Source organism: Xenorhabdus sp. PB61.4, assembly GCF_963894935.1.
Classification (GTDB): domain Bacteria; phylum Pseudomonadota; class Gammaproteobacteria; order Enterobacterales; family Enterobacteriaceae; genus Xenorhabdus; species Xenorhabdus stockiae.
Genome location: NZ_CAWQJR010000152.1, coordinates 1 through 42,621, shown reverse-complemented (window position 1 = coordinate 42,621; position 42,621 = coordinate 1). Strand labels below are relative to the sequence as shown.

The 42,621-nt window shown below is 42.9% G+C and carries 40 protein-coding genes; 9 read left to right on the top strand and 31 right to left on the bottom strand.

Translation table 11 applies throughout. The annotated features are described in order from the left end of the window. Window positions 1-261: 261 nt before the first annotated feature. The 18 genes from AACX68_RS09595 to yceD form a co-directional block, all read right to left on the bottom strand. Window positions 262-1,566 carry an NAD(P)/FAD-dependent oxidoreductase gene (locus AACX68_RS09595; protein WP_228858949.1) on the bottom strand — a complete coding sequence of 435 codons (1,305 nt, stop codon included), beginning with the start codon at window positions 1,564-1,566 and terminating at the stop codon, window positions 262-264. A 415-nt stretch (window positions 1,567-1,981) separates the two neighbouring features. Further along, window positions 1,982-3,001 (bottom strand): beta-N-acetylhexosaminidase, encoded by a 1,020-nt coding sequence (gene nagZ / locus AACX68_RS09590; protein ID WP_228858948.1) that lies wholly within the window; start codon window positions 2,999-3,001, stop codon window positions 1,982-1,984. Window positions 3,002-3,068: 67 nt separating this feature from the next. Then, window positions 3,069-3,956: a phosphotransferase gene (locus AACX68_RS09585; protein WP_228858947.1), complete on the bottom strand. Its 888-nt coding sequence runs from the start codon at window positions 3,954-3,956 to the stop codon at window positions 3,069-3,071. Then, window positions 3,919-4,488: a penicillin-binding protein activator LpoB gene (gene lpoB / locus AACX68_RS09580; RefSeq protein ID WP_228858946.1), complete on the bottom strand. Its 570-nt coding sequence runs from the start codon at window positions 4,486-4,488 to the stop codon at window positions 3,919-3,921. The genes AACX68_RS09585 and lpoB overlap by 38 nt, the downstream gene beginning before the upstream one ends. A 77-nt stretch (window positions 4,489-4,565) precedes the next feature. Further along, the gene (hinT, locus tag AACX68_RS09575; RefSeq protein WP_099110949.1) at window positions 4,566-4,916 is read right to left on the bottom strand and encodes a purine nucleoside phosphoramidase; all 351 of its coding nucleotides are present in this window, start codon (window positions 4,914-4,916) and stop codon (window positions 4,566-4,568) included. Between the two features lie 31 nt (window positions 4,917-4,947). After that, window positions 4,948-5,724, bottom strand: coding sequence for a metal-dependent hydrolase (locus AACX68_RS09570; protein WP_228858945.1), 777 nt, complete (start codon window positions 5,722-5,724; stop codon window positions 4,948-4,950). Between the two features lie 22 nt (window positions 5,725-5,746). Continuing rightward, window positions 5,747-6,736 (bottom strand): DNA polymerase III subunit delta', encoded by a 990-nt coding sequence (gene holB / locus AACX68_RS09565; protein ID WP_228858944.1) that lies wholly within the window; start codon window positions 6,734-6,736, stop codon window positions 5,747-5,749. Further along, on the bottom strand, window positions 6,733-7,374 hold the full coding sequence (gene tmk, locus AACX68_RS09560) for a dTMP kinase (protein WP_099122996.1): 642 nt from the start codon (window positions 7,372-7,374) through the stop codon (window positions 6,733-6,735). The genes holB and tmk overlap by 4 nt, the downstream gene beginning before the upstream one ends. Then, window positions 7,371-8,396 (bottom strand): endolytic transglycosylase MltG, encoded by a 1,026-nt coding sequence (mltG, locus tag AACX68_RS09555; RefSeq protein WP_228858943.1) that lies wholly within the window; start codon window positions 8,394-8,396, stop codon window positions 7,371-7,373. The genes tmk and mltG overlap by 4 nt, the downstream gene beginning before the upstream one ends. A 66-nt stretch (window positions 8,397-8,462) precedes the next feature. After that, window positions 8,463-9,287, bottom strand: coding sequence for an aminodeoxychorismate lyase (gene pabC / locus AACX68_RS09550; RefSeq protein WP_228858952.1), 825 nt, complete (start codon window positions 9,285-9,287; stop codon window positions 8,463-8,465). A 156-nt stretch (window positions 9,288-9,443) separates the two neighbouring features. Beyond that, a complete protein-coding gene (gene fabF, locus AACX68_RS09545; protein ID WP_228858942.1) occupies window positions 9,444-10,685 on the bottom strand; it encodes a beta-ketoacyl-ACP synthase II in 1,242 nt (413 codons plus the stop codon). A gap of 74 nt (window positions 10,686-10,759) precedes the next feature. Further along, entirely contained in the window at window positions 10,760-10,996 is a 237-nt protein-coding gene (acpP, locus tag AACX68_RS09540; protein WP_099110956.1) for an acyl carrier protein, read from the bottom strand. 152 nt (window positions 10,997-11,148) lie between these two features. Beyond that, on the bottom strand, window positions 11,149-11,883 hold the full coding sequence (gene fabG / locus AACX68_RS09535) for a 3-oxoacyl-ACP reductase FabG (protein WP_099110957.1): 735 nt from the start codon (window positions 11,881-11,883) through the stop codon (window positions 11,149-11,151). Between the two features lie 11 nt (window positions 11,884-11,894). Beyond that, on the bottom strand, window positions 11,895-12,824 hold the full coding sequence (gene fabD, locus AACX68_RS09530; RefSeq protein ID WP_228858941.1) for an ACP S-malonyltransferase: 930 nt from the start codon (window positions 12,822-12,824) through the stop codon (window positions 11,895-11,897). Between the two features lie 18 nt (window positions 12,825-12,842). After that, complete coding sequence (locus AACX68_RS09525; protein WP_228858940.1) at window positions 12,843-13,796, bottom strand: beta-ketoacyl-ACP synthase III; 954 nt, start codon at window positions 13,794-13,796, stop codon at window positions 12,843-12,845. 6 nt (window positions 13,797-13,802) lie between these two features. Beyond that, on the bottom strand, window positions 13,803-14,840 hold the full coding sequence (gene plsX / locus AACX68_RS09520; RefSeq protein ID WP_228858939.1) for a phosphate acyltransferase PlsX: 1,038 nt from the start codon (window positions 14,838-14,840) through the stop codon (window positions 13,803-13,805). A gap of 28 nt (window positions 14,841-14,868) precedes the next feature. Further along, the gene (gene rpmF / locus AACX68_RS09515) at window positions 14,869-15,039 is read right to left on the bottom strand and encodes a 50S ribosomal protein L32 (RefSeq protein ID WP_099110961.1); all 171 of its coding nucleotides are present in this window, start codon (window positions 15,037-15,039) and stop codon (window positions 14,869-14,871) included. A 12-nt stretch (window positions 15,040-15,051) separates the two neighbouring features. After that, window positions 15,052-15,576: a 23S rRNA accumulation protein YceD gene (yceD, locus tag AACX68_RS09510; RefSeq protein WP_228858938.1), complete on the bottom strand. Its 525-nt coding sequence runs from the start codon at window positions 15,574-15,576 to the stop codon at window positions 15,052-15,054. Between the two features lie 144 nt (window positions 15,577-15,720). On the opposite strand from yceD, the gene AACX68_RS09505 reads away from it, so the two are divergent. Beyond that, a complete protein-coding gene (locus AACX68_RS09505) occupies window positions 15,721-16,311 on the top strand; it encodes a Maf family protein (RefSeq protein ID WP_228858937.1) in 591 nt (196 codons plus the stop codon). Window positions 16,312-16,327: 16 nt separating this feature from the next. Here the strand turns inward: AACX68_RS09505 and rluC are convergent, their stop codons facing one another. Then, window positions 16,328-17,278, bottom strand: coding sequence for a 23S rRNA pseudouridine(955/2504/2580) synthase RluC (rluC, locus tag AACX68_RS09500; protein WP_228858936.1), 951 nt, complete (start codon window positions 17,276-17,278; stop codon window positions 16,328-16,330). A 570-nt stretch (window positions 17,279-17,848) separates the two neighbouring features. Between rluC and rne the strand changes: the two genes are divergently transcribed. Then, on the top strand, window positions 17,849-21,088 hold the full coding sequence (gene rne / locus AACX68_RS09495) for a ribonuclease E (RefSeq protein WP_228858935.1): 3,240 nt from the start codon (window positions 17,849-17,851) through the stop codon (window positions 21,086-21,088). 179 nt (window positions 21,089-21,267) lie between these two features. Beyond that, window positions 21,268-21,894, top strand: a complete 627-nt coding sequence (locus tag AACX68_RS09490; protein WP_228858951.1) for an NAD(P)-binding oxidoreductase — start codon at window positions 21,268-21,270, stop codon at window positions 21,892-21,894. Window positions 21,895-21,933: 39 nt separating this feature from the next. Here AACX68_RS09490 and tmaR read toward each other — a convergent pair whose 3' ends face one another. After that, the gene (gene tmaR / locus AACX68_RS09485) at window positions 21,934-22,254 is read right to left on the bottom strand and encodes a PTS system regulator TmaR (protein WP_012989266.1); all 321 of its coding nucleotides are present in this window, start codon (window positions 22,252-22,254) and stop codon (window positions 21,934-21,936) included. 121 nt (window positions 22,255-22,375) lie between these two features. After that, window positions 22,376-22,774, bottom strand: a complete 399-nt coding sequence (locus AACX68_RS09480) for a GNAT family N-acetyltransferase (RefSeq protein WP_228858934.1) — start codon at window positions 22,772-22,774, stop codon at window positions 22,376-22,378. Between the two features lie 93 nt (window positions 22,775-22,867). On the opposite strand from AACX68_RS09480, the gene sbcB reads away from it, so the two are divergent. Next, window positions 22,868-24,295 carry an exodeoxyribonuclease I gene (gene sbcB / locus AACX68_RS09475; protein WP_228858933.1) on the top strand — a complete coding sequence of 476 codons (1,428 nt, stop codon included), beginning with the start codon at window positions 22,868-22,870 and terminating at the stop codon, window positions 24,293-24,295. A 57-nt stretch (window positions 24,296-24,352) separates the two neighbouring features. Here the strand turns inward: sbcB and dld are convergent, their stop codons facing one another. The 8 genes from dld to yieE all read right to left on the bottom strand — a co-directional run bounded on the left by dld (window position 24,353) and on the right by yieE (window position 36,212). Next, complete coding sequence (dld, locus tag AACX68_RS09470; RefSeq protein ID WP_228858932.1) at window positions 24,353-26,122, bottom strand: D-lactate dehydrogenase; 1,770 nt, start codon at window positions 26,120-26,122, stop codon at window positions 24,353-24,355. A gap of 158 nt (window positions 26,123-26,280) precedes the next feature. Further along, the gene (locus AACX68_RS09465; RefSeq protein WP_228858931.1) at window positions 26,281-27,663 is read right to left on the bottom strand and encodes an APC family permease; all 1,383 of its coding nucleotides are present in this window, start codon (window positions 27,661-27,663) and stop codon (window positions 26,281-26,283) included. A gap of 659 nt (window positions 27,664-28,322) precedes the next feature. Further along, complete coding sequence (locus tag AACX68_RS09455) at window positions 28,323-30,293, bottom strand: ligand-gated channel protein (RefSeq protein ID WP_228858930.1); 1,971 nt, start codon at window positions 30,291-30,293, stop codon at window positions 28,323-28,325. Between the two features lie 151 nt (window positions 30,294-30,444). Next, window positions 30,445-31,233, bottom strand: a complete 789-nt coding sequence (locus tag AACX68_RS09450; RefSeq protein ID WP_099110972.1) for an ABC transporter ATP-binding protein — start codon at window positions 31,231-31,233, stop codon at window positions 30,445-30,447. Then, window positions 31,230-32,312, bottom strand: a complete 1,083-nt coding sequence (locus AACX68_RS09445; protein WP_228858929.1) for a FecCD family ABC transporter permease — start codon at window positions 32,310-32,312, stop codon at window positions 31,230-31,232. Before AACX68_RS09445 ends, AACX68_RS09450 begins: the two co-directional genes overlap by 4 nt. 19 nt (window positions 32,313-32,331) lie before the next feature. Further along, window positions 32,332-33,462 carry an ABC transporter substrate-binding protein gene (locus AACX68_RS09440; protein WP_339389317.1) on the bottom strand — a complete coding sequence of 377 codons (1,131 nt, stop codon included), beginning with the start codon at window positions 33,460-33,462 and terminating at the stop codon, window positions 32,332-32,334. Between the two features lie 229 nt (window positions 33,463-33,691). Beyond that, window positions 33,692-35,179 (bottom strand): amino acid permease, encoded by a 1,488-nt coding sequence (locus AACX68_RS09435; protein WP_099122974.1) that lies wholly within the window; start codon window positions 35,177-35,179, stop codon window positions 33,692-33,694. A 169-nt stretch (window positions 35,180-35,348) separates the two neighbouring features. Next, a complete protein-coding gene (gene yieE, locus AACX68_RS09430) occupies window positions 35,349-36,212 on the bottom strand; it encodes a DNA-binding transcriptional regulator YeiE (protein ID WP_228858928.1) in 864 nt (287 codons plus the stop codon). Between the two features lie 197 nt (window positions 36,213-36,409). Between yieE and AACX68_RS09425 the strand changes: the two genes are divergently transcribed. Then, window positions 36,410-37,510: a YeiH family protein gene (locus tag AACX68_RS09425; protein ID WP_228858927.1), complete on the top strand. Its 1,101-nt coding sequence runs from the start codon at window positions 36,410-36,412 to the stop codon at window positions 37,508-37,510. Window positions 37,511-37,634: 124 nt separating this feature from the next. Continuing rightward, entirely contained in the window at window positions 37,635-38,477 is an 843-nt protein-coding gene (nfo, locus tag AACX68_RS09420) for a deoxyribonuclease IV (RefSeq protein ID WP_228858926.1), read from the top strand. Here nfo and fruK read toward each other — a convergent pair whose 3' ends face one another. Next, window positions 38,478-39,416: a 1-phosphofructokinase gene (gene fruK / locus AACX68_RS09415; RefSeq protein ID WP_228858925.1), complete on the bottom strand. Its 939-nt coding sequence runs from the start codon at window positions 39,414-39,416 to the stop codon at window positions 38,478-38,480. 187 nt (window positions 39,417-39,603) lie between these two features. Between fruK and AACX68_RS09410 the strand changes: the two genes are divergently transcribed. The 3 genes from AACX68_RS09410 to yeiP all read left to right on the top strand — a co-directional run bounded on the left by AACX68_RS09410 (window position 39,604) and on the right by yeiP (window position 42,116). Further along, a complete protein-coding gene (locus AACX68_RS09410) occupies window positions 39,604-40,023 on the top strand; it encodes a nucleotide triphosphate diphosphatase NUDT15 (RefSeq protein ID WP_228858924.1) in 420 nt (139 codons plus the stop codon). Between the two features lie 154 nt (window positions 40,024-40,177). Then, complete coding sequence (gene mtr / locus AACX68_RS09405; RefSeq protein WP_228858923.1) at window positions 40,178-41,422, top strand: tryptophan permease; 1,245 nt, start codon at window positions 40,178-40,180, stop codon at window positions 41,420-41,422. 121 nt (window positions 41,423-41,543) lie between these two features. Beyond that, entirely contained in the window at window positions 41,544-42,116 is a 573-nt protein-coding gene (yeiP, locus tag AACX68_RS09400; RefSeq protein ID WP_099122967.1) for an elongation factor P-like protein YeiP, read from the top strand. 63 nt (window positions 42,117-42,179) lie between these two features. Here yeiP and AACX68_RS09395 read toward each other — a convergent pair whose 3' ends face one another. Continuing rightward, window positions 42,180-42,497, bottom strand: a complete 318-nt coding sequence (locus AACX68_RS09395; protein WP_228858922.1) for a type 1 fimbrial protein — start codon at window positions 42,495-42,497, stop codon at window positions 42,180-42,182. Between the last annotated feature and the right edge of the window lie 124 nt (window positions 42,498-42,621).

Sequence of the window (42,621 nt, the reverse complement as noted above, 5' to 3'; positions counted from 1 at the left end):
TCCATTACATTAAATATTTTTATCATTCCTGAATTTTTTCAATCCTAACAGAAAAACATACATTTTTATGTCATGGTTACCTAGCTAAAATTAGTTTTATTACAAGGATTAGCCTGATTAAAAAATGGGAAGAAAACGAGTTGTGATAAATAGAATGAAAAAATAGCGTAGTATTGAATAAAAATAATGAAGATTTAGTGGTTCATCTGAAATTTATTGAATATATCATTAATCAAATTCAGATGAACCACTCTGGTTAAATTAGTGCAATTTCAATCGTGGACGGATCACACGATTTATTCCACCAACCAGCATCATTAAACCTGTTTTAATATACCCATGCAATGCTACCTGATGCATACGGTACAAAGAGATATAAACGATACGGGCGATACGGCCTTCTACCATCATTGAGCCACGCATCAGGTTACCCATCAGGCTACCAACGGTGCTGAATTTAGATAAAGAAACCAAAGAACCATGATCTTTATATTCATATTCTTTCAGTGGTTTTTCATTCAGTAAAGCCAGGATGTTGTCATAGCAACGGCTCGCCATTTGATGAGCAGACTGAGCACGTGGAGGAACAAAACCACCCTCTTTTTTCGGACAGGATGCACAGTCACCGATAGCAAAAATAGTCTCATCCAGTGTTGTCTGCAAAGTAGGCTTCACCACCAGCTGATTGATACGGTTTGTTTCCAGCCCACCAATCTCTTTCATAAAATCTGGCGCTTTAATTCCGGCAGCCCAGACCATCAAAGAAGCTTTGATCTGCTCGCCATCTTTGGTATTCAGACCATTTTCATCTGCGCTGGTTACCATTGTCTTAGTTAAGACTTTAACACCCAGTTTAGTCAGCTCTTGATGTGCGGCACCAGAAATTCGTGGTGGCAGCGCTGGCAAAATACGTTCGCCAGCCTCGACCAACGTCACATTCAGGGCATCTGTATTCAGGCTTTCAAAACCGTAACTGTTTAGCTGTTTGACTGCATTGTATAGCTCAGCGGAAAGCTCAACACCGGTTGCTCCACCCCCAACAATCGCTATATTAACTTTCTCTTCCGGGCATTGATTCGCTGAATATTTCAGGAACAGGTTCAGCATTTCATTATGGAAACGATGTGCCTGTTGCGGATTATCAAGGAAAATACAGTTTTCTCTTACACCGGCTGTACCAAAATCATTCGATTGGCTGCCTAATGCCATAACAAGAATGTCGTAAGTCAACTCACGCTCTGGTACTAACAAATCACTACTTTCATCACGAATTGCAGCCAGTGTGATTTTCTTTTCTTCACGATTGATATTTGTGAGTGTACCTAATTGGAAGTTGAAGTAATGGTTACTTGCATGAGCAAGATAACTCAGTGCATCAACACCATCATCCAGAGAACCTGTTGCTACTTCATGTAATAACGGTTTCCATAAATGGCTGTTGTTGCGATCCACCAAAGTTATTTCGGCTTTTTGCTTACGCCCTAATTTATGTCCCAAACGTGTTGCCAGTTCTAAACCGCCAGCACCCCCACCAATGATGACAATTCTTGTCTTTGGCGTTGTCATGACTACCCCACTGAAAATACAACTAATGTTATGTAAAGCGCTAAACAATTTTTTGAATAACGTTCTTAAATGACATCACTCATGATAAATTTCATACTGAAAATATTGCCAGAATATCACGGCTGGTCAGTCGGTCATACCAAAAATGACCCCTGCTAAATTCTTTTGATTAATTAGACACCAATCACAAAATTTACGTACTCAACTCTAATTAATCAGACTTAAATCCAGTTTATTAATACTTATAATTTACATTGTTAACATTATGTGATTAGCAGGGTTATTTATTGAAATACAGGAAGAATGTTGCCCCAAAATAGACAGCAAAAAGTAATAAATAAAAAGAGAATACCAAAAGACAGGATCATAATGTAACAATCCTGCCTTTCGTTTGATCGCGATAAATCAGTAATGATTAGCCACAGCTTAGCCAGTGTTCACATAAATTATTTAATTGCAAATTTGCCCGCTGCCAACGTTCTGATTTTTTCAGTTCTTCCAGACTGAACGATCTTCCCTGATGATATAGCCGTGCCACCTTATCTGAATTAACTATCGGTAAATTATCTAGTACGTTAGTCGCACCCTGACGGTTATTACACACCAGAATCATATCGCAGCCCGCTTCCAGTGAGGCTTTTGCCCGGTCAGCATAGCCCCCCATAACAGCAGCGCCTTCCATAGATAAGTCATCTGAAAAAATAACACCATTAAACCCCAGCTGTTGGCGTAAAACGTTTTTTAGCCAGTAAGGGGAAGCGCTTGCCGGACGATCATCAATCTGAGAATAGATAACATGTGCAGGCATAATTGCATCAAGTAAGTTACGCTGGATAAAATCGCGGAAAATCAGCATATCGTGACAGCTAATTGCATCCATTGGGCGATTATCCACTGGCGTTTCTTTGTGGGAATCCGCTATGACTGCACCATGGCCGGGAAAGTGTTTACCCGTCGATTTCATGCCAGCCGAATGCATTCCCCTGATAAATCGCTCAGCCATCACCATCGCAGGTTCAGGCTCTTCATGAAATGAGCGTTCACCAATCGCGGTACATTTATGGCCCAAATCCAGTACAGGGGCAAAACTGATATCAATATCCATTGAAATCATCTCTGATGCCATCAGCCAGCCTGATTCTTCGGCCAAATGCCCACCCATCAGTTCGTCATGCAAACAGGCAAAAGACTGAGCCGCAGGTAATCGTGTAAATCCTTCATGAAAACGCTGTACCCGCCCTCCTTCCTGATCAACTGCAATGACTAAACGATGGCGGGAGGCTTCGCGGATTTGGCGCACCAAATCACGCAACTGCTGAGTATCATGGAAATTGCGGGTGAACAGGATCAAACCGCCCACTAATGGATGTTGCAGAATTTCACGCTCTTCACTATCCAGCTCATGACCAACAACATCTAACATTACCGGACCCATAATATTCCTCACTTCTTATTAGTTATCTATTTATTGGTTGCCATCTTATTAATTGCCGACCTTCGTGTTAAAACGTCAGCTTAAAGCCCAGACGCAAAGGATAAGCCAGAGCCAAAAATTGCGGATCTTTTGTCTGCTGCCAGCGAACTTCATACCACATCAGCATCATATATCTGACCCACGGTTTCCATTGCCTAATTTTTTGCTGCAATAAAACGATATCACTATACCCTGATGCGTCAGTACAATAATAATTCAAAAAAAATTTCTGCTGCATCTCATTCCATTGATTCCCTTCAAACAGCCCCGCTAATGAAAAACCAATATCAACATCCGCCGCATATTCCCAGTCAATCAGTTTCAAACCTTCCGATGTCATAATCAGATTATCAGAGTGAATATCCATGTGAGCAGGGGCTATTTTCAGAGGCGCAGGCATTTTCGCTGATATAAAGAATTTATGCAGCCGTAACCAGTCAGGAGAAAGCCTTAAATTATCAATATCCTGCCATTGAGAAGCTAATTGTTGTTTGAGTTGGAAGGCATACCCCAATGGTGTTTGGTTATGGAGAATGGCGATGGTATTCGCCAATGACTGTTGAAATGTGGGTAAACCGAATTCTTCTGCTGTGATCTTTGTGCCTTTCAGCCACTCCAGTAACAGCCAGTCATCGTGCATTGCGATTACATCAGGTGCGATGCCAGTCAAAGATAATTTACGTAATATCCGTTGTTCCCGTTGACGATTGACCCCCAGCGCACCATTGTGCCATGTATGTTTACGCCCTACCATCTGACGTATACCATCCGTGATATAGTGGCTTCCCTGAGTCAGCCCTGTTAATGGACTGATTTCCCAGTTTTCTGCTGGAATGTCAGGCCACTTCTGGCGCAACATTCCAGATAGAGCTTCACTATTAGTTAATATCACTGCTACCAGACCAGAGTATTTCACCCGTTTTAACCAGCATAAGCTGCATGTTTATCTTACGGTGTTGGGTATCACCAGAAGCCACAGAATAGATGACATAATCGGCATTCAAATAACGGGCCAAACCAATAGATTTGCTGCGTGATGCCAGACTATCTTCTGATGACAGCCCCAGAGCCTGCCGGGCGTAATAAACCTGATTTTTCGGCACGACCTGAAAAACATGTGTCTTACTGACCACATCGGTAATTGCGTCAGTTGCCTTAAGTGTTCTCAGTGAACCACTCGTATTATTTTTGACACTATCAACGAGCAGTATTTTCCCCGCTTCTACACCATGTGCTTTAGCCATCTGGTCAACTAATGGCTGAACGATATTATTCCAGTTAATTGACTGGATCTTCGGTGGCTGGGGTACTTTCTGTAACGGCGGTTCAGTGGGTTCCGTTTTTTGCTCTGGTTCAGCAGGTGTAACAGGAGCAGGCGGTTGTGTGGATGTCAGTGTACAACTCGCCAGCAACAGTGCTGATAATACAACCAAGAAAATTCTTTTCATTAATCTACTCCGGTTACAGCTGTCAGGATATCTTTCGTCTTACAAGTGACCGCATTAAAAAACGGCAGTGAGTAATGTTATTCTGCCAGTAATGGGCCTAATGGATGCCCACCAACCAGATGCATATGGATATGAAAAACAACCTGCCCTGAATGACGGTTACAGTTCATGATGAGGCGATAGCCGTCTTCAGCAATCCCTTCCTGTTTTGCGATTTTTGCAGCAACCGTGAATAAACGGCCTAATGCAGCTTCATGCTCCGGCATAACATCATTAACCGTTGGGATCAGCACATTAGGAATAATCAGAATGTGAGTTGGTGCCTGAGGTGTAATATCTCTGAATGCAGTGACTAACTCATCTTGATATACGATATCAGATGGGATTTCACGACGGATGATTTTGCTAAAAATAGTTTCTTCTGCCATCTCATTTCTCCTTTATTATCATTTAATGTTCTTAAATGTCGATATGAAACAAATCACAAAAGTTCCTTGTTGTCACTTCGGCTAATTCCTCAAGACTGACTCCTTTCAATACTGCCATATACTCAGCAACATCACGTACATAAGCAGGCTGATTTTGCTTACCGCGATGAGGAACCGGCGCCAGATAAGGTGAATCAGTCTCTACCAGAATACGATCGAGGGGAACAAACCTCGCAGCCTCACGAATTTGTTCGGCATTGCGGAATGTCACAATACCCGAAAACGAAATATAAAAGCCAAGATCCAGTAAATCCCTGGCTGTCTCTTTATCTTCAGTAAAACAATGCAAAACTCCGCCACAATCCTGCACTTTTTCTTCCCGCAGTACCATCAGGGTGTCATCTTTTGCATCACGGGTATGAACAATCACCGGCTTATTTAATTCGCGACCAATGCGGATATGCTGGCGAAATGAAGTCCTCTGTAATTCTGCGTTATCTTTCTGATAATAATAATCCAGCCCTGTTTCACCCATTGCGATAACATCACTATCTGCAGCTAAACGGGCAAGCTCATCAAAATCATATCCTTCATCCAGATTTAACGGATGAATACCGCAGGAATACGCAACGTTGTCACGTTTGCCAATCAGGTTTTTCATTTGCAGGAAGCCGGGTAATGTGGTCGCAACTGCCAGCATATACTTCACATCCCTTTCTGCGGCCTTCGCCACTACATCATCCACACTTTTATGCAGTGTTTCATAATCTAAACAATCGAGATGACAATGTGAATCAACTAAAAACATAATATGCCCATATTTAAATGTATTACCGGGTGGAGCAAAGCTGCCCTTCCCAATTGAGTAATTGTTCAGTTAATAACAATTCCCGATTGATGCCCGCTACGGATATTAATTGATGACGGCAGCGTATCCAATCATCAACTGTATTTAACAATTTTTCCACACTTTGGCTGGAGGCCAGATGGTGAATCAACATCTGCTGATCCTGATTGATACAGTAATTTTGCGCCTTCTGACGCCATTTTACCGCATCAGACAACAGGCTGATTAGCCAGTACAAAGACTGTTGTACATCATCACGATTCAACAATGGCAAAAGTGACAAGGTATCACATTTATGTAGTGCCTGCGTGATAGCCTGACAAAATACATTTCTCTGTTGCCATTTTTCAGTCTGGAGTAACTGTTTTGCCGCCAGAGGTGCTCCCTGAGACAGTTTCAATGCTGTCTGGATATCCTGTGATGATATTGTCGGGAGCTTTTTTTGCAGCCAATGCAAACCGGTCTTGGTTTCAGGAACCGGCAGATGATAGTAAAAACAGCGGCTTCGCAGTGTTGCCAGTAAGCTGGCCGGACGCTGACATCTCAATAGAAAATAGGTATTGCCGGGCGGCTCTTCCAGTGTTTTTAACAACGCATTTGAGGCTGCATCAGTCAGTGATTCTGTTGAGGGTACCCACGCAATCTTGGCCCCCCCCTGTTGAGAATATTCATAAAGCTTTTCGCTGAGCTGACGAACTGCATCTACACCAATTGTGCTTTTCCCCTTTTCCGGGGCGAGTACATGCCAGTCAGAATGTGTTTCTGCCAACATCAAATGACAGCCGTGGCATTTACCGCAACTTTTTATTCCCTGTTTATTCTGACACATTAGCCAACGGCTTAATCCATAAAGCAGTGCATCTGCCCCCATACCTTCATGAGCATGGAGCAAAAGAGCGTGGTGACCACGTCCCTGTTGGTGGGATTCAATCAGCTGACGATATGCATGGTTAAGCCACGGATACCAATTCATGCATGTATTTCCTGTTTTTCCAGCCAGTATTGCAGAGCCTGACGAATGTCATCCTGTACTTTTTCCAATGGCTGCGTTGCATCTATTTTTATGATGGATTTATCCTGTGCGACCAATTCAAGATATCTTGTGCGGGTACGATGGAAAAAATCTAATGATTCTTTTTCAATACGATCCAGTTCACCGCGTTCGCGGGCACGTTGTAGGCCAACCTCTGGCGGTAAATCAAGATAAATAGTCAGATCGGGGGAAAAATCACCGAGCGCTGCTTCACGTAGTGAAGCCAATAAATGTTGGTCAATGTTACGTCCGCCTCCCTGATATGCCTGAGATGACATATCATGGCGATCCCCAACAACCCAGCAACCTTTTGCCAGTGCAGGCTTGATGACATTCTCCACCAACTGAACCCGGGCAGCATAAAGCATCAGAACTTCTGCTTTATCCGTCAATATTTCACCTTCGATCCCTTGCTTGATCATCTGGCGTAATTTTTCCGCTAATGGCGTTCCACCCGGTTCACGGGTAAAAACAAGATCAGAAATCCCGGATTGTTTCAGTGTATCAGACACTGTCTGGATAGCCGTGGTTTTTCCTGCTCCTTCAAGCCCTTCAATAACAATAAATTTGCTGTTCATTTATCCTGCTTCAATCTCTGGCGATAAAGGTTTACCGCTCTATTATGCTCTATTAAATTTGTGGTAAAAGTATGGCCGCCATTACCATCTGCGACAAAATATAAATAGTTTGTTACCGCCGGATGAGCCGCAGCTTTAATTGATGCAAGACCCGGCATGGCAATCGGCGTCGGCGGTAGCCCTTCAATCATATATGTATTGTATGGCGTAAAAGTGCTCAGGCTGCTGCGGAAAATAGTTCCGGTGTATTTATCTCCTAGCCCGTATATCACTGTCGGATCGGTCTGCAACCGCATCTTTAAACGCAGGCGATTGATAAATACAGAAGCCACTTTAGCGCGTTCAGCATCTACGGCAGTTTCCTTTTCGATAATAGAGGCCATAATTAGCATCTCATAAGGACTCTTATACGGTAGATTTTCAGCCCGGTTTTTCCATTCCTGATCAACAGCCATAACCATTTTTTGGTGGGCTCGCTTGAGTAAGTCTATATCACTTGTACCTGCGGTATAGAGGTAAGTATCAGGATAGAACCATCCTTCCAATGGACTCTCTATTTTCATACCCAGCGATTCTGCCAGTTCTTGTGGCGTCTTATCTTCAGCCGCATGTTTTAAGTATGGCGCATTCTGTAATATTTTTGACCAGTCAGAAAGACGGCTGCCTTCAACAAAGCGAATAGTAAACTGGACCTCTTTACCACTGGCAAACAATTGCAGAATTTCTCTTACTGACATATTTTTCTGTAATCGGTAAGTTCCTGCCTTAAATTTGATCAGCTCTGGCTCTAACCGGAAAAGCCACGGTAATAAGCCGTTATCTTTGATTAAATTATGCTGAATCAACAGCGTTTCTAAGCCGATACGCCCCGTTCCGACCGGTAAGGTAAATATGAGATCCTGAGCCAGATTAACCTTCTGAGCAGAAAAGTTTTCTACTTTTTTGATAAAAAAGAAAAATGCTATTGCTGCAACAAGAATAATCAATCCAGGTAGAATAAGAATGCGCTTTTTAAGTTTCATTCGGTTACCACTTTTATCTGCCTTTCAACGGCTGGCTGAATCACTACAGTTTAATAACCCACAGAATTACAGGCTTAAACATTCAGGTAATAAATATTCATATAACTCTCTGGATTGGTATTTCCATGCAGGCTGATTTTTATGTGCCTGGATCTGGTTAACTGCCATAACGGGCATCAGTGAATTACAAATAATTACCTCATCAGCGTGCGCTAATGCTTCAGGATAACGCATGACACACGACAAATGGTAATCACTACCTTCCAATAGCTGGATAATTTTCTGTCGCATAATCCCTTCTACACCACACTGGCTCAAATCCGGCGTATAGATATTTTTACCTCTCCGCCAGAAGATATTAGCGCTACAACATTCAACTAATAAACCATCACTATCAAGTACTAGCGCTTCATCGATCTTTTCCTGATCAATAAACCGTTTTATCAGAACTTGTTCCAAACGGTTCAGATGTTTAATGCCCGCCAAATGAGGGTTAATCCCCATAGCAACAGGACTAAGCCCTAATACAACACCCGTTTTCCGTTGTCTGTAATATTGCTCTGGATAGGGGCTTAATAAAAGGATCTGGTTTGTCTCATTAATACCATCACTGCTGTAACCGCGTCCGCCCGAACCTCTGGATAAGAGCACTTTCAAAACACCAGATTCACATCCTGTTACCACTTGTTGAATGTGGCTTTCCAGTTTTACCCAGTCCGGTACTGGCATAAACAGTCTTTCAACGCCTTTTTGTAATCGTTTCATATGAAAAGGCAAAAAAGCTGCCTGACCCTGCTCTACTCTGATTGTGGTAAAGCAGCCATCGCCATATTGTACCGAGCGATCATTAACCGAGATTTGATCTTGCGGTTTGCCGTTAATCCAATACATCATCTTACTTTCTGATTCTTAAATAAAAAGGCGTGAAAACCTCAGGTTATAAGGGGCGCTATAATAGTATATGAGCGGTAGCAGTGCAAAAAGGGACATTCGTAGTATAAAAAAAGCCCCAACATAAGTTGAGGCTTTTTATAGAAATAGGGTGTTTTACATCTTACGGAAAATCAGTGAACCGTTAGTTCCACCGAAGCCGAAAGAGTTACACAACGCATATTCCATTCCCTCAACTTTACGTGCTTCGCCAGGCACAAAATCCAGGCGGCAATTTTCGTCCTGATTAACCAGGTTAATAGTTGGAGGAACAATCTGATCCTGCAAAGAAAGAACTGTGAAAATAGATTCCACAGCACCAGCTGCACCCAGCAGGTGGCCTGTCATTGACTTGGTTGAACTCACTAATACTTTAGTGCCTTTACCAAAGACAGATTCCACAGCCAGAGCCTCAGCAAGATCTCCCGCCGGTGTTGAAGTTCCATGAGCATTAATGTAGCCCACTTGTTCTGAAGAAATGCCTGCATCTTTCAGAGCATTTTCCATAGCAAGCGCAGCCCCTGCCCCATCTTCAGGCGGAGATGTCATGTGATACGCATCACTACTCATACCAAAGCCAACGACTTCAGCATAAATTTTTGCGCCGCGTTTTTTGGCGTGCTCATATTCTTCAAGAACAACAACACCAGCACCATCACCCAGAACAAATCCATCACGATCTTTGTCCCAAGGACGGCTCGCGGTTTTAGGATCATCATTACGGGTCGACAGTGCACGGGCAGCACCAAACCCGGCAACACCAAATTCTGTACTTGCTTTTTCAGCACCACCTGCCAACATGATATCAGCATCATTATAAGCAATTATACGCGCTGCATGACCAATGTTGTGCACACCAGAAGTACAGGCTGTTGCAATAGAGATGCTAGGACCACGAAGGCCATATAGTATGCTCAGATGGCCAGCCACCATATTAATAATGGTTGAAGGTACAAAGAACGGACTGACTTTACGAGGACCAGCAGAAAGCAATGTTCTGTGATTCTCTTCAATCAGGCCCAAACCACCAATACCAGAACCAATAGCAGCACCAAAGCGGCCAGCATTGGCTTCTGTTACTTCGATTCCTGCATCTTCAAAAGCTTGAACACCTGCAGCAATACCATACTGAATGAACAAATCCATTTTTCGTGCATCTTTGCGCGAAATATTGAAATCTTCATGATTAAAATTCTTCACCAAACCAGCAAACTTAGTTGCATGGTTAACGGTGTCGAAATGTTCGATAAGGCCGATACCACTCTGTCCGGTACAAACAGCGTTCCAAGAAGACTCAACTGTATTGCCGACAGGAGATACCATGCCTAGTCCGGTCACGACTACTCGACGCTTAGACACGGTTATCCTCCAGGGAGGGAAAAAATGTAAGACAAAAAACATAGGCGGTCGAACGACCGCCTAGGTATATGTGCTTATTTACTTGCGTTTTCAACGTAGTCAATAGCAGCCTGAACTGTAGTGATTTTTTCAGCTTCTTCGTCTGGGATCTCAATATCGAACTCTTCTTCCAGAGCCATTACCAGTTCAACTGTGTCAAGAGAATCAGCGCCCAAGTCATCAACAAATGAAGCTGTGGTTACAACTTCTTCCTCTTTAACACCCAGTTGTTCAACGATGATTTTCTTAACGCGTTCTTCGATAGTGCTCATACTATTAAATTTCCTATCAAAACTCGCTTTCGCGATGGTTTTCGTAGTTTATAAAATACAGGAAAAGATGCAACCAAATCCCGGCTGGTCGAACCACTAACTGCTTATTTTGTATAAGAAATACATAAAAAAACAGCAGGTTCGCTCATTTTTTAGATCATGTACATGCCACCATTGACATGTAATGTTTCACCCGTAATGTAAGCGGCCTCATCAGAAGCAAGAAACGCTACAGCACTGGCAATTTCCTTTGCATTACCGAGACGATTAGCAGGAACATCAGATAAAATGCCCGCTCGTTGTTCGTCTGTCAACGCTCTGGTCATATCGGTTTCGATAAAACCAGGAGCAATAACATTGACGGTAATGCCACGAGAAGCGACTTCACGAGCCAGTGATTTACTAAAACCAATAACTCCTGCTTTCGCTGCCGCGTAATTCGCCTGCCCTGCATTTCCCATTGTTCCAACAACAGACCCAATGGAGATAATACGTCCATAACGTTTTTTCATCATAGAACGCATTACTGCTTTTGACAGACGAAAAATCGAAGAAAGATTTGTGTCAACAATACCTTGCCACTCATCATCTTTCATGCGCATCAACAAGTTGTCACGTGTGATGCCCGCATTATTAACCAGAATGTCTATTTCACCAAATTCAGCACGAATATTCGATAGTGCCTGTTCAATGGATTCTGAATCTGTGACATTCAGTACAAAACCTTTGCCTTTATCGCCCAGATAGGCGCTGATTGCCTCGGCTCCATTTTCACTGGTCGCGGTGCCAATAACACGCGCTCCACGTTCAGCCAATAATTCTGCAATCGCTCGACCTATGCCACGGCTGGCACCAGTAACTAGTGCAATTTTTCCATCAAAGCCCATGTTTTCCTCAGTCATTTATTCAGAGCAATTGTAAGTGATGATACATCATTCACTGCTACAGCACTCAGAGTACCAACAATTCGTTTTGTCAAGCCAGTCAGTACCTTACCCGGCCCTATTTCCAGCAGGTTATCAATACCCTGAGCGGCAATATACTCAACAGATTCTGTCCAGCGTACCGGATTATACAACTGACGCACCAGCGCCGCCCGGATTGTATCAGCAGATTCTTCTGTTTTTACATCAACATTATTGATAACAGGGAATTGCGGCTGTTTAAACTCAACAGACTGTAATGCAACAGCTAACTGGTCTGCGGCGGATTTCATTAATGCACAGTGTGAAGGGACACTGACTGCTAAAGGCAGAGCACGTTTAGCTCCCGCTGCTTTACATGCAGCCCCCGCGCGTTCTACTGCTTCTTTTTCGCCGGCAATAACAACCTGCCCCGGGGAATTAAAGTTCACAGGTGAAACAATCTGTCCCTGTGCTGATTCTTCACATGCTTTTGCAATGGATTCGTTATCCAGACCAATAATGGCATACATAGCACCCTGCCCTTCAGGCACGGCTTCCTGCATCAGCTTTCCACGTAATTCAACCAGTTTAATTGCCTGTTGGAATTCAATGACGCCAGCACAAACCAGTGCTGAATATTCGCCAAGACTATGACCTGCCATTACGGAAGGGTTTTTCCCTCCCTGTTGCTGCCAAACCCGCCAAATAGCAACAGAAGCGGCCAGCAATGCAGGTTGTGTTTTCCACGTTTTATTCAGTTCTTCTGCTGGGCCCTGCTGGACTAACTCCCATAAATCGTATCCCAAAACCGCAGAAGCCTCTGCAAAAGTTTGCTCTACAAGCGGGAATTCCGCGGCTAAGTCAGCTAGCATGCCAAGAGATTGAGAACCCTGGCCGGGAAATACCATTGCAAAATCAGACATGTTTATCTTCCTGTTAAGTTAAAAACGTACTAGCGCTGAGCCCCAGGTAAAGCCACCGCCAAATGCTTCAAGTAAAACAAGTTGGCCACGCTGAATTCTTCCATCACGGATCGCTTCGTCAAATGCAGTCGGGACAGATGCAGCTGAGGTATTACCATGACGATCCAGTGTCACAACAACTTTATCCATCGTCATATTCAGTTTTCTAGCTGTAGCTGAAATAATACGTAAGTTCGCCTGATGGGGCACCAGCCAATCAAGCTGGGAATGAGCCAAACCATTAGCTTCCAGTGTCTCATCAACAATATTCGCTAATTCTCGCACAGCAACCTTAAATACTTCATTGCCAACCATCGTAAGGTATGCTGGTGTATCCATTTTTTGGCGATCATGATGAGGTACTGATAATAATTCGCCATATTGACCGTCAGCATGCAGATGGGTCGACAGAATACCGGGTTCTTCCGAAGCACCTACCACCATCGCTCCTGCCGCATCACCAAAAAGGATAATGGTACCACGATCTTCTGGATTAACAGTTTTGGAAAGCGTATCAGAACCAATAACCAGTGCACATTTGGCTGCACCCGTTTTTATAAACTGATCAACTACACTCAATGCATACGTAAACCCGGCACAAGCCGCCGCAACATCAAAAGCCGGAATACCGTTAATGCCTAGCAGTTTTTGGATCTGGCAGGCACTGCTGGGAAAAGCATGTGTTCCCGTTGTTGTTGCAACAACTATTAAATCAATTTGCGTTTTATCAATGCCTGCCATTTCTATGGCTTGTTCAGCAGCCCTGAATCCCATGGTTGCCACCGTTTCACCTTCATCGGCGATACGACGTTCACGGATACCAGTGCGAGTGACAATCCACTCATCAGTCGTATCCACCATTTTTTCTAAATCTGCGTTAGTACGCACCTGAGACGGCAAGTAACTGCCTGTGCCTAAGATCTTTGTATACATTTATGCTTATTCACTCTTGGGTAATACTGCATTCAGTCGGGCTGCAATCTTTTCAGGAACCTTCTTTTCTACTGCCTGAACAGCTTGCTCAATTGCAGCTTTGAAAGCATTTTCATTCGCGGCACCATGACTTTTTATGACAATACCACGCAATCCTAATAGTGTTGCGCCGTTATGCTGATCAGGGTTTAGATGACCGAAGCGTTTTGCTATTAGTTTAAGCAAAAACTTCCTAAATATTTTCATCAACCATGACGATTTTTTCTTTTGCCCTTCCGGTGACTTAAGCAGAGACAGAATCACTCTGATCGCGCCTTCCATTGTTTTCAGCGTAACATTACCTGCGAAGCCGTCACACACGAGGACATCTGTTTTCCCCGTTAACAGCTCATTTCCTTCCACATAGCCTATATAGTTGATTAACTCACTATTCCGCAAGGTTATGGCGGCTTCGCGGATATTATCCAGCCCTTTGGATTCCTCTTCCCCGATATTAAGTAATGCTACACGTGGATTTTTTACACCCGCAACATCTTCTGCCATTACAGCGCCCATAATGGCAAATTGCACTAACATACGACTATTACAATTAATATTAGCGCCCAAATCTAATACTACTGTTTTTTGTTGTTTCAGATTTGGTATGACCGTCACCAAGGCTGGCCGTTCAATTCCTTCTATCGATTTCAACATCAGTTTAGCCAGCCCCATCAATACTCCTGTATTTCCTGCACTGACACACGCCTGCGCTTCACCGGATTTCACCAGATTTAGTGCAATACGCATCGAAGTACCGTGACTGGAACGAATTGCCTGAGACGGTTTAACATCATTGGCAACAACATGTTCCGCAGGAATAATTTGCAAACGGCTGAGCAGCTCGGCATTTTTGTTTGCAAGCAAAGGAGAAATGGCTTCGGGGTCACCGACCAACAGTAGTTTTAATCGCGGATTAGATGCCAGTGCCTGCAATGCAGCAGGCACCGTGACGCGAGGACCAAAATCCCCGCCCATAGCATCTAACGCTAAGGTTAGATTAGCCAAGATATCAACTTGCTAATAACTAGCTGAATTACTTGTTGATTACCTTGCGGCCACGGTAGTAGCCATCAGCAGTCACATGGTGACGCAGGTGAGTTTCACCAGAAGTTTTGTCTACAGAGACTTTTGTTGCAGTCAGTGCGTCATGAGAGCGACGCATACCACGTTTAGAACGAGTTGGTTTATTCTGTTGTACGGCCATCGACCTTACTCCTTAAGTACTTTTCTTTAAACTGGCTAATACGGCAAATGGGTTTGGTTTTTCTGCTTCAGGAGGCAGTACACCAAACACCATATCCGCGTCGGACACTTCACAGTGTTCAGAATCATGTACCGGAACTACCGGCAGAGAAAGAATTATTTCATCTTCTATCATTGCCAGTAAATCTATTTCGCCAAATTCATTAACCTCAATTGGCTCATACTCTTCCGGTAATGCTTCGGCCCGCTCATCATTGACGACCGGGCTAAAACAATACGTTGTGTGAACATGATGACTGAATTTACCACCACAACGCTGACAGGCAAGTGTAACATCCACATCTGAATGCCCTTTTACAACTGCCAGACGCTGATTATCAATCTGAAATGATAATGAGTTATCTACATCACTATCCACACTGACCACCGATTCTAGAAGACGAGACACCTGTTCAGCAGAATAACTGCCAGTGTAGTCTAGTCTTTTCTGGGCTGCACGAAGTGCATCAATGGTCAGGGGTAATTTTACCTTCTGCATAAGGCGCGCATATTATCTTTGTAACGGGATATAGTCAAAGAAAAAGGCCACACATCTGCACCTTTCCACCAAATATTCGCTTAATAAGCGGTGCATAGTTTAAAATGCCTGCAAATATTTCTCTACGTATTTTATGGAAAAATGATGCTTCCGATTGTTTTATCATCAACTTCGATATATCGCCGCTTATTACTGGAAAAAATTGGCCTGCCTTTTACCTGTGCAGCACCAAATATTGATGAAAGCCCACAGGAGAATGAAAATCCTGAACAATTAGTGATGCGGCTTTCACAAGAAAAGGCTACAGCATTACAACAAGATTATTCCAGCCATCTTATTATAGGTTCAGATCAGGTTTGTATTTTAAATGGAGAATTAACCGGAAAGCCGCACAATTTTGAGAACGCTTTCGCACAGTTAAAAAAAGCCAGTGGTCAGTGTGTCACTTTTTATACCGGTATTACATTATTCAATAGCAAAACCAGAAGTACTGATACTCGCTGTGAACTATTTCATGTCCATTTTAGGGAACTTACTGATACTGAAATCATCGGCTACTTGGAAAAAGAACAACCGTTTAATTGTGCCGGCAGTTTTAAAAGTGAAGGCTTAGGGATCACATTATTTGAAAAACTAGATGGCAAAGACCCCAATACATTAGTTGGTCTGCCATTAATCACCCTGACTGAAATGCTTACCCGTCAGGGGGTAAACCCCCTGACGGCACATTATTAAACAAATGATTATTGCATTACATTTGTCGCAATTTTTTTAAACATTGTCGTAATGCCGTATCCATTGGTGCTTCGAAACGCATCGTTTCACCGGTTGATGGATGCGTAAACTTCAGTGAACTGGCATGCAGAAACAGCCGGTTGATCCCTGTTTCTGCAAGCTGCCCGTCAAACGCTTTGTCACCATAGCGATCATCAAATGCTATCGGATGCCCCGCATACAGAGTATGTACACGGATTTGGTGGGTACGCCCGGTTACTGGGCTGGCCCGCACTAATGTAGCAAACTCGTAACGTTCTTCCACCTTAAAACGCGTTTCAGAAGGTTTACCTTCGCTGCTGACCTTAACGACCCTTTCACCACTTTGCAGAAGATTCTTTAACAAAGGTGCCTGTACGACTTTGCAATGAGACTGCCACTGCCCACGCACCAAAGCCAGATAATCTTTCTGCATTTGCTTCAGGCGTAATTGTTCATGCAGTGAACGTAAAGCAGAACGTTTTTTCGCAACCAGCAAAACCCCGGAAGTATCACGGTCAAGACGGTGTACCAGCTCAAGAAAGCGAGCTTCGGGACGTAATGCCCGTAATCCTTCAATAACACCGAAACTTAACCCGCTCCCACCATGCACGGCAGTTCCTGAAGGCTTATTTATGACCAATATATAATCATCTTCATAAAGAATACATTCTGCCAACGCGGCAACTTTATCCAACTTGGCAGAAACAGGAGCCTCCTGTTTTTCCGCCACTCTGACAGGCGGAATTCTGACAACATCGTTTGCTGTCAATTTATATTCAGGCTTGATTCTTCCTTTATTGACTCTAACTTCACCTTTACGCAAGATCCGGTAGATCATGCTTTTAGGTACACCTTTTAATCGAGCCAGCAAAAAATTATCAATTCTCTGGCCGGCCTCATCGTCATCAATAGTGACAAACTGTACAACTTGATTATTTGTTTTCATGGGCGCAATTTTAATTATCCCGCAAACAGAGTGCTACTCATTTTTAAATCATGTATAAATAATATCCACATTTTTATTCTTTATTATTAAATTGCCTTAGAATAAAGGCTAAAGATTAACAACTTATCACTATTTCATGATAAAAAACTCTTAAAGAGATAAAGTCACCTTGCTATCACCCCAATAGCAATGGAATAATGCTTTCCGGCCACGATTTACTAAACTATGAATGGCAGATTGAAATTGTTTGTTATCTGTTTGTTTGAACAAAAACGCAGCAATGGCGTAAGACGTAATGTTTAATCAAACAATTTATGGGCTGTGAGTTGCTACTTACTGGATTGGGTAAAACCTGTACTAATTTATTACAGTATCTCCCAACAAAGAGTGCTGCGTTTCTTACAATGAAAGAAATGAAATTCAGGCTCGCCGACATTTAGGCGCCTCTATACAACCGATAGCCGTGAGGCTGACGGTTTTGTAAAAGACACGAGGCCATCGGTTTCCAGTAAATGCTCCTCTTTTTACTCATGGCTCTATACTAATGTAAAAAATAATGAGTAAGTTAGAATGAAAAGAATGTTAATCAACGCAACCCAGCAGGAAGAGTTGCGTGTTGCCCTTGTTGACGGGCAACGTCTTTATGATCTGGATATTGAGAGTCCTGGACACGAGCAAAAAAAGGCCAATATCTATAAAGGTAAAATTACACGGATTGAACCCAGCCTTGAAGCCGCATTTGTTGATTATGGTGCAGAGCGACATGGCTTCCTGCCTATAAAAGAAATTGCCCGTGAATATTTCCCAAATAATTACCATGCCCATGGCCGTCCTAACATTAAGGATATCCTTAAAGAAGGTCAGGAAGTCATCGTTCAGGTAGATAAAGAAGAACGAGGCAATAAAGGTGCTGCTTTAACGACCTTTATCAGTTTGGCAGGTAGTTATCTGGTTCTGATGCCGAATAATCCGCGAGCTGGCGGTATTTCACGCCGTATCGAAGGTGATGATCGTATCGAATTAAAAGAAGCTCTCTCTTCCCTTGATGTACCCGAAGGTATGGGGCTTATCGTTCGTACCGCTGGTGTCGGCAAATCCGCAGAAGCCCTTCAGGGTGATCTGAATTTTCGTCTGAAACACTGGGAAGCCATCAAAAAAGCGGCCAACAGCCATCCGGCTCCTTTTTTGATTCATCAGGAAAGTAACGTTATTGTACGCGCTTTTCGTGATTACCTGCGTCCCGACATTGGTGAGATTCTCATCGATAATCCGAAAATTCTTGATTTGGCACGCCAGCACATCACTGCCCTCGGTCGCCCCGATTTTGCCAGCAAAATTAAACTGTATAATGGTGAAGTCCCGCTGTTCAGCCACTACCAGATCGAATCGCAGATTGAATCTGCTTTCCAGCGCGAAGTAAGATTGCCTTCCGGTGGCTCTGTTGTCATTGATACTACTGAAGCCCTGACTGCAATTGATATCAACTCATCCCGTGCAACCCGTGGCGGCGATATTGAAGAAACTGCCTTTAATACGAATCTGGAAGCCGCAGATGAGATTGCCCGTCAGTTACGCCTGCGTGACCTTGGTGGTCTGATTGTTATCGACTTTATCGATATGACACCAGTACGTCATCAGCGCGAGGTTGAAAACCGCCTGCGTGATGCAGTACGTCAGGATCGCGCCCGTATTCAGATTGGCCGCATTTCCCGTTTTGGCTTACTGGAAATGTCACGCCAGCGTTTAAGCCCATCTCTGGGTGAATCCAGCCACCATGTTTGCCCTCGTTGTAGCGGCACAGGAACCATTCGTGATAATGAGTCACTTTCTCTGTCCATTCTTCGCCTGATAGAAGAAGAAGCCCTGAAAGAAAATACTCATCAGGTTCATGCGATTGTTCCTGTACAGATTGCTTCCTATCTGTTGAATGAAAAACGTAAAGCTGTCAGTGCGATTGAACACCGTCAGGGTGGCGTTAGTATTGTTATCGTGCCAAACGATCAAATGCAGACACCGCATTTCTCCGTTTTACGAGTGCGTAAAGGCGAAGAAATCTCGGCCCTGAGCTATCAGTTGCCACAGATTCATGAAACAGAAATGGCAAATATTCAGGAAGATGTTCAGCATGAACGTAAACGTCCTGAACAGCCCGCTATTTCCACTTTTGATTTGCCTGCTGAAGCTCCAGCTCCTGCCGCAGCAAAAGCAAAAGAGAAAAAAGTCGCAGCCAAAGCAAATAGTCATCAAAAAGCAGAAAAACTTGGCCTATTCAGCCGCTTCTTAAATGCCCTGAAAAAAGTATTCAGCAACGAAGAAGAGAAGCAGCCTCAGGAAAAAGCCAAGAGACCTTCTGGCAATGATGGACGTCGTTCATCAGATCGCCGTAATCCACGCCGCCAAAACCCACGTCGTGAGCGTAACGAGAATGAAAATCGTAACAATCGCGAGCGTGATGAGCAGCGTAAAGGTCGTAATGCTCAGGCGAAAAATAACGCTCAGGATAATACTGCGGTAGATAACGAGGCGCGTGAGGCTCAGCAGCAACAGCGCCGCGAGCAGCGTGCAGAACGCCAACGTCGCCGTCAGGAAGAAAAACGCCAGCAACAATTGGAAAGTAAGGTTCAGCAGGCAATTAAACCCGAAGTTCCGGAAGAAGAAATCGAGGAACGTCAACCTGTTATACCTCGACGCCAGCGTCGCCAGCTTGAGCAAAAAATTCGTATTACAGATAGTGTGAAAGAAGAAACAACTATTGCAGCACTTCCGGTAGTTACATCTGATTCTGCACCTGTAATCGCGGAAAAAGAGAAAAGAGCTTCTGTTCCAGCTGTTATCAATACAGAAACTGAAGCAACAACTCAACCTGCCGCGGCAAATGAATCTATCGTTCAGGATACTGCTGAACAAAACGCTGCTATGTCTGATTCTCAACAAAACGGTTCTCAGCAAAATAACGAACAGCAAGATAACATCATGCCACGTCGTTCCCGCCGTTCACCGCGTCATTTGCGGGTCAGTGGGCAACGCCGTCGTCGTTATCGCGATGAGCGCAATCTGACTCAGTCTCCGGTACCTCTGGCAATCGCGGTAGCCTCACCTGAGTTAGCATCCGGTAAAGTCTGGGTTCGTTACCCGGTCACACCAGTGGCTACAACTTCTGAGCCAGAACTCTCTGTAATTGAAGAAGCAGCATCGGAACAAGCGGTTGAAATGATGCCAGTACCTGTTGCTGCAAAAACTGCTGAACCAGCACCTATTTTTGCAGAAACTAAAGCTACAGAACAAACCGCTGTTACTTATGAAACTGCGAAACCTGAATCAGTGAACCCATCTACAGTTGAATCAATTGTTGAGTCGGTTTCTGGGCAGACTAATGAGCCTGTTCAAGAAACTACCAAGTCTGTTGTCAGCCATGAGGTTTCAAATCAGGCTGAAACTGCACCTAACACAGTGCAATATGACTCTGAGGAAAAAGTTGCTCACGTAGTAGAACCTATCATTGTGGACTCTATCGCTGAACAGGAACATCATGAAGAACAGCCGACTGTCGCAACGGAAGTATGCTCTCAGACAGCAGAAGTTAAAGCGAAAGAGACAAAAGCTACTGAGTCTCAGGTTATCGTGGCAAAAAATCATCACTCTTACTCCCCAATGACTAAGGCTCCGGCACCGGACATGGCTGCACAGCCAGTCATTATTAGTGAATGGGAGCGCCCTGCTCATCCATTTAAAGGGAAAGGTGGTGCGGGTGGTCATTCTGCAACAAGTGTCGCAACATCCGGTATGTCAAAACCACAAATATTTGAGTAATTACGTATTGTAATTTCATATAAAATCAAATGGCTCCTGTTCTCAGGGGCCATTTTTATCTCTCACGCCACAAACATTTCACAAAAGCCAGTCTGTTTCATTTCCTTTGCTCACTGATTCCAATAAACTCAGATAATTATCATTTAAAGCGGTGAATTATTATGAGTGAAGTCACATCTATGAGGCCCTGGTTAATTTTTGGTGCCGGTAAAGGTATCGGACGCCATCTGGTTAATATCGCGCTAGAACAAAATCGTCCTGTTACCGCATTGATCCGTAATGAAGAGCAGGCAGCAATACTGAGTTCAATAGGCGTAAACGTAATACAGGGTGATGCCTGTGACAGCAGAAGCATAGAAAAAGTGATTGAGCATGCCGGAGAAAATCCGATTGTTTTTTCAACTATTGGGGGCGGTAATTCAGACCATATTGGTAATATGGCCATTATAGATGCACTGGAAAAGGCTCAGATCTCACGAATGCTTTTGGTTACATCCATCGGATGTGGAGATAGCTGGCATACTTTATCACCACGAGCCAAATCATTATTCGGTCAGTCTGCCCGACTTAAATCGCTGGCAGAAAGCTACCTGCAAACCAGTAGATTAGATTTTACTATTATTCGTCCGGGAGGGTTGACTGATCAGGCTGGCACAGGTCATTGTCAGCGTTATCAGGGAGAAGTTCACGGTATGGTAAGCCGCAAAGATGTCGCTCAGCAATTAAATCAAATGTCTGAGGATAAAGGGACTTACTCCCAGATTTATGCTCTGGTTGACCCTGAATTAAAGCCTAACTGGAACTGATAAAGTAACCACGCCTGATGGCGTGGTTAACATAATACCTTATTTTACTCCGCCATCCATTGCTTTGAGCTTTTTAGATAATTCCCGGCGTTCCTTAGATAGCTCAGCATTTTTGATGATATATTCATCAACCCGTTCTTCATAGTCACTGCGCATATGGGCAATTATTCCCTGAATATCTTCAACTGACATTCCCGGTTTAATGTAATCACTGAGATTATCCAGCAACAATACACGTTTTTGGTTGTCACGGACCTTTTTCTCGTTGTCTACAATCTCACGCTGTAATTTATTTTTTCGACGGAAGATACGTACAAACTCTAAGACATTATGGAATGTTGGTTTATTCGCGTTGTCCATTTTTCACACCTTTACTTAATCAGAATGATAATTTTTTATGCTGATTACACAATACAATTTCAGGCAATATATAAACAAGCTAGTTTCGATGATATTTAAATATTTTTTTAATTTATTTCACCTACTTTAACCGACGATACATTCCTTGTGCTTGCGGTGATGTCAGCTTATACCCCATTTTTTCATAAAATTCGGGTTTATCGGCAATCAAGGAAACATAAGAACCCGGCAAAGCCTGAGTTTCCAGCCAGGCATCAATCCGATTCATTACTGCCTTCCCTAACCCTTTGCTCTGATAGTCAGGGTCAATCATGATATCTACTATTTCAAAGAAGCAGGCTCCATCACCAATAACTCTTCCCATACCGATCAATTTCCCTTCATCACATAAACAAATAGAAAACAATGAATTGGGTAATCCTTTTTCGGCCGCTTCAATGGATTTAGCCGATAAGCCTGCCCGTTCACGCAGCTTGATATATTCCTGCGCCGTTGGAAGCACTTCGGTAACTTCTATCATTACTTTCATTCTCCATATTATTCGAGTATTCAGATTGTTTCAGATATGGTTTACCATATCGTCCAACCAATAGACAACAGATGCAGAATTACCTTGAGTAACGATAAAAACCCCACTTTCTATTTTCATGATTATGAAACCTTTGGCATACATCCTGCCTTAGATCGCCCTGCACAGTTTGCAGGCGTTCGAACTGATAGTGATTTTAATATCATTGAAGAACCTCTAGTGGTGTACTGCGCTCCGGCTGATGATTATCTGCCTGAGCCTGAAGCTGTCATGATCACGGGAATTACGCCCCAGCTGGCCCTGAAAAAAGGTGTGAATGAGGCAGAGTTTACACGCCTGATCCACACTGAATTCAGCAAACCCAATACCTGTATCCTCGGATATAACAATATCCGCTTTGATGATGAAGTCAGCCGCAATATTTTTTATCGCAATTTTTATGATCCCTATGCCTACAGCTGGCAAAAAGGTAATTCTCGCTGGGATCTGCTTGATGTGTTGCGCGCCTGCTACGCCCTGCGTCCGGAAGGCATTATCTGGCCGGAAAATGATGATGGATTACCCAGTTTTAAGCTGGAACAACTGACAAAAGCGAATGGAATCGAGCATACTCATGCGCACGATGCCATGTCAGATGTTTACGCGACTATTGCTATGGCGAAGCTGGTTAAAGCAGCACAACCTAAATTGTTTGATTATTTTTTCCAGCTAAGAAATAAGCAGAAAGTCAGCAATCAGATTGATATTCCACAAATGAAACCTCTGGTGCATGTATCAGGCATGTTCGGATCTTTACGCAGTAATATCAGCCTGATAGCGCCTTTAGCATGGCACCCGACAAACAGAAATGCCGTTATTATGTGCGATTTAGCTGGGGATATTTCGCCTCTGCTGGAACTGGATGCTAATGAATTACGTGAGCGTTTGTATACCCGCCGGGATAAATTGCAGCCAGATCAGTCTCCTGTTCCCATCAAACTAGTGCACATCAATAAATGTCCGATCATTGCGCCTGAAAATACTCTGCGGCCACAGGATGCTGAGCGAGTTGGGCTTGATCGTAATCAGTGCGCACAAAACCTGACTATCTTACGTAACAACCCACAAATCCGTGAAAAAATAGTCGAATTATTTTCCCAACCAGAAGAATTTCCTGAATCTGATAATGTTGATGCCAAACTATATAGTGGCTTCTTCAGCGATGCAGATAAAACAGCGATGGAAATTATTCGTGAAACTACACCTCAAAATCTGCCTGCTTTGGATTTAACATTTCAGGATCCTCGCATTAAGGCTCTCCTATTCCGTTATCGTGCCAGAAATTATCCGGCAACATTGGATTATGGTGAACAACAGCGTTGGTTACAGCATCGCCGGGAAATATTCACTCAGGAAAATATCACTCAATACTTTGCAAATATTGAGCGTCTTTTTATTGAACATCAGTCTGATGAAGAGAAGTGCCGTCAGTTAAAAGCATTAATAGACTATGCAGTTCAATTAGCTGAGTAAATTTAAATCAGCACAGAAAAAGACAAGATTTTGTCTTTTTCTGTCTTTATCCAGCCGTTATCCATTATTCTGACCATGTTGGTGAGTAGAACAATTATCAGGACATTGTTCTCCCTGCACTTCCCCCCAATTTTTTAATTTAGATGTTTTACCAATACCCGGATTCAAACTGTTAGTAGGATCATTCATTTGATAAAACTGCTTAAGTTGGGGTTTAGCTTTATACAGATGACCAACATTATGTTCAGCAGGATATTCGGCTCCTCTCTGATTTAAGATTTCCAGCATTTTCTCTTTCAGTGCCTTAATATCCCTACCTTTTTTGACAATATAATCCTGATGAAATACATGACACATAAAGTGCCCATAATATAAACGATGAACTAGTGCTTCATTAATTTCTGATGGCAGATGCTCAAACCACTCCTGATCATTACGCCGCAGAGCAATATCTAACGCCAGAATATCCTCCACTTCATCACTGTGTACTGCCTGATACCGGATTGCTGCTCCTGCTGCCGCAAAGCGATGTAAAAACGCTTTAGCTCCTTCTTCCGGCGTACAAGAAAAATAATCTCCGTCAGCCTGTTTGAAATAATTTTCCAGCCATTCACTGGCTTCTTTTATTCCATCACCAGACATTTTAAGCATCAAGTGATGTTCAAAACGGTCACGATAAGTTTTAAGTCGTGTTGGTAAGTATGAAGGCAGTAAGCCACTTAACCACTGCATTACGCGATCTATTAAATGGGGAGGCAGAAAAGGAATTTTTCCGAATATGGCATCCAGTCGTCCCTTTATACTGAAAAACATCGGCATTTTATCTGTACCGAGTTTATCAATCATAACAAAAGTGTCTTTACCATAAATTTCAGCAATATCAAAAATATCCCGATGCATGTACTCACCAGCAACCGGCAAGTGTTTAAAATTCGATAAAATATGTCTGCGTAATTCGGTCAAAACTTCTGGCTGATTAGTGCCGATATAGAATACCTGAGTATGTGACTCTGCCGGAAAGGTATCTAATCGCACGGCAAAAACAACGAGTTTCCCGGCACATCCGGAAGTTTCAAATAATCTGCGCTCATCAGCATTAAAGCGCGATGGAGTATCCGCCTCAATATCACGAACACGATGAGCATATTCATGATCAGAAGCCACTCTGCTATTTTGTTGAATATCTTCCGCACGGTAGCGCCGCTCTTCCAGACAGGTCAGAATATCTTCCGGTGAGTCCCCCAGAGCTATGCCTAAGTGATTAATAAGTTCAGCTTCACCTTTCTCATTCACTCGCCCATATAAGGCCATTTCTGTATAAGCAGGGCCACGTTGCACCAGAGAGCCACCAGAATTATTACAAATTCCCCCTATAACCGATGCGCCAATGCAGGAGGAACCAATGACTGAATGCGGTTCACGCGCCAAAGGTTTTAGCACTTTTTCTAAATGCCATAATGTACTGCCCGGAAAAGCAATGACTTGATTGGCAGATTCAAGAAACTGTATCTTATCCATTCTCAGTGTGCTGATAATGATAATATCGCGATCATAATCATCACCATTGGGGGTAGAACCTTCGGTTAACCCTGTATTCGCCGCCTGCATTAAAATAATTTTGTCTGCGTCTACACATGCCTTGAAAACTTTCCATTGCTCCAGCAATGAGCCTGGTGAGACAACAGCAAGAGCACTTCCTTGCCCAGAACGGAAGCCTGTGCGATAACGCTCTGTTTTCTGTGGTTCGGTGAGAATATGAGCACTACCCACAATGTGGGTAAGAGTTGCTAGGAGTTGCTGATTTTGTGGGGTATTAGCATCATTCATAATGGTTTTCTTACCTTATACAGAGCCCGATGGATATATTGGTGACGAAATTAGCAAAGGATGAAGCTCAATCTATTATTGTGACTTTTTAATTTATTATCCATAAAAAAACAGCACCTGACGGGTGCTGTTTCGGAAGAGTTATATAGCAGTGTATCTTATACAGGCTCACTGAATTGTGGCATAGGCTGACGGAAACTACGGGTCAGGAAGAACATATAAAGCAGACCTACTCCCCCCCAAATCAAACCTAACTCCATAGAGCTGGCTTCCAGATTCATCCACAATACACCCACTGTTCCTGCACCAAACAGAGGCAGAAGCAGGAAATTGATAGTATCTTTCAACGTGGTATTACGGCGTTCACGAACATAGAATTGAGCAATTACCGACAAATTCACGAAAGTAAATGCAACCAATGCTCCGAAATTGATCAGTGCTGTTGCCGTGACTAAGTCTAAAAATCCGCTTGATAGTGCAACAATTCCGACCAGAATAACGTTGATTGAAGGCGTGCGCCATTTTGGATGGACATAAGCAAAAACTTTCTCTGGCAGTACGCCATCACGACCCATCACATAGAGCAATCGAGCCACACCTGCATGCGCAGCCATACCGGAAGCCATTACTGTGACGCAGGAGAAGACCAGAATAATAGCCTGGAATAATGCCCCAGCGACAAACAGCATAATTTCTGGCTGAGATTCATCCGGGTTTTGAAACCGGGATACATCAGGGAAATAGAGCTGCAGGAAATAAGATACCGCAATAAAGATAACACCACCGATTAATGCAGTAAGGAAAATCGCTTTAGGGATCACCTTGCCCGCATTAGGCGTTTCTTCAGACAAAGACGTAATGCCATCAAAACCAAGGAATGAGAAGCAGAGTATCGTTGCCCCTGTAATCATTGGAATTAATTGTGCTTCTTCTGATGTAAATGGTCGGGCACTCCATAATGTGCCTGCACCTTCACCGTTATATATGCCGTGCATTAACAAACCGACGAACACCACCATAACAGCAATCTGTACTACAACAATAAGACCGTTAAGATTGGCAACAACATTAATGCCACTCAAGTTGAAAACGGTCATTAACACCGCCAGACCCACTACGAAAACCCACGGATCAATGCCGGGGAAAATAGCCTGAAGGTAAATTTTTGCCAGCAGAATGTTGATCATCGGCATAAGCAGATAATCCAACAAAGATGACCAACCTACCATAAACCCAAGATGGGGATTCATTGATTTTTGTACGTAAGTGTAGGCAGAACCTGCTGACGGGAATCTTTTTACCAGTTTCCCATAGCTCAAAGCTGTAAATAAAATAGCAATCAACGCAATAGCATAAGATGTTGCAACATGCCCATCCGTCAATTTGGAAACAATACCGAAGGTGTCAAAAATAGTCATCGGCTGCATATAAGCAAGGCCCATCATGACTACCTGAAATAAGGTCAGTGTTCTTCTCAGCTGAACACGATTACTGGCACTTGCCTGAACAGTACCGAGAGTAGCAGTAGGATTATGCGACATGAGCGAAACCTCCCATAACTTCGATCTGGGCATTACTACAACTACTTAATCGATAGTTACTGGGTAGACTTCGCATCTGTCTATAAACAGAAAAGAAAGAAAAGGTGGGAGATAACGAATTAACTGAGGACCATGCCCCATAGTCATCGTTGCAGCAGCTAGCGCCGATTGGCACAAGTGCAAAAGCGAATAATTGCTCCATAATTACGTTCCTCAGTACAGCAGCCTTTTTAATAGTCGCCGCTTATGGTCAGTATCGATCCGGAAAATATCCGGCCTCTCGGTGTTGTAAAAAATAACTCAATGCAAAAAAAATAACTGATGCATAATTACACATCAGTTATTTTTAGTGGGCGGCATTTTGCACTTCAAGTTCAGAAATAGCAAGACCCATCACACTAAAAATTCATTATTTTTTACAATACTAAAGAGCCTACATAAACTGCTTCTTACCGAAAGAATTCATGAAGGTAATGCTAGCCTATCCACTGATAGAGATTTGATAAACTTGTAGCATAAAAGTAAATTATTGGCTATTTAATTATGAATGGTATGAAATGAAAAGTCTGCTCTTAATCATAATTCTGATAAAGAGCAGACTTAATATTGATTTAAGCGTTAATTATAATGACTTTAATTAATAATAAATTAAATGTTCATTAGAAGTCATAGTTAACGCCGACTTGGTAACGGCGGCCATCAAGGGTTGAGCCGTGCACTTCATTAGTCACTTGTTTATCAAATACGTTGTAAACGCCACCTAATACACGTACGTTCTTCATGATGCTATAAGTCGCACCCATATCAACAAAAGCATAAGAAGGTGTACCGCTATTCATTGATGAGCGATATAGATAATTCTTCGTTTTTCCACGGAAATTGAAACGTGCCCATGTTTCCATTTCTGGTAGTGTCTGCCAGCTTAAGGTTGCATTAGCCATATGCGTAGGCATCTTATTCAATGGCTGACCTTTGAAATCTCCTGTCTTCTGCTTAGAGTAGGAATAGGTATAGTTTGCTGCCAATGATAAGTTTTCTACGATATCCCAGTTCAGGGTAGTTTCGATACCACGAATGTTGGCTTTATCGACGTTTATGTTCTGACTGACAAAATCATAGCCATCCTTACCAATTGATTTACATGTGGCTTTATCGTTACAAAGGCGGAACTCTGTGATTTTATCTTTGAAGTCTGTATTAAAGACTGTAACGCCGATATTGAGGCCATCTTGGTTATTCCAGATAACACCAATTTCTTCATTAACGCTTTTCTCTGGTTTCAGGGATGGATTGCTTTCAATCACACCTTTCAATTTCCTTCCCCCAGTTCCGTGCAACCAATTAGGAGCAACCTGACGTAATTCAGGTGAACGATAACCCGTTGTGACACCACCTTTAATGGTCCATTGTTCATCAGCATGCCAGATGCCGTATAAACGAGGGGTGACATGGGCTCCAAAAAGTTGATCTTTATCCAGACGCGCACCTGCTGTCAGGGAGAAATCGTTGGTGATTTGCCATTCATCTTCAGTAAATAATGCCCAGCTCCAGCGGGTAATATTATTTATCCCTTTTTCCGCCATCTTTTTATTTTCGCGATCAGTCAGATCTTCATAACGATACTGCCCACCGACACTTAATGTATTATCACCTAAATTAAATGTAGTCTGATTGCTAAACATCGTATCCGCGTATTTCATCATACGTTCAGGGTTTTTCGACTCATCCCGCTGAATATAAGATGTCATTGTACCGAAGTCATAGATACCATTATGTGTTATCGAATAATTATTACGTTTATAGCGGCTGATATCATCTGATTTAGCATCTTCTGGACTTGTTTTACCAATCGTCGAGTCACGGTCCTGTTCATAACGACCGGCTTCAAACTCAAAGCTATTTTGTTCATCAGGTGTTAAAGACAAGGCTACCGAGCCATTACGCATTTCTTGCTTTTTATAACCGCTGATAAACTTATCTTCATTACGATGAGAGAATAAACCCGTCGCCTTTACTCCCAGTAGACCATCAATCAATGGCCCTGCCACATACGCACTGGTTTGATAGCTATTACCTGATTTTTTACGCTCGGTCAGGGTGGTATCTGCACGTAAGCTACCGTTCCATTCTTTATGTACTTTACGGGTAATGATATTGATAACACCACCCATGGCATCAGAACCATAAAGGGAAGACATTGGCCCACGGACAACTTCAACGCGCTCAATGGATGCTAATGGCGGCAACCAGCCCTGCTCAATACCAGCACCATCACTGTTTGGCCGAGTACGACGGGTGTCAACACGCTTACCATCGACCAGAATCATAGTATATTTTGATGACATACCACGAATACTGATATCACTGCCACTTCCACCACCAGTAACCATAACTCCCGGCACATCTTTCAGTGCATCCGTTACATCACGGTAGGCTTTGGTTTCCAATTGTTCACGGCTGACCACTGAAATAGAAGCTGGCGCATCTTCAATTTTTTGTTGGAAGCCTGAAGCAGTAGTAACAATAATTTTATCTTCGCCATTATTCGCCGCATTAGCAGCTAAAACAGCACTAGATGAAATCGCAGCAATAATACCTAAGACGACTTTTTTCTTTGCAAAAACGACCATTCCCGATTCTCCAAAAGGTAGAATAGAACAATTTAATTAATCTGGATAATCGACATAAACTCAAAGTGCAGGGATAAGCACTCTTATCCCCACCAGTGTTATTTTTATTTACTCTACGGTTTTAATAAAACAGTTTATGCTCTTTATTATTTTAGCTGGCCAAATCCGTTACAAGGCCATCAATTAATACTTGAGGCACTCCCTGAGAACAATGCTCTATCCGCCCCTTGACACCATATACCTGAGCCAGACTATCAGGTGTAATGACCTGTTCTGGTAAACCCTCAGAAATTAATTCACCCTTTTTTAACATTAATATATGGTCACCATGACGCAGCGCAATATTAATATCGTGTACAACAACCACGGTAATAATATTCCGGCGACGTGTTTCACGTGCGACCAAATCCATAACGTGATACTGGTAATTTAAATCCAGTGCACTTAATGGTTCATCTAATAATAATAATGTCGGCTTTCTGATTAATGATTGTGCCAAACCGACCAATTGTTTTTGTCCACCTGATAATTGATCTAAATAGCTTAAAGCTAAATGTTCAATACCAAGCTGACGTAACAGTGCCATAACTTCCTGTTCGCATTGGTCACCACTTGTCCCACCTGATGCGCGCTGGGCAACAATAACAGATTCCAGTACATGTAGATGGACACCCGCAGGCAATGACTGAGGCAAATAAACAACATTCTGCGCACGTTGGGCAAAATTCATTTGCATCAAATCCTGCCCATCCAGTAACAAAGCACCATTAGCCTTATTTAGACCAGCCAGTGAACGCAATAATGTTGACTTGCCGCTACCATTCGGCCCGAGTAATACGGTGATTTTACCCCGAGGCAATGGGTTAGCATCCAGATTTTCAATAACTGGATGTTTTGGATAACCAGCCGTAAACCGGCTTATTTTTAACCCTTGGCTCATACACTTCCCCTATGGCGTAAAACGATGCTCAGGAAGAAAGGCACACCCACCAAAGATGTCACAATGCCTACAGGTATGATGACCCCGGGGATTAAATTCTTGGATGCAATCGATGCTATCGATAATACTAGTGCACCAATTAATGCACTTGCAGGTAAATAAAAGCGGTGATCTTCACCAAACATCAATCTGGCAATATGAGGAGCAATCAGACCAATAAAGGCAATCGGCCCGACAAATGCCACCGCTAGCGCAGTCAAGATACTGATACGTAACAGCGTTCCCAGACGAAGACGACGGATATTGATACCAAAGCTGGTCGCCCTATCTTCACCTAAACGTAATGCAGTCAGTTTCCAGGAGTTCATCATAGAAACAGGCATAAGGGTCAAGAGCACCAGCAACATAACACCCAGTTTTAACCACGTTGCTTTTGAAAGGCTGCCCATCGTCCAGAAAACCAGCCCCTGCAACGTATCTTCCGTGGCAATAAACTGCATCATGGAAACCAGCGCATTGAAGGTAAAGACCATAGCAATACCAAAGAGCACCACGCCAGAAGTTGCAACTTTTGTCCAGCGCGTAATGCCATCAAGCATCAAAGCAGCTAACAACGCAAAAATAAAAGCATTTGCAGAAATAAGCCACTGATCAGGTATGCCTGGAATACCAATACCCAGTACGATTGCCAATGCCGCACCAAAAGAGGCGGCATTGGAAACACCCAGAGTAAACGGGCTGGCCAGCGGGTTATTCAAAATAGTTTGCATTTCTGCACCCGCCAGGCCCAATGATAAACCAACCACTACCGCCATCAAGGCATAAGGTAATCGGATATCCCAGACAATTACCCGGGTTCCTGCATCGACACTCTCCGGTGAAACCAGAGTCTGCCAGAGAGCTGATAAAGATAACCCTGATGGCCCCATTGTAAAATCTAATACTAAAGAGACGCCGATAACCAAAATTAGCAAAAACATCCATGCAATACGTCGATGCAGGATATGACGATAGTGTGCTTTGATATCACACTCGTTCTGCTGTTTCATCATTGGCATAGGCTCGGTAGTGACACTCATTTCTATTACCTGTTACTGCTTATTTTTCACTGACCCAATATGTGCCTGCTGGTTCTACTGCCAGGAACTTAGTGTGAAGCTCTTTTAATGTCTGCTGTGGATCTAAATCAGCAAATTGTTCTGGATAAAACCACTTAGCAAAAACTTGTGTCACTACAACGTTATAAGGTGAATTGTAGTAATGGTGCCAGATAGCATGAGTACGGCCTTCTTTTACTGCGGTCAGGGTATTGATACCTCTGCGCTCTGTCATCGCTTTCAAACCAGCGAGGGCAGTTTCCGGGGAGGTCTGAGCACCCATCTGGATACCTTCACCTTTCTCACCGGGATCCTGAGCACCGCTGGCAATATAGATATAAGGATCAGCCGTAATCACTTTTTCCAGATTCATAGTACCCAATGGTACTGGCAGAACCTCTTTAGCAATATTTTTACCGCCTGCAAGGTCAATGAAATTACCCATGTTGCCATTGCCCGCAGTACCACAACAGTCTTCGATAGAACCTGCTCTCAGTTCAATAAAGACTGACGGTTTCTGCTCTGCCGGAATACGGCTGGTAATATCAGTGACCAGTTTCTGATTCTTTTCATAAAAATCAGCATAAGCGTTTGCCTGCTCCTCACGGTGCAGTACTTTACCCAGCATGCGAATGCTCGGCAGAGTGTTTTTCAGTGGATCATTACGGAAATCGACAAAAACAACAGGAACGCCTGCTTTTTCTAATTGTTTAACCAGTTCGCTGTGTTTGCCCGGGCCATGACCGGATAAACCAAAAATAGCCACATCGGGATTAAGAGTCAGTACTTTTTCAGAACTGACCGTATCGGCAGTGGTGTTGCCTATCAGGGGAATATCATCAATTTCAGGGAATTTTGCTTTGTAGATAGAGTAGGTTTGTGGATCAAGCTTGCGGAAATCACCCTGCCAGCCAACAATACGCGCCAGAGGTTTATCTCCTTCTAACACTGCGACTGAATGGAATAAACGGCCTTCACCCAATAGGATACGGTTCACCTTTGCAGGCACTTCTACAGTACGCCCAGCAACATCAGTGACTGTTTCAGCCCATGCAAAACTGGTCATCATCGCAGAGCTTGCCAATAAGCTGATACTCGCGCCTTTCACGACTGTCTGAAATCCAAACTTCACTTTAGTTAGCCTCTTCAAGCAATAATTTTGCCGTTAACAATAAAGCAAATAAGAATACTTATCAATGCGATTGATTCGGTATATCCGAAATTTAATGACGATAATTTTGCTTTAAATCCATGAAAAATAAAAACTGCCGATTCCATCACAGAACAGGCAGTTGTTTGCAAAATAAAAACAATAATGTCTTAATTAATAAATATCATTTTATCAAATTATTATTAACATTTTATTCATGGTATGTATGCTTTATCGCCGGAAAGTCCATCTCATTGTATTTGACGAAACGTGTTTTATTTTTCAGTTTATAGCCAAACCAAATGAGCAAGAATAACGGAATACCAATATAAGTCGCCGTAACACCGTACCAGTCTATCGTATCCTGTAAAAATGCCTGATAGTTCTGGCCTAAGGTGATCAACAGACACAACGCAAAGGCAAAAATCGGCCCGACAGGGAAAAAGCCGGAGACATAGGGCAGTTCGTTGATATTACGCCCCTGAGCAACATACCCTTTACGGAAACGATAATGGCTTATTGCAATACCAAGCCATGCAATAAATCCGGTCATGCCCGAGGTATTCAACAGCCATAGATACACTGTCTGGTTACCGAACATGGAGCTTAGAAAGCATAATCCTGCAACCACAGTTGTGGCATAAAGTGCATTACGAGGAACACCGCCTTTTGACAAATGTCCAAAAATCTTAGGCGCCTTACCTTCCCGTGCCAATGTAAATAACATGCGGGTAGAAGCATACATTCCTGAGTTTCCGGCAGAAAGAACAGCGGTTAAGATCACTGCGTTCATTACCGCGGCGGCTGACAACAGACCTGCGTTTTCAAAAACCAGCGTGAAAGGGCTGACACTGATGTCTTTTACGCCATTTCTTAACAAACTTGGGTCAGTATAAGGAATGATCAGGCTAATGATTAGAATGGCGAATACATAGAATAATAAGATACGCCAGAATACTTTACGCACAGCACGGGGAATGTTTTTGGCAGGATCTTTTGATTCTCCGGCGGTAATCCCAATCAGTTCAGTCCCCTGAAATGAGAAACCGACAATCATGGCAACCCCAATCATGGCCGCAAACCCACCAGCAAATGGTGCCTCACCTATAGTCCAGTTATGCCACCCTGCCCCTTCTGCACCTTTCATAATACCGACGATCATTAAAATCCCGACGATAATGAAAACAATCACCGTAGAAACTTTAATCAAAGAGAACCAATATTCTGCCTCGCCGAAGCTTTTTACTGAGATGAAATTCAGCAGGAAAATCAGGCTGAGGAACAAGGCACTCCATATCCATCCCGGTGCATCCGGAAACCAGTACCCCATAACCAACTGGGCAGCGACAAGGTCAACCGCGATCGTAACAGCCCAGTTATACCAGTAGTTCCAGCCCAATGCGAAACCAAAGCCTTCATCAACATACTTTGAGCCATAAGTGGAAAATGACCCTGAAACCGGCATGTAAGCAGCCAATTCACCCAGACTGGTCATCAGGAAATAGACCATCAGGCCGATCAGCGCATATGAAAGCAGGGCTCCACCGGGGCCAGCCTGTGAAATTGTTGCTCCGGAAGCAACAAATAGCCCCGTACCAATTGAACCGCCAATGGCTATCATCGCCATATGTCGTGCTTTTAGCTCACGACGCAGATTTTTGGGCGCCTGCTCCTGTGGCACGCTTTGTTCTTGAGACATTATATTCCTATATCATCGAGAATAATTTCTAATGCGGAATTGTAACAAATCCTCGTCCCCAGAATAGCGGCGATTGGCGGTTATAAGATACCTTCATGATCAGCCCTTAATTATAAGCTACACGATTATAGGTACATTAATTCTTTAATTTCATGGCATTGGCTCAGCATTACTGACAGTAGCTTAATAACTTTTGTAACGCATTGGATATATGTTTCTGTCGGTGATAAATAAGATAAAGAGTACGATAAAGATTTAGGCCCGGTATCACCAGTTCAACCAGTGTGCCGTTTTTCAGTTGTTCCCGGACAACCCGGCGTGACAGACAACTGATCCCCATACCATACTGAACTGCATGCTTAATTGCTTCCGAGTTCCCCAGCTCCATGGCAATATTGAATCTGGGCATTTGTGAAAAAAGTAACTGATCAAGCACTTCCCGTGTTCCTGAGCCTTTTTCTCTCAATATCCAGGGCGCTTTAATTAAATCTTCCAAAGTCAGATTGGAACGCACAAGCGGACTCTCTGGTGAGGAAAAAACAATCAGCTCATCTTTCATCCATGGCTGGGTAATTAAATCCGGGTTATGACACAACCCTTCAATAAATGCCAAATCGACCCGGAATTCGGCAACCGATTTAATGACATCTTCAGTATTGCTGATATGTAATTCCAGCGGCGTATCTGGATACTCCTTACGATATTTCGCCAGCATTTCAGGCAACATATAATTACCAATCGTGCTACTGGCTGCCAGTCGCAGTGCTCCCATTTCCAATTTAAAAAGCTGTTCCACCTCTCCAGTCTGCTCAAGCAGCGCCAGAGCTTTTGGGTAAAGCAAGCGACCATGTTCATTGGTAACCAGTCGTTTTCCAACCCTGTCAAAAAGCTGTACTCCCAATTGACCTTCAAGATCTGTCAGTGAAGCGCTCACCGCAGATTGTGATAAAGCTAATTGTTGAGAAGCCTGTGTCGTTGAACCACTTTTCAGAACTTCTGCAAAAATCTCCAGCTGTCTCAGAGTGATACGCATATGGCCTCGCGGGAAACATAAAAGTAAATTGAAATGATAAGATAACCTTGATTCTAGACACTATTACGCAACTTAACAAAAGTCATGTTCTATCTATCTTTTTTAATAATTAATAATATAAATATAATCAATTTTTACGATTAAACAATTTGCTATATGCTTATTCATAAAACATATAAGCGATATGAGCGACAACTATGTCTAAGAGTAAAACAGTGCCTGAAAATCAACTTAATAAAACGGGTACTATTCATTGTCATCCCTTACTACAACTCTTCCCCGGGCTGATACTAACAGCAATACTGACCGCCGCCGCCACCTATTTGAGCCAGCTCCCTCTACTCATTAATATGGGACTCAGTGTCCTGACTATCTCGATTATGATGGGAATTATTGTTGGGAATACGCTATATCCTTCATTGAAACCAATCTGTGGCAATGGAATTAATTTCACTAAACACTATCTGTTAAGAGCCGGTATCATTCTTTATGGTTTTCGACTGACATTCCAGCAGATAGCTGATGTTGGTATAGCCGGCATATTGATTGATGTTATTATGCTTTCTTCCACTTTCTTTATAGCGTTATGGCTCGGACGTGTTTTTTTCAAAATTGATAGTCAGACAGTCATGCTAATTGGAGCGGGTAGCAGCATCTGTGGTGCTGCCGCAATCATGGCTACTGAGCCTGTCGTGAAAGCCTCTGCCGACAAAGTCGCTGTTGCCATTTCTACCGTTGTGATATTCGGCACCCTTGCCATCTTTATTTATCCCTGGTTTTATCAACTCAACATTTATTACCAATGGTTTCCTTTCTCTCAGGTAGAGTTTGGTCTATTTTCTGGATCAACTATTCATGAAGTTGCCCAAGTCGTTGCCGTTGGTCACACACAAGGAAATGCAGCCGAAGACACTGCTGTTATCAGCAAAATGATCCGTGTCATGATGCTCGCGCCCTTTTTATTACTACTTTCGGGTTATCTTAGTCGGGTGAAATCTAAAAACTGTGTCAATGATCATGGAAAGTCGCCAATTACCATCCCATGGTTTGCCATCTTTTTTATTGTTATGGCAGCTTTCAACTCTTTCCATTTATTACCTGAGCCCATTGTCAGCTCTATCATAGCTATTGATACTATTCTGCTGGCAATGGCTATGGCTGCTTTAGGGTTAACAACACATATCAGTGCTATTCGTCAGGCCGGAACCAAGCCTATTTTGTTAGCCTTCCTTTTGTTTATCTGGCTAATGGTTGGAGGATTAATCATCAACAAAGGCATTCATCATTTACTTGGCTGAAATTTTCATCTAAAAAAACAATGTCACTTTTTAGCGTACCAGCCGACTGGGCTGTATCCACCTTACAGAATTTCATTAACCACAAGAACAATGCATAATTAATGAAACAGAACAGGAGAAAGATATGAAATTTGTTGGAGCCCATGTAAGCGCTGCGGGTGGTGTGGATCAGGCAGTAATTCGAGCCCATGAATTAAAAGCAACTGCTTTTGCCTTATTCACGAAAAATCAGCGTCAATGGAATGCCCCTCCCCTGTCAACAGTAGTCATTGATAAGTTTAAGGCGGATTGTGAGCGTTACGGTTACGGTAAAGGTCAGATCCTCCCTCACGATAGTTACCTGATTAATCTGGGTCATCCGGAATCTGAAGGGCTGGAAAAATCCCGTGCTGCATTCCTTGATGAAATGCAGCGTTGTGAGCAGCTAGGTATTGATTTACTTAATTTCCATCCAGGCAGTCACCTGAAAAAAATTGATATCGATAAATGTCTGGCCCGCATCGCTGAATCTATCAATATTGTGCTAGACCAAACCCAGGGGGTCACGGCAGTAATTGAAAATACTGCCGGACAAGGAACTAATCTTGGCTTTAAATTTGAACATCTGGCAGCCATTATTGAAGACGTTGAAGATAAAAGCCGGGTCGGTGTCTGTATCGATACCTGCCACGCTTTTGCTGCCGGTTATGACTTACGTACCGAGCAAAATTGCGATGCCACATTCAAAGCATTCGAAGATATTGTCGGTTTCAAATACCTGCGAGCCATGCATCTCAATGATGCCAAAAGCGAGTTTTCCAGCCGGGTTGACCGACATCACAGCCTTGGTGAAGGCAATATAGGAAAGACCCCCTTCAGCTATATCATGAAAGATGATCGTTTCAATGGCATTCCTCTGATACTTGAAACGATCAATCCGGATATCTGGGATCAGGAAATTGCGTGGCTAAAATCACAGCAAAGTTAGTTATCTGACGGGTGTCAATTGGATCTTCGACATCATTGATGCCAGTTCAGTACGACTTCTAATCCCTACATCAGGCTGGCTAACCGTCAGAGCAGAAACTGCGGTTGCCAGGCGCAATGTATGTTCACTGGATTCACGCATCAGTAAACCATAAACCAACCCACCAACCATAGAATCTCCGGCACCAACGGTACTAATGACGTCACAATAAGGTGGTTTTGCCAGCCATGCACCGGAAGCATTCACCCATAGTGCCCCTTGCTCGCCCAGTGAAATAACAACATGAGCGATCCCTTTTTGGCGCAACTCATGAGCCGCGTCAATAATGCTATCTAAATCCGGCAATGGTTTACCCACCCAGATTTCTAATTCATAACGATTTGGTTTCACCAGCCATGGCGTTGCTTTAAGGCCGGCTGCAAATGCTTCACGGCTACTGTCAAAAATAATACAGGGACAACATTGCTGTAACTGCTTCATCCAGTCGGTAAATGATTCAGGCGAAACTCCCTCAGGCAAGCTACCGCTAACCACAACCATATCAAACTGCCCCAGCCATGAGAGAGAATCAGTAACAAACTGCTCCCATTCTTTTTCTGTCACATGGAAACCTGAGAAATTAAAATCGGTCACATCACCATATTTTTCAGTCAGTTTCACATTGATACGTGTTCTACCAGAAACTAAATGAAAACGATTGATCATCTTGTTTTCATCGAAAAAATGCTGAAATCCGTCCTGATTTTCTTTTCCCAGAAAACCGCTGACGGTGACATCAATACCCAAATCCCGTAGTACCTTCGCAACATTATTACCTTTTCCGGCAGCATGTAAGCCTGCGGTGCGTACACGATTAACGGTTCCTTTAACAATATCTGGACACAGGCCAACTAAATCATAAGCTGGATTTAAGGTTATTGTGGCAACTCGACGGCTCATCTTGCCCAGTATCTCCTGAATAAATAGTCATAAATCACATTAAAATTCCTCGACTATTTATAACATCAAAATTGAATCGTTTCAGTTAAATTTAATATCAGATTGGTCATTGTGTTATCTCAATCCAAAAGTAAAAATATCGGCAACCGATAATTTTTTATCCGATGAAGAAAAAAGGAATAAATCAATGTCAGTGGTTGTTGGAGTTGGTGTCATTATCATTAATGATAAAGGTGAAATTTTACTGGGAAAACGGACGGGTAAACATGCCCCGTACTGGTCAATATTTGGCGGACATGTTGATCCCGGTGAAACATTTGAAGAATGTGCTATCCGTGAAATTCAGGAAGAAATTGGCTTAAACATTCAAAATCCGCAGGTTTATGGGATCTGTAATAACATCCAAACCTACCGTGAAGAAGGAAAGCATACTATTTCTGTCTGCCTGATGGCCCACCATTCCGGCGGAGAACCGCGCCTAATGGAACCAGAAAAATGTAACCAACTTATCTGGTGCGATCCTAATAACCTTCCAGAGCCTCATTTTGAAGCCAGCCGCAGTGCAATTAAACTCTGGCAAGAGAAAAAGTTCTATTTGCCTGCCTGACATACAGATACACTGCCAATATCGACAAAAAGCAGTGTATCTGAAACCAAACAAAATCCATTTACATATCTCCTTGATTAATTGTTTACACATGTTCCTGATTGATGTATCGTCGCGCTAGTACAAAGGTAACACTTATTCATCAGGAGTCTATATGACCATTGAGGTAACGCAAAATTTTAAACGCCCCTCTATATTAGGCGGAGCAATGATCATTGCCGGTACTGCTGTCGGTGCTGGTATGTTTTCCATTCCCATCGTCACTTCAGGTGTATGGTTTACAGGATCAATAATTTTGCTGGTTTACACTTGGGTCTGTATCTATTTCTCAAGCCTGATGATCTTGGAAGCCAATATGAATTACCCCTGTGGCGCTAGCTTCCACACCATTACCAAAGATTTGCTGGGCAAAGGCTGGAATGTACTTACCGGGTTATCCATTACCTTTGTTTTATATATTCTGACTTATGCTTATATCTCAGCTGGCGGCTCAATTATTTTTCGTAATCTCAATAGCATTATTCCTCTGCCGCAAGCCGGAACTGGCCTGATTTTTTCCTTTATTGTTGCCTTCATTGTCTGGTTATCAACCAAAGCCGTAGATCGCCTGAGCACGATTTTAATCGGTGGTATGGTCATCACATTTATCATGTCAGTGGGAGGAATGTTTACTGAAGTCAAACCCGCTATATTGTTTGATCAGACAAATACCGAAACCAGTTACCTGCCTTACGCTTTAATGGCATTGCCATATCTGCTGACTTCCTTTGGCTATCATGGCAACGTGCCGGGGTTAGTGAAATATTATAATAAGGATGTCAAAGCCATTACCCGCAGTATGCTCTATGGCTCGCTGATAGCGCTGACTATCTACATTTTGTGGCAGTTTGCCATTCAGGGAAATATTCCCCGTGAAGCATTTAAACAGATCATTGCTGATGGTGGTAATGTCAGCGATTTACTGAACCAAATGGATAATGTGTCTGGCAATGAGACGATAAATCAATTGTTAAATGCCTTCTCATATATGGCATTATCCAGCTCATTTTTAGGTGTTTCGCTTGGATTATTTGATTATCTGGCTGATTTTTTCGGATTTGATGATAGCCATACAGGGCGTTTAAAGACGGCTTTAATAACGTTTATCCCACCTACCGTTCTGGCTTTACTCTTCCCGAATGGTTTCCTGTATGCAATCGGGTTTGCAGGACTTGCAGCCACTATCTGGGCAGTTATCGTGCCGGCACTGATGGCACGTGCCAGTCGTCGGCGCCATCCACAAGCCAGTTATCGGGCCCCCGGTGGCAATATCCTGATAGTTTTTATTATCCTGTTTGGTCTAATCAATGCAGTCGTGCACATTCTGTCTTTATTTGACCTTTTACCTGCCTACCGCTGATTCTGACTAAATTCTAGCCCTGGTAAAAATACCGGGGCATTCATTTCTTGCCTAATCTCCTGACTGCGAGTAATTTTGTCGCCACTAAAATCCTTATTCCACTGTATTACAGAAGGTATCTATGGCTAAAGCCAATGAAATTAAACGCGGAACAGCAATCAATCACAACGGAAAACTATTATTAGTTAAAGACATTGATATTCAGTCACCCAGCGCACGCGGCGCCAGTACGCTGTATAAGATGCGCTTTACCGATATTCGTACCGGTCAGAAAGTGGAAGAACGCTTCAAAGGTGATGATATTCTGGAAACGATTACATTAACTCGTCGTAGTGTCAGTTTTTCGTACATCGATGGCGATGAATATATCTTCATGGATAATGAGGATTTCACACCGTATCACTTTAAAAAAGAACAAATTGAAGAAGAATTGCTGTTTATCCCGGAAGAAGGTTTACCGGGAATGCAAGTGATGACAATGGAAGGTCAACTGTTGGCTCTGGAATTACCACAAACTGTTGATATGGTCATTGAAGAAACTGCTCCGGGAATTAAAGGCGCATCAGCAAGTGCCCGTACAAAACCAGCAAAAATGAGCACAGGGTTGTCGATTCAGGTTCCTGAATACCTGAGTTCCGGAGAAAAAATCCGCATTCACATTGCAGAACGTCGTTATATGGGACGTTGCGATTAGTTCAGTGTTTTTGGATATAAGTTGCTCCTTTCTGATAAAAGAGCAACTTATTATCTGTTTAAATTAAAAATAATCCACATTAATAATTGCCAAACGCTTTTTATTATCAGTCCATTTCACTTTAGTAACACCTATATTACCAGGAAGGATAATGCTTCCGGGATTTTTTGCTTTGTAGACTGAAACAACCTGTTTTACCGTAATATTTTTACCCTTTCTATAGCAGGAGATATTGGCCTGAGCATTTGATACAACAACCTGACACCCTGGATCAACAATAGAGCCTGAAAAATGTATTTTTCCACTTGTAGATTGTGCATATCCATAAGAAATCCATGAAAACAACAAAACGCTGATTAATAGTTTAAGATAATTTTGCATGGTGACCTCACTTCGTTTGTCCATTAACTAAAACTCAGTTACCTTTTATTCCTTCATCTCCATAATAAATATTTAATGTGAAAATAATACGACATCAATACCTTTTATTGATTTATATCAAAGG

What these genes read in the sequence shown, in the direction of transcription:
- rpmF (WP_099110961.1), bottom strand. Translation starts at nt 15,039, where the DNA reads ATGGCCGTACAACAGAATAAACCAACTCGTTCTAAACGTGGTATGCGT.
- AACX68_RS09395 (WP_228858922.1), bottom strand. Translation starts at nt 42,497, where the DNA reads ATGCAAAATTATCTTAAACTATTAATCAGCGTTTTGTTGTTTTCATGG.
- AACX68_RS09570 (WP_228858945.1), bottom strand. Translation starts at nt 5,724, where the DNA reads ATGTTTTTAGTTGATTCACATTGTCATCTCGATTGTTTAGATTATGAA.
- AACX68_RS09595 (WP_228858949.1), bottom strand. Translation starts at nt 1,566, where the DNA reads ATGACAACGCCAAAGACAAGAATTGTCATCATTGGTGGGGGTGCTGGC.
- nagZ (WP_228858948.1), bottom strand. Translation starts at nt 3,001, where the DNA reads ATGGGTCCGGTAATGTTAGATGTTGTTGGTCATGAGCTGGATAGTGAA.
- yeiP (WP_099122967.1), top strand. Translation starts at nt 41,544, where the DNA reads ATGGCTAAAGCCAATGAAATTAAACGCGGAACAGCAATCAATCACAAC.
- AACX68_RS09435 (WP_099122974.1), bottom strand. Translation starts at nt 35,179, where the DNA reads ATGTCTCAAGAACAAAGCGTGCCACAGGAGCAGGCGCCCAAAAATCTG.
- lpoB (WP_228858946.1), bottom strand. Translation starts at nt 4,488, where the DNA reads ATGAAAAGAATTTTCTTGGTTGTATTATCAGCACTGTTGCTGGCGAGT.
- holB (WP_228858944.1), bottom strand. Translation starts at nt 6,736, where the DNA reads ATGAATTGGTATCCGTGGCTTAACCATGCATATCGTCAGCTGATTGAA.
- rne (WP_228858935.1), top strand. Translation starts at nt 17,849, where the DNA reads ATGAAAAGAATGTTAATCAACGCAACCCAGCAGGAAGAGTTGCGTGTT.
- dld (WP_228858932.1), bottom strand. Translation starts at nt 26,122, where the DNA reads ATGAATGATGCTAATACCCCACAAAATCAGCAACTCCTAGCAACTCTT.
- yieE (WP_228858928.1), bottom strand. Translation starts at nt 36,212, where the DNA reads ATGCGTATCACTCTGAGACAGCTGGAGATTTTTGCAGAAGTTCTGAAA.
- tmaR (WP_012989266.1), bottom strand. Translation starts at nt 22,254, where the DNA reads ATGGACAACGCGAATAAACCAACATTCCATAATGTCTTAGAGTTTGTA.
- AACX68_RS09445 (WP_228858929.1), bottom strand. Translation starts at nt 32,312, where the DNA reads ATGAGTGTCACTACCGAGCCTATGCCAATGATGAAACAGCAGAACGAG.
- acpP (WP_099110956.1), bottom strand. Translation starts at nt 10,996, where the DNA reads ATGAGCACTATCGAAGAACGCGTTAAGAAAATCATCGTTGAACAACTG.
- AACX68_RS09450 (WP_099110972.1), bottom strand. Translation starts at nt 31,233, where the DNA reads ATGAGCCAAGGGTTAAAAATAAGCCGGTTTACGGCTGGTTATCCAAAA.
- rluC (WP_228858936.1), bottom strand. Translation starts at nt 17,278, where the DNA reads ATGAAAACAAATAATCAAGTTGTACAGTTTGTCACTATTGATGACGAT.
- mtr (WP_228858923.1), top strand. Translation starts at nt 40,178, where the DNA reads ATGACCATTGAGGTAACGCAAAATTTTAAACGCCCCTCTATATTAGGC.
- fabD (WP_228858941.1), bottom strand. Translation starts at nt 12,824, where the DNA reads ATGTCTGATTTTGCAATGGTATTTCCCGGCCAGGGTTCTCAATCTCTT.
- AACX68_RS09455 (WP_228858930.1), bottom strand. Translation starts at nt 30,293, where the DNA reads ATGGTCGTTTTTGCAAAGAAAAAAGTCGTCTTAGGTATTATTGCTGCG.
- mltG (WP_228858943.1), bottom strand. Translation starts at nt 8,396, where the DNA reads ATGAAACTTAAAAAGCGCATTCTTATTCTACCTGGATTGATTATTCTT.
- AACX68_RS09465 (WP_228858931.1), bottom strand. Translation starts at nt 27,663, where the DNA reads ATGTCGCATAATCCTACTGCTACTCTCGGTACTGTTCAGGCAAGTGCC.
- nfo (WP_228858926.1), top strand. Translation starts at nt 37,635, where the DNA reads ATGAAATTTGTTGGAGCCCATGTAAGCGCTGCGGGTGGTGTGGATCAG.
- AACX68_RS09505 (WP_228858937.1), top strand. Translation starts at nt 15,721, where the DNA reads ATGCTTCCGATTGTTTTATCATCAACTTCGATATATCGCCGCTTATTA.
- AACX68_RS09425 (WP_228858927.1), top strand. Translation starts at nt 36,410, where the DNA reads ATGTCTAAGAGTAAAACAGTGCCTGAAAATCAACTTAATAAAACGGGT.
- AACX68_RS09480 (WP_228858934.1), bottom strand. Translation starts at nt 22,774, where the DNA reads ATGATAGAAGTTACCGAAGTGCTTCCAACGGCGCAGGAATATATCAAG.
- fruK (WP_228858925.1), bottom strand. Translation starts at nt 39,416, where the DNA reads ATGAGCCGTCGAGTTGCCACAATAACCTTAAATCCAGCTTATGATTTA.
- hinT (WP_099110949.1), bottom strand. Translation starts at nt 4,916, where the DNA reads ATGGCAGAAGAAACTATTTTTAGCAAAATCATCCGTCGTGAAATCCCA.
- tmk (WP_099122996.1), bottom strand. Translation starts at nt 7,374, where the DNA reads ATGAACAGCAAATTTATTGTTATTGAAGGGCTTGAAGGAGCAGGAAAA.
- AACX68_RS09490 (WP_228858951.1), top strand. Translation starts at nt 21,268, where the DNA reads ATGAGGCCCTGGTTAATTTTTGGTGCCGGTAAAGGTATCGGACGCCAT.
- fabG (WP_099110957.1), bottom strand. Translation starts at nt 11,883, where the DNA reads ATGGGCTTTGATGGAAAAATTGCACTAGTTACTGGTGCCAGCCGTGGC.
- yceD (WP_228858938.1), bottom strand. Translation starts at nt 15,576, where the DNA reads ATGCAGAAGGTAAAATTACCCCTGACCATTGATGCACTTCGTGCAGCC.
- pabC (WP_228858952.1), bottom strand. Translation starts at nt 9,287, where the DNA reads ATGTATTGGATTAACGGCAAACCGCAAGATCAAATCTCGGTTAATGAT.
- AACX68_RS09525 (WP_228858940.1), bottom strand. Translation starts at nt 13,796, where the DNA reads ATGTATACAAAGATCTTAGGCACAGGCAGTTACTTGCCGTCTCAGGTG.
- AACX68_RS09410 (WP_228858924.1), top strand. Translation starts at nt 39,604, where the DNA reads ATGTCAGTGGTTGTTGGAGTTGGTGTCATTATCATTAATGATAAAGGT.